This is a genomic window from Paenibacillus physcomitrellae (assembly GCF_002240225.1).
Lineage (GTDB): Bacteria > Bacillota > Bacilli > Paenibacillales > Paenibacillaceae > Fontibacillus > Fontibacillus physcomitrellae.
In genome coordinates this window covers 2577501-2635171 of the sequence record NZ_CP022584.1, presented here as the reverse complement: position 1 = coordinate 2635171, position 57671 = coordinate 2577501, and the positions used below count along the sequence as shown (strand labels likewise).

Sequence of the window (57671 nt, the reverse complement as noted above, 5' to 3'; positions counted from 1 at the left end):
CATTCGATTATTTTTGACCAGGCGGAGAATCGCCTCCACGCGCAGAAAGCGCTGATGGCGGCTTTGATAGGATAGAAGAACAACAATTGGAAGGGGAACCGGAACTCTTATGGCAAAAGAAAAAATCGTCCTCGCCTACTCGGGCGGATTGGACACCTCCATTATTTTGAAATGGCTCAAAGAGACTTATGACGCTGAGATTATCGCTTTTACGGCCGATATTGGCCAGAAAGAAGAGCTGGACGGCCTGGAAGCGAAAGCGCTGGCGACCGGCGCCTCCAAAGTGTATATCGATGACCTGCGCGAAGAATTTGCCAAAGACTTCATCTACCCGATGTTCCAGGCGGGTGCTTTGTATGAAGGGCAATATCTGCTGGGCACCAGCATCGCCCGTCCGCTGATCGCGAAACGGATGGTCGAGATCGCACGCGCTGAGGGTGCAACCGCTATTGCTCACGGAGCAACGGGAAAAGGCAACGACCAGGTGCGTTTTGAACTGAACGCGGCGGCGATTGCACCGGAAATCAAAGTGATCGCCCCTTGGCGCCTGCAGGAGTTCCGGGATACGTTCCCGGGACGCGCCGAAATGATCGCCTACGCGGAATCGCATGGCATTCCGGTTACCGCCTCTGCGGCGAAACCTTATTCCACGGACCGCAACCTGCTGCATATCAGCTACGAAAGCGGCGTGCTTGAGGATCCTTGGTTCGACGCCAGCGCGCCGGAGAACAAAGATATGTTCCTGCTGAGCGTAGACCCGGAGGATGCGCCGAATGAGCCGGAATATATCGAAATCGAGTTTGCGCAAGGCAACGCCATCGCCTTAAACGGCGAGCAGCTCGAGCCGCTCCGCATGATGGAGAAGCTGAATGAGCTTGGCGGCAAACACGGTATCGGCCGTGTAGACATGGTGGAGAACCGCTTCGTCGGCATGAAAAGCCGCGGCGTGTATGAAACCCCGGGCGGTACGATCCTGTTCACCGCTCACCGCAAAATGGAGTCCATCACGATGGACCGCGAAGTCATGAGCCTGCGCGACAGCCTCATTACCCGCTACAGCAACCTCGTGTACAACGGTTTCTGGTTTGCGCCGGAACGGCTGGCTCTTCAAGCTCTGGTGACGGAAAGCCAGAAAAATGTATCCGGCACCGTACGTCTCAAGCTGTACAAAGGCAACGTTATTGGCGCCGGCGTTAAAAGTCCGGTCAGCCTGTACAACCCGGACATCGCTACGATGGAGGCCGACCCTACTCAGTCTTACGATCAGGCCGACGCCGCAGGCTTCATCCGCTTGAATGCCTTGCGCCTTAAAGTGAGTGCGGGTGTTAACCAGCAGAATAAGTAGTATTTTTTATATAAGAAAAATAGCTTTATAGGACTCAGGGAATTTAATATACGAGATAGTGCATTAGTTCAGCTATTTTAGAAGAAAACTTGTAGCATGGAGTAGCTTAGCGGAGGGGACGAATGATTCCGAAGAAGCGAAGCGTCCGCCTTTGCTCCCGGATTTTATCCTTAAATCTGATATAAGAAAATCTGGGAGGAACAGCGGTCGGAGGAACATTCGGCAACGCAGCGTTTATCAGAGGGCGTAACTCACAAGTTTTATCTTTAAAAGCTTAAATAAGGCGTAACGTATAGATCCCCATGTGCCCTATAAAGCCACCCAAGGAGTGAACCATTTGAGCAAGCTGTGGGGCGGTCGCTTTACGAAGCAGACCAACAAGCTGGTAGAAGAATACACCGCTTCGATCGGATTCGATCAGAAGCTTGCGGAAGAGGACGTGCAGGGCAGTCTGGCGCATGTCACCATGCTCGGCAAATGCGGGATCGTGCCGCAGGAAGACGTGGAGACGATCAAAAAAGGCTTGCTGAACGTGCTGGAGAAGATCCGCAGCGGCGAAATCGAATATTCGGTATCCGACGAAGATATCCATATGAACATCGAAAAAAATCTGATCGAGCAGATCGGTCCGGTCGGCGGCAAGCTGCATACCGGACGCAGCCGCAACGACCAGGTGGCGACGGACATGCACCTGTACCTGCGCAAGCGGGTTGTGGAATTCGTAGAACTGCTGAAGAACCTCCAGGAAGCGCTGATCGGCCAGGCCAAGGCTAACACGGATACGATCGTTCCGGGGTATACGCATCTGCAGCGGGCACAGCCGATCCTGTTCGCCCATCATCTCATGGCTTACGTCGCTATGTTCGGCCGCGATATCGAACGCCTGCAGGACAGCTACAAACGGATTAACGTGCTGCCGCTGGGCGCCGGAGCGCTTGCAGGTACGACGTTCCCGATCGACCGGCATTTTGTGGCGGAGCAGCTTCATTTTGATGCCGTCTATGAGAACAGCCTTGACGCGGTCAGCGACCGGGACTTCATTCTGGAATTCCTGTCGAATGCATCCGCCATCATGATGCACCTGTCCCGGCTCAGCGAAGAGCTGGTGCTGTGGAGCAGCACCGAGTTTCGGTTCGTCGAGCTGGACGATGCCTTCTGCACCGGCAGCAGTATCATGCCGCAAAAGAAAAATCCGGATGTCGCCGAGCTTGTCCGCGGCAAAACGGGCCGTGTCTACGGCAACCTGTTTGGCCTGCTGACCGTGCTGAAATCCCTTCCTCTGGCGTATAACAAAGACATGCAGGAGGACAAGGAAGGCATGTTCGACACCGTGGCTACCCTGCAGGGTGCGCTGCAGCTGTTCGCGCCGATGATCGCCACGATGAAGGTGAACACCGGGCGGATGCGCGAGGCGGTGAACCAGGATTTTTCCAACGCCACGGATATAGCGGATTTCCTGGTCGGCAAAGGCCTGCCTTTCCGCCAGGCGCATGAAGTCATCGGCAAAACGGTGCTGTACTGCATCCAGAACGGCAAGTTCCTGCTGGACCTTACCCTGGACGAGTTCAAGCAGTTCTCCGACCTGTTTGACGACCGCATCTACGAGGTGCTTCAGCCTGAGACGGTTGTGAACGCGCGTGACGTTTACGGGGGCACGGCCACCGCGCAGGTGGAAGCCGCCATTGCCCGGGCCGAAAGCAAGCTAACCGAAACCGCAGGCTGGGTGCGGGGGTTTGAGGCGAAGGTGAGTTTGTAGATTTTGATAAAACTTTAGAAACACTGAGTGAACGGTAGTTTGCTTGGTGTTTTTTTTATTGAACGGTTATAGGTTTTCCTTTTTATAGAATCTATCTAACGTAATATAATATATAAAAAAAGAGGGCTCTCTCGGTGTACGATTTTCTTGATCCTCGATGCACGTCCAAGGGTGAGCTGGCTAATATCGAAATGCAGCTGTTTAATCCGTACCATATGGAGAAGCGCACCTTGTTTTATTGGTCGGAGATGTATTATCATCAAATCCCCAAAGGCGGCAACTACAATACGCTGCAGAAATGCGTCACCATCAATATATTGAACTATTCCAGTCTTCCTAATGACCGCTACCACAGTGTGTTTCACTTGCGGGAGGATCATACCGGGATCGCTTTGCTGGATGATATAGAGATTCATGTGATTGAGCTTACGAAGCTGGATCCGCAAAAGGTTACGCTGAACGAAGGCGGACTGATCAACTGGTTAATGTTCTTAAAAGGCGCAGACAAATCGAACTGGGAGGTGCTGACTGTGAAAGAACCGATGCTTAAAAAAGCAATGAATACGCTGGAGTTTCTAAGCCAGGATACTGCAGCCCGCATGGCCTACGATGCCCGGATGAAGGCGCTTAGTGATGAGAAGTCGAGGATTGAGAGTGCCATGAAGGTGGGAAGAGAAGAAGGAAAAGTAGAAGGGAAAGCAGAAGGAAAAGCAGAAACAGCACTCAAACTGTTAGAAATGGGTGCGGCCATTGAGATGATAGCCGAAGCGACCGGGATGACGGAAGAGGCAATTCGGGCGTTAAAACCGCAGCAGCTATAAATAAATCATTCTATACGTATACAGGGTGATGGATACCAAGGCAGTCGCTTCTTTTAGGAGGCGGCTTTTTTGCTGCCATAAAATAAACTAAATGCCTTTACAGAAAAGAACAGTGAAGGTTTGTTTCGCCCTATTCTTTACAACGTAACAATGTTATGTTACGATACTTTCAGATTAGCAAGGAGGCACGACCCATGAGTGAAGATTTGATTTCGAAGAAAGAGCTGCTGGATCTGACGGGGATATCTTACGGCCAACTGTACCGTTGGAAGCGGAAAAACCTGATTCCAGAGGAATGGTTTATCCGTAAATCTTCTTTTACCGGTCAGGAGACGTATTTCCCGAGACAGCAGATATTGCCGAGAATCGACAAGATTTTGAATATGAAAGACGGGTTATCGCTGGATGAGCTGGCGGATGTTTTTTCTCCGGCACTTGGTGAAGTGCAGCTGGATCGGGCGCAGCTTGTCGAACGAAACATTGTTTCGGATGGTTCGCTGCTGTTGTATCAAGAGGTCCATGGCGAGCCGCCCTTTTACAATCTGGATCAGACGCTGCAACTTTATGTGCTGGATAAACTCCTGCGCGGCGGTGAAATCACCCGGGAGGAAGGCCGAATGCTGCTGGAGGTCATGGGTTCGCATTACAGCCGGTTTGCAGGCAAACCCTGCGAGCTTGTCCTGATCCGCAAGATGGGCGTTCCAGTGTTCCTTCTGATTGCAGGCGGTACAGATTATTTTGCAGACAGCGAAGCCAAGATGGTCATCAAGAAGCCGCTTGAGCATTTTACCGAGGAACTGAAGCTATTAATTGGAGATACGGGAGGCAGAATCCATGAATAATCAGGAATCACAGCCCATTCGCAACGATTTGAACATATCGGGCATAAGCACAACGGCTGGCGGCGTATACCGCGATGTGCGGATTGACGGCATGGCGAAAGTGAACGGGGATTTGGACTGCATCAGCCTTAGAATCAACGGAACACTTGGCATGAAAGGCAGTGTGAAGTCCGAAGAAATTACGGTCAACGGCATGGGAACGATCGACGGACCGGTTGAAGCGGCGGAGATCCGAATCGACGGAATGTTTACCCTTAAGGGAGGAGTCAGCTGCACCGGTCTGGACGTGAACGGGAAAAGCAAAATCGAAGGCCGGCTGCAGGGCGACAAAATCAACATCGGCGGAGAGGTCACTGTGAAGGGTGATGTACAGTGCGAAGCTTTTGAGACGGAAGGCAATATCAAGCTGGATGGTCTGCTGAACGCGGAAACGGTGGATATTCGGCTTCATTCCTTGTCGACGGTGAGAGAGATCGGCTGCGAGCGGATCGATGTCCGGCGGATCGAAAGAGGTTTTTGGAAAAATTTCAGTCTCATGGGCGGGCCCCGTTTGAAGTCGGAGGTTATCGAGGGCGACGATATTTTTCTGGAGGATACGGAAGCTGAAATGGTACGGGGAACACGGGTCTATATCGGGCGGGGCTGCAAAATCAAACGGGTGGAATACAAAGAAACGCTGCAGACGGACGGCGATGCGCTCATCGGCCAAAGCCTGCAGGTATAAAGAGCGGAAAGGAGGGGCTAAATGATGGAAAGATCCAATATAAATATCATTGGTGAGGGCAGTTCGTCGGGCGGCCAATACGGCAAGGTTAAGGTGGTGGGCGAAGCGGACTTTTTCGGAAGCATGGAATGCGAGCAGTTCAAAATTACGGGCGAAGCCACGGTGGATGGAGGACTTCTCGCCGAGGAGATCAAAGTGACAGGGACGCTCCAGCTGAAAAAGAAGGACGCTCCGCAGCATGGTTCCGCCGAAGCGGACATCTTCGGACACGGGACTGCAGAGGCGGCCCCAGGCATTCGCGCCGAAACCGTCAAAATCACAGGAGAACTTACCGTACCCGGAAGCTGCGAGGCGGAAGAGTTCAAGCTGCGCGGTCAAATCAACGCCGGAGGGGTACTCAGCGCGGAAGAGATCGACATTAAACTCCATGGCGTTAGCCGGGTCCGGGAGATCGGCGGCGCGCACATTTCGGTCAAAGCGAAAACGAATATTCCGTTCGGTGATTTGCTGCAACTGGGGATGGGTTCGCTTCAGGCCGCTTTGATTGAAGGGGATCATATTTATTTGGAGAATACGGAGGCGGAGCACGTACGAGGTATTCGTGTTGAAATCGGCCCGGGCTGCCGGATAGGCAGCGTTGAGTACAGGGATTCGCTGGAGGTCGACAGCCGGGCAGAGGTGCATTCGCAAAACCGGGTGTAGGAATCAGCCAAGATCAGCTCGAGATCGGTCCTGAGACCGATTATATGTTCGCATTTTCGCAGCTATAATAGTTGAGAAATGATTAAAGAGAAGAAACGGAGAGTGACCTGGTGTCAGCAAGTAAAAAAAATAACATGGGCCTTGTCCTAGCGGGCCTGCTGCTCGGCATTTTGATGGCCTCGATGGACAATACCATTGTGGCCACGGCCATCGGCGATATCGTCGGCAAGCTGGGCGGCCTGGATAAGTTCGTCTGGGTAACCTCGGCTTACATGGTGGCTGAAATGGCGGGCATGCCGATCTTCGGCAAGCTGTCCGACATGTATGGCCGAAAGAGATTTTTTGTATTTGGCATTATTGTATTTATGCTGGGCTCGGCTTTGTGCGGGACGGCAACTTCGATTGTCCAGCTCAGCATTTACCGGGCGATTCAGGGCATTGGGGGCGGCGCGCTGGTGCCAATCGCGTTCACCATCATGTTTGACGCCGTGCCGGCTGAGTCAAGAGGCAAGCTGGGCGGTTTGTTCGGTGCGGTGTTTGGGCTTTCGAGTATTTTTGGACCGCTGCTCGGCGCTTATCTGACGGAATATGCGGCTTGGGAATGGGTTTTCTACATTAATTTGCCGCTTGGATTGATCGCATTTGTGTTTATCGCTTTCTTCTATAAAGAATCGCGTCAGCATCAGCGTCAGCAGATCGACTGGACAGGGGCCGTTACTCTGATCGGCGGAGTCGTCTGCCTGATGTTCGGCCTTGAACTCGGCGGCAAAACGTTTGCCTGGGATTCCTGGCAGATCATGCTCCTGCTGGGCGGGTTCGTGGTGCTGACCGCCGCGTTTCTGCTGGCTGAGCTCAGAGCCAAGGAGCCGATCATTTCGTTCCGGATGTTCCGCAAACAAATCTACTGGTCCAGCAACGTCATCGCTATCTTCAGCGGTGCGGCGTTTGTGACCGCGTCCTTGTACATTCCGATCTTCATTCAGGGCGTGCTGGGCGGCAAGGCGACCAACTCCGGGCTTGTCCTGCTGCCGATGATGGTGGGCTCCGTGTTGACAGCTTCCACCGGCGGTTTCCTGATGAACAAGCTGAAATACCGGACAATTATGCTGCCGACCTTGGCTTTGCTCGTTGTCGGGCTGGCCCTGCTGACAACACTCGGCGAGGATACCGGCTTGTGGACGGTTCGTGCCTTCATGATTCTGGTGGGACTTGGCATCGGCGCCTCTTTCTCGGTGCTCAGCAACGCGGCGATGTTCTCCGTTTCGCCCAGAGATCGGGGGACGGCGAGCTCGACGCTCAATTTCCTGCGTTCCCTTGGGATGACGCTTGGCATCACGGTGTTCGGAATTATTCAGAGCCATTTGTTCAGCCGAAAAATGGAGGCGTTAGCCGGTTCCTCGGCTGACGCGGCGGGCAGCGCCGGGGCCGCAGGGAACGCAGCGGCCGGCGGCGGTTTGCCGCCGGGATTGGATCTGAGCGATCCGCACACCCTGCTGTCGCCGGAGACACGCAGCCAGATTCCGCATCAGCTGCTGGAGAGCATCACAAGCGCTTTGTCCTCCTCGATTGTTCACACCTTCGCCTGGGCGGTCGTCCCGGCGGCGCTGGCGCTGGTTACGGCCTTCTTCATGGGCCGTGACAAGCTGGAGCCGGAACAGGAGCAGGGCGAATATTCGGCGATGCATTAAGGCAGAGTGCAAAGTGCCTTAAGAGCATGTTGAGCTAAATCCTAAACTTAATGCTAAAACTACTACTAAATCTGCTCCTAAGTTTACTCCTACTCTTGCCTAGCCCCAAAGGGCCTCATCCCCACGAAATCGTGGAGGATGAGGCCCTTTTATTATTGTCGGATGGATAAACCCAACCTTTTGACATCTCCTGTAAGTTCCCTAGTTATTCTGGTCATTCTAGCGAATCAGGTTAACCTGGTTAACTTGGTTAAACCGATTATTTCGATTCATGCATGTGTTTGATTTGAGTTTCATACGTGGAAAACAGCTTGGACAAGGCTGTTTTGATCGAATTAGCATCTTTAGATGCCACAGCTTGCGCCAAGTCGATTTGTCTTTGCAGCAGGGAGTCTTCTGCCGGCGCGGCTTTTTCTAATCCGACAGCCCCAGCGTTAAGGACGGCTACGCCTTGGGCAGGCGCTGGTGCGGGTGTAGGCGCAGGTACAGGCACAGGAGTTTGATCTGCCGCTGCCGCTGGTGCCGCCACTGGTGCGGGTTGGGTTACGCCCGAAAGCTTCGAGGCGTCAATTTTAACGCCTTCAACAGGAGTCGCAGTGCCGGCCTGTACCTCGATGCTGCTGAAGTCGAAGTCTCCTTGAACGGGAACGAGGGTCAGGTTTTGATCTGCCACTGGCACTGCGGCTGGCGCTGCAGGTGCAGCTTCGGGTTGGGAAGCAGCGCTTGGGGTCGCGAACGGTCGTTCGACCAGGCTTGCCGTGTTATCGGTAATCAGCGTGTTGTATTCATTCAAGAGCTTTTCCCAGGCAGCAGCGGTTTCCGGTGCATATTGTTTAGCGACAACCAGAGGATCCTGCAGCTTCACCGATAAGGGTCCGGGCGCGGTAACGGCCTTAACCGGCTTTACGTCAGCAGTCGGCGTGGCTGCGTTGGCAAGTGCGGCGGCACTGCCGAGGGCAGACACTATCAAGGCGGATAAAGCGATTTTTCTGAATACGAATTTCTGCTTGTTGTTCATGTTTGAACGCTCCTTATAGCGGGATTGGCCTTGCACGTTTAAAGATACAGCCCAGCTATGGCGGGAGATTGGTGAAATTGTGGAAAAACAATGGCACAAACCGCAGATTTGGAACGCTGTTGATATAATGAAGCTGTAGAGAGGAGAGTCAAATTCTATGGACGACTATTTCATCGCCGTCGTTGACGACGATCAGCATATACGCAACCTTGTCGAAGCTTATTTAATCAAAGAAAGTTTCCGGACGATCGGGCTGTCCTCCGCCGAGGAAGCGTGGGAGCTTTGGCGTACAGACCCACCTCATTTGTGGGTGCTGGACATCATGCTGCCTGAGATGGACGGGTATGAGCTGTGCCGGCGTATCCGCGAACAAGCGGATGTGCCTATCATTATTATCTCGGCCAAGGACCGTGAAGTGGACAAGATTATGGGGCTTGAATTAGGCAGCGACGATTATCTCGTCAAACCGTTCAGTCCCAGAGAACTGGTGGCCCGGGTAAAAAGACAGCTGCAGCGCTCCTATAAACAGCGCCAGGCCGAACCTGCTTCGGGTTCGCATCTTGCTTCTTCCCCAGTCATTCTTCAGATCGGTCCGCTGCAGCTGTTTCCCGAAGAGCGCCGTGCTTTTTGGGACAAGAAGGAGGCGGATTTGACTTTGAAGGAGTTCGCGTTGCTGCAGGTGTTCGCCCAGCATCCGAACCGGGCTTTCACCCGGGAAGAGCTGCTTGTGCTTGTCTGGGGCGATGATTATTTCGGCAGCGACCGGGCTGTCGATCATCTTATTAAACGGCTGCGCAAAAAAATCGAACATCTGCCCATTGAGGCAGTATGGGGACATGGCTACCGCTTGCGTGCGGAGGAAGGGGACAAACGTTGAAGCTGGTTCATCAGATTAACCTGGCATTTGGTCTGCTGCTTGTCGTTGTGCTGGGAGCAACGGCGGTTATTATTCATTTTGTATTGCTGGATCACTTGATCGACGCGCAGAAGCAGGACATGAGAACGCTAAGCGCCAGTGTTGCCGGGACACTTCAGAACCAGGCGAGTCTGACTCCTGTTACGAAGCCTGGGACCCCTTCCGGCTCTTTTCTTCCCGAGTCGGCTCTGCAGGGAACTGCTGTGCCGCTGGCAGCCGGGGTTCAGGCCATCATTACCGATGCTGCTGGTAATGTTGTGTCGGGGACACTCCCAGCTCCTGTTCCGCTTACCCAATCCAGTCACTCCAACCAATCCAACCAATCGAACCAATCGAACCAACCCAGCCAACCCAGCCAGTCCGGCCAAATCAACCCACACGGCCAATCCGGCCAAGCTGGGGAGACCCTGCCTGGTCCGGTCTATCAAACAGAGCCGCTGACGATCAGCAGCGAGAAGCTGCAGGCGCTGCAAACGGGTAAAGACAGCAGCTATCTTGTAGATGTAAGTGCAATCCCTCAGGGGACATTGACGCTGGTTACCCCGGTGAGCAAAATAAATGCTCTTGAGAGAACGTTGTTCAGCCGGCTGCTCATTGTGCTTGGTGTGGGCGTGGGGCTTGTTCTGCTGCTCAGCTTGCTGATTACCCGCAGGCTGATCCAGCCTCTGATGAAGCTGCGTGAAGAGCTGAAGAAGGTGAAAGAACGCCGGTTTGCGGACGTGCGTAAAGTAAAAGCCGGGGGCGAAATCGGTGCCGTGGCACAAGTGGTCTATGAGCTGGCCGGCGAATTGGATCGGTATATCCGCGTGCAGAAGCATTTTTTTCAGAATGCCTCCCATGAGCTGAAGACTCCTCTGATGTCCATTTCAGGGTATACGGAAGGCATTCGCGACGGCGTGTTTGAAGGGGAGGATATGCGCAGGGGGCTCGACATCATTCTCAGTGAAAGCGGCCGCTTGACCCGCATCGTTTCTGAGATGACGCTGCTTGCAAAGCTGGATAGCGAAGAGGATATTTTTCACCCTGCTCCGCTCACTGTAAAGGAACTGCTGGACGAGACCGTTGAACGCGTCAATCCGCTTCTGGTTTCGAAAGGCTTGAAGCTGAAGGTGACATACAGTAAAAGGGAGGCCGAGCAGCTTAGGGTATGGGCTGACCGGGATAAACTGCTTCAAGCTTTTCTGAACGTGACCCTCAATGCCGCCCGTTATGCGAACGACCGGATTGCCATCGATGTGGAGCGCGGGGAAGACAGCCTGGTTGTTTCCATTACTGATGATGGGCAAGGGATTCCAGAGGAGCTGCTTCCGCATTTATTTCACAGATTCGTTAAGGGGAAGAATGGGGAGAACGGGCTGGGGCTTGCCATTTCACGGGCGATTGTCGAACGCTGCGGCGGATTTATCGAAGCTGCTAATCGTCAGGAAGGGGGAGCGGTCTTTACCTTCCGCTTTCCTCTTATAGGCAGGGCAGATAAGGGGGCTGGGGCAGCCCTTCCTTGGGATCATGAGCCGGGCGAGCGATCAGCTTGAGCGGGACATCGATAACAGCAGGAGCATCAGAAATCAAGGCGTACCTGATCTGTATCCTCAATCGAGGGCGATCAGCTTCCACCCGTCCGGATCGATCCTGTTAAAATAAACCAGCCAGAAGAAATCATAAATTTGCCCTTCACGAATGACCTTGCCCTCCACCGGGATACTGACTCTTCCTTCGGCATCTTGTTCAATCACACCGTCACCCGCTTGTTCGAATCGGAATTTGGGGGAACCCTCAAACTGATAATCAAAATATGTCGCAGTTTGACTGTCAGGGAACAGCTTAGCAAAAGCTTCCTTGTCTCTATCGACCACGGCCTTCATCAGTTTATTCAGCAGCCCCTTTATATCCTGGTTGACCAAAGGGTTATCCAAAGCCTGAACGTCGACGAAGATCCCTTCCTTAAAAGAAGCTGTGGATGCAGCGCTCGCCGAATCCGGAGGCGAATCGAAAGTCGAAGCGGACGAACTTGAAGGGGAAGGACTTAAAACGGAAGAACTTAAAGCAGAGGCGGGCCGCGAAATCGGCTCTGTTTGCTTTTGCGGGTTTTGCCCGGCATCTGGCTGATTGGATTCAGACAAGCTTGCCTGAACGGCAGCTGTTCTTGTGTCTAATGGATGGCTGCACGCTGTAAGCAGGCCTGTAAGCAGAATCATTCCTGCCGCTGTCTGCCGTGCAGAGATCATCGGTTTTATCATCCTGTACCTCCATTTATCGAATGGGCAGATCACCCAGTGTTTTGTAGAGTGATAAAGCTTGTTTAATTATCAAAATTTTACCAAATAAGATAACGTAAAGCGAGCAGCTCCTTCCTATCCGGGTCATTCAAACTCCATATGAAAAATAAAAAGACCTCAGTCTTGGCATTCAAGACTAAGGCCTTCATTTTTAGACGTCTGTTTTAAGATATCTATTTAGGATGTCTGTTAGATTCCATGCACACTCGTTATGGCATCTATCTCATTAAAATAGTCGGTTACACCATCGGTGACACAGGCAGCCGCAGTCCGGCCTGTTCGAGTAAAGGAATGACGGCTTCGCCGAAATAAGCCAGCTCAGGCTCGTAATCGTAAAAGGTGATCTGGATGCCGTCGATGCCTGCAGCGTGGAGCTGCTGAAGCTGCTCCGCGACCTCCTCCGGCGAACCGATGATATGCAGATGTCCGCCGACGGCGCGGCCTCTGGCGGAATGTTCGAGCCAGGACTGGCTGTCTCCGGCTGAGTGACGATCCGTAAAATTACGAATCGCTCCCAGATCGGCGTGATCCATAATCGACTGGTAATAAGCAAAAGCTTCTTCACGAGTCGGACGCACGATAATCGTCGGGTTTATGATGACGCGTACCTGGCGGCCGCGGGCCGCCGCCGCGTCCTTGACCTTCGCCACGTGGGCGGGCAGCTTCGGCAATGCATCCGCAAGCTTCTCTCCGGCGGGGCTGGAGACGAACACGATGTCGGAATAACGGGACGCGTAATCAAACCCGGCCGGCGATCCCGAAGCCGTGGCCAGCACGGGGCGGCCGTAGCGGGGACGCGGCGAGACGTAGGCATTTTCCAGGGAATAGAAGCCCCCGTTGTAAGTCAGGTTGTCTTCACCTGCCCATAAAGCGTTGCAAATTTGCGTGAACTCGGCCGATTGAGCGTAACGACGGTCGTGCTCGGCCCGGGTCATCCCGAACATGGACGGTTCATTCTCCGCATAACCCGTTACAATATTCGCGCCGAATCTGCCATTCGAGATATGATCGGCCGTCGCCAGAAATTTGGCCAGATGCATCGGATGCCAAGGCCCGTAGAGAACATGAATTGTACCCATGAGCAGAATTCGTTTCGTTACCGATGCAAGCGCAACCGCAGAAATGAAAGGGTCCAGGAAGTTCTCCCGGTAATGGGTCTCTCCGCCGAACCCGCCTTTAGGGAGCCACTGGGACAAGCCGAAGGCGATGTCGAAGCCGAGGTTTTCCGCCTGCTGCGTCAGCTGCGTGTTGTATTCAAAGGACCAATCCGTTCCCCGCGGAAGGGTGGATTGTGACCATCCGCCAGTCTGCAAGGGTAGAAAAAGACCCAGCATCAGCGGCTGGGCAAATGCTTTGGACAAAGGGCTGTCCTGAAAATGCTGCGGCTCCTGAGGAGTTGGCAGCAGGGCTTTCGTCAGGTTGTTCGATGATGGGGATGTACCGCTCATGATGCATCTGCTCCTATCTGATAATCTCTTTATAAATGTTGCTATAACCTGAAATCCCGAAATCCCGAGATTCTATAACCCCGAAATTCGGTAACAACGTCCCGATATTTAAATCCGATATATACGATCATTATAATGTGATTTAAATGGAAATCAAGCGGAAAGTGAAGCCAAAGCCATCAAAAAAGAAAGAGGGCCGGGTTTCCCTGCTTCTGTCTGTCCCTGGCCCCTTGTCTGTCTCTGGCCCTCTGCCTTTCTATGGATGAACTCCATCTTCAATGATTTTCGGTCCAGACGGAGGTTGGGTTTGCCCAGTCCCTGCCCCCGGATCAGTGGCGGCCGTATGCACGGCTACCAGCGAAGGCTGCGAAGGGTAGGTGTCCCGTGACAGCAGCTCTTCCTTGCCTGGCTGGCCATCCGTCCACTTGATCCGGTAAGTCTCCACAATGTAACCGGGTGTTCCCTGTTTGAGTGTCTGACGGAGACCGGCGGGCAGGGCGGGATTGCTGATATAACGGACGCTGGGGCTGAGCACCTTCACGGTCTGTGAACGGATGGTGTAGTAGACATTGCTGGGCAGGTTGCCGAACAGCTTGACGGTCATGGCTCCGTTCCCCGATTTGGCGCTGATCAGCAGGTAGCCGGAGGTGTTGTTTTTAAATTTGAAATTGATATACCCGGTGGAAAAGGTTGCGTCCTGTCCTATAGGCAAATAGCCGACAGGTTTGGAATGGTTGCGCCGTTCTACGATTTCTAATCCGGCACGGATCGCGGCCCCGTACAGGGTGCCGGACACCTGGCAAATACCGCCGCCCACCCCCGGAGCCAGACGGCCCTGGATAATGACAGGCGCTTCGCAGAAGCCGTATTGGCTTTCTGCCTTCCGGATGACTTCAGCGTAGTCGAAAACTTCGCCCGGGGCGAGCAGCATGCCGTCAATGACCTTGGCAGCAGCATCCACGTTGTGGAGCCGGCCGGAGGAGCCGGTCAGCCTAGTGGTAAATAGAGAGACGCGCCGGTCTACCCCCTGAGCTTTCAGGCTGGTGACCGTCACCGGCGGAGACGCCATTTCAAGCGGGAGTTCGACCTTCACTGGATGGTTTCCCGGATTGGCTCTAAAAACGCGGGGCGTTTGACTCAGCAGCGTCTTCCCTAATTCATCCCATTGAATCCGCAAAGCTTGTACCTCCGGGATGTAACCGATCTGGTCCCCGGGTCTAATGACCCGCTCCGCATTTTTCATCGCGCCGAATTGCCGTATTTCCCAATCTTCATTCAGCGTTTTCTTCAGTACAGAGTCATTGAAAAGGACCTCGGTGCTCCAATTCTTTTTGAAATCATAACGGTATTTGGCCTTCTCCCACCAGTTGCCCTCCTGCAGCCGGGCAAGCGCCTGAAGCAGCTCCTTCGATTGGATGGTGATGCCGCTCCGTCCCCAGGTCGCTTTAATAGAAAGAGCCGGTTTCTGGCTGACCAGCACAATAGGCTGCTGAAGCAGCGCCTCTGACTCTTTGGCCAGCAGGTCCGAAACCTGGCGGGTCTCCATGCCGCCTATGGGCAAACCGCCGATCACAACGCCGCGCGGGACCGTAGTTTGTCCGCCATACAGGATCAGGGCTCCCCACAAAGCGGCTGCAAGCAGCAGGAGGGAGGATGAGGTATAAATGAGCAGCTTTTTGTTTCTCATAAACGGGCTGTCCCTCTCTTCTGAAACAGTTTGTACCCTTGTCTCTCTATATGTATGCGAAGGAATGAAAGAAAAGCAGGAAAAATTTTGGTACTCAAAAGGTAACAAATTTGTTACAATAAAAAACAAGCTGATGAATTTGCTCATGTTTTAAAGGAATTGACGAGATCATGTCGAAGTGTAAACGTTGTTGCCATTTTACGTTTTATCTTTATATCAACAAGATTTAGGAAGTGATGCAGTGATTGAAATGCAGGATGTCTGGAAGACTTATCCGAATGGAGCCCATGCTCTGCAGGGCATATCCGTCAAGATCGACCGGAATGAATTCGTTTATATTGTTGGTCCCTCCGGTGCGGGGAAATCGACATTCATGAAGCTTATCTATAGAGAAGAAGTACCCACCAAAGGCCAAATTTCAGTAAGCGGGTTTAACATCGGCAAGCTGAAACCGCGCAAAATCCCTTACGTCCGCCGCAATATCGGCGTCATTTTTCAGGATTTCCGGCTTCTGCCCAAGCTGACGGCTTACGAGAACGTGGCCTTTGCGCTTGAGGTGATCGAAGCGCCTAAGAAGATCATCCGCAAACGGGTGATGGAGGTGCTGGATCTGGTCGGCCTGAAGAATAAAGCAAACCGCCTGCCGGCTCAGCTCTCGGGCGGCGAGCAGCAGCGCGTGGCGATCGCCCGCGCGATCGTTAACAATCCGACCGTCATCATTGCGGACGAGCCTACCGGCAACCTCGATCCCGAGACGTCCTGGGAGATTATGCAGCTCCTGGATGAGATCAATTTCCGGGGAACAACCATTGTAATGGCCACCCACAACAAAGATATCGTTAACACCATGCGCAAACGGGTTATCGCCATTGAGCATGGCAACATCGTACGCGACCAGGCGAGAGGAGAATACGGATATGACTTTTAGAACCTTCTTGCGGCATTTGCGGGAGGGGATGAAGAACATATTCCGCAACGGCTGGATGTCCGTGGCCTCCATTACGTCCATTATCGTTTCGTTATTTATACTCGGGGTGTTTGTCCTGCTGGTGATCAATGTCAATTCGTTTGCCGACGAAGCCGACAGCCAGGTGCAGATCAGCGCTTTCCTCAATACGGGAGTCGACGGCACCACACGGCAGCAGCTGCAAACTGCGATCGAAGGCATGCCTGAGGTCAGCAAGGTGACCTTTGTTGATAAGGCCCAAGGCTTACAAGATCTTCGAGAGAAGCTGGGCGCAGACGGCAACGACCTGCTCGAAGGGTACACGGAGGATACGAACCCGATCCCCGATACGTTCAAAGTGGAGGTTATCGAGCCGTCTACCGTCTCTTTTGTAGCAGGCAAGATTCAAGAGTTGAACAAGCAGTACAGCGCCGACCAGCAGCCGATTTATAAAGTGAGGTACGGCCAAGGAACGGTCGAGAAGCTGTTTAAGGTGACGCGTTTGATCCGCAATATCGGATTCGCCTTTGTAGCCGGATTGGGAATCATGGCGATGTTCCTGATTTCCAATACGATTCGTGTAACGATCCTGGCACGGCGCCGGGAGATCGGCATCATGAAGCTGGTTGGAGCGACAAATTCGTTTATCAGAGGTCCTTTCTTCGTGGAAGGAGCCTTGATCGGCCTGATCGGCTCTGTGGTCACCGTGGCCCTGCTGTATTCAGGATACCAGACGCTTGAGAACGCGATCGGCTTTGATGTTACGCTTAATTTCCACCTGGTTCCGCTGCAGCAGTTCGGTTACCCGCTTGGCGGACTCATTATCCTGCTGGGCGTTCTGATCGGCGTCTGGGGCAGTACCGTGTCGATTCGTAAGTTCTTGAAGGTGTAGCCGGAAAGTCAAACTGATACAGAAACGGAGAATTAGATATTGAAAAAGTGGATTTCTGTCGTTGCCGTTATCGTTTTGGCCATAGGGCTGGTACAGCCTACCCAAAGTTTCGCTGCTAAAAAAACCATCGATCAAATTGATCAAGAGCTCAAAGCGCTTAAAGAGCAGGCCAAGCAGGCTCAGGCGAAGCAGGATCAGGCCGAGAAGCAGGGCGAAATCGCCCAGCACTACGTCAATAAGAATAAGAACTATTTAAATGACCTGCTTGGTCAGATCAAAACCGTAAGCGATGAGCTGGCCAGCATCTCCAAGGATATCAGCGATTCGGAGGAGCAGCTCCGTCAAACGGCGAAAGAGCTGGACGAAACCGAACAGCGTATCCAGGAACGCAGCAAGCTGCTCGATAACCGTGTCCGGTTAATGTATACGGACGGTGCGGTTTCTTATTTGGATGTAGTTTTGTCCTCGACAAGCTTTTCCGATTTCCTGGACCGGATCGATACGCTGACGGCGATTGCGAACCAGGACAAGCAGCTGCTTGAAGAGCATAAGAAAGACAAGGAACTGGTGCTTCAGGAGCAGGAGAACCTGGAAGCCGGATATGCGAAGACCAAGAAGCTGTATGCGGAAGCGGAATCCCGCAAGCAGGTGCTGGCCGACAAAGAGCAGGAGAAGCAGCAGCTGATTGCCCAGTACAGTGATGAAGTTGAGGAAAATGACGACATCAGCAGTGAACAGGACAAAATTCTCGTCGAGCTCGTTACTAAACAGGCAGCGCTTGAGAAAGAGAAGAACAAAATCCGCGCCGAGCAGATCTATACGTACAAGCAGCAGCAGGCGGCTAAAGCCGCCGCAGCCAAGAAGGCGTCGGAGGTTCCTGCCTCGACGAACTATGCTCCGGGCGATGGCTCGCTGGGACTGCCAGTCGGGCATGCCCGAATCTCTTCGCCGTTCGGCTATCGGATTCACCCGATTACCGGCGTGAAGAAGCTGCATGCCGGTGTGGACTTTGCCGTGCCGATCGGAACGGATGTCCATGCGGCTGAAGGCGGGGTAGTAGTGCTGGCCGAATGGTACAGCGGTTACGGCAATGCCGTTATTGTCGATCATGGCAACAATACATGGACCCTTTACGGACATCTTAGCAAGTTTAAGGTGGAGAAAGGCGATACGGTTAAACGCGGCCAGGTGGTTGCCGAATCCGGTAACACGGGTCAATCCACGGGTCCGCATATGCACTTTGAAGTGCGCGTCAACGGAGAACCTACTGATCCGATGCCATTCTTAGCTTACTAAACGGTAACAGCTATTATAATCCGGTAAATATTTCGGACAAGCCGAACATATAATATAATAGGATGGATAATTGTGGACGGATGCTTCTCCAAAGGTTTCAGGGAGGGGCATCCGTTTCTGAACAATCGGTGATCATGAACCGGGCCTTCCGGTACAGGTTACAGCTGAACAACGAAAAGGCGGTGCATGATTGATGTTCAAGAAGCAGACGGTAATCCTGCTGATGCTCGTAACGCTGCTGGGCAGCAGCGTGCTGACCCTGCTCTTTACCGGGCAGCTCAACTTCACGGCGAGCGGAAGTGGAACCTCGACGGCAGGCTTGTTGTCCGAACTGTCGTCCGGGCAGTCCGGCAGCAGCAAAGCGGACTTAACCAAATTGGAGACAGCGCTGAAGCTGGTCAAGCAGAATTATTACCAGGATGTAGATACAACCAAACTGGTAGACGGAGCGATCCAGGGAATGATGGATGCGCTGGATGATCCTTTTTCTTCTTATATGAGCAAAGAGACAGCCCAGGAATTTAATTCGCAAATTCAGGGGTCCTTCTCTGGAATAGGAGCGGAAGTATCGCTGGAGAACAGCAAAGTGGTCGTGGTGTCGCCGATTAAAGGTTCCCCGGCCGAGAAGGCGGGTATCCGGGCCAAAGACGTGCTGCTCTCGGTGAACGGCGAGTCGCTGGAAGGCCTTAGCCTGAACGAGGCTGTAGCCAAAATCCGCGGACCGAAAGGCAGCAGCGTAGAGATCAAAGTGCAGCGGGACGGAACGTCCGAACCGATGACATTTAATATTAAACGGGACGATATTGCGCTGGAGACCGTCTACGCCAAAATGACGGACGATAAGATCGGCTTGATTGAAGTGACCGAGTTCTCGCTGAATACGGATCAACGATTCAAGGATGAGCTGACCAAGCTGGAAAGCCAGGGCATGAAAGGTCTGGTCATCGATGTGCGGAACAATCCGGGCGGGGTGCTGTCCGTTGTAGAGAATATGGCGGGACTGCTGGTGCCGAAAGGCAAAACGATCGTTCAGGTAGAGAACAAGGCCGGTGCAAGGGAGAAAATGTCGTCAACCGGTTCCAGCACGGGCAAGCCTTATCCGGTTGTCGTTCTAACCAATAAAGGCAGCGCCAGCGCTTCAGAGATTCTGGCAGGCGCACTGAAAGAGTCCGCCGGAGCGAAGCTGATCGGTGAGACCACCTACGGCAAGGGAACCGTTCAGCAAAGCTATGATAGAGAATTTGGCGACGGCAGCCTGATCAAGATCACAATGGCCAAGTGGCTGACGCCAAACGGAGAGTGGATTCATAAGAAAGGGATCAAGCCGGATATTGCCATTGATCAGCCTGCTTATTTCTCGGTCGCGCCGATCAACAAGGACGCCGCGCTCAGCTACGACAGCAACAGCGACGATGTGAAGAGCGCGCAGACGATGCTGCAGGGGCTAGGCTATAAACCAGGCCGTGAGGATGGTTATTTTAGCAAAGAGACGGTAGCCGCGGTCAAGCAGTTCCAGGTGGACCACAAGCTGACCGAAAGCGGCAGCATCGATAAGCAGACCGCCGAGCAGCTCGAAGCCGCTTTGGTGCAGAAAATTGCTGATCCGACCAACGATGCCCAGCTGAACCGGGCATACGAAGAAATCCGGAAGGAAATCGGCGCCTCCGCGTCGAAATAAAAGAATCAAGCTGGGAAGGCTGGGAGCAGCCTTCCCTTTTTTTGAGAGCAGGGAATGTTTAACAAGCTAAAGGAGAGTGATCGCTTTGGATCTTCTTATGGAATGGCTATCCAACTTTGCAAAAGCCGGAGCCGAACTGCTCCTGCAGCCGTTCTATTATATTTCGATTATTTTAATTGCTCTGCAATACCGCAGACAGGTGCTGCTGGAGAGAAAGCTGTTCCATGTGCGGCTTAACCGCTGGGGACTGCAAACGTGGAGAACGTTTCTCGGCGGTCTGCTTGCGGGTATTGGCGTCTCTATCGTTTCTTTATTTCTGGGCATGAATCTCAGCATCGAAGGGGTGCTGCTCATTTGGGGCGCATCGATCCTGCTGATGCTGTTTAAAGTCCGTTATCTTTGTCTGGCTTATGCTGCCGGTCTGCTGGGCGTGGTTCAGTTCGTGGTGAATCGGCTGCCTGAGGGAGCGGCTACCGGTTTCGGCGCAGATTTGCTTGGCGCCATTCGTGATTTGAATGTGCCGGCTCTGCTGGCGCTGGCGGGACTGCTGCATATTGCGGAAGCTTTGCTGGTGCGCTGGCAGGGAGCTTCTTTTGCCGGACCGCTATTTTATGAGGGGAAAAGAGGCCGCCCGGTCGGTGGCTATCAGATGCAAAGCCTGTGGCCGGTTCCGCTGTTCCTGCTGATTCCGGCTCATACTACAGGCAGTGTTCTTCCCTGGACGCCTGTATTTGGCGGAGACGGGTGGCTGGAGGGCTTTGCGCTTGCCGGCCTGCCGGTCATGATCGGCTTCTCGGAGATGACGACGAGCCTGCTGCCGAAAGCCAAAGTCAAGCTGACCTCCAGCCGTCTGCTGTTCTACGGCCTGTTGGTGCTTGGCGCGGCGCTGCTGGCCCGCTGGTTCAGCGGTTTTACGCTGGCTGCCGCACTGCTGGCCTTTGTGCTGCACGAAGGCCTGATCTGGTACAGCCGGTTCGAGGAGCAGAACCGCAGTCCATTTTTCGTCCATCCGGACCGCGGACTCAAGGTGCTCGCGGTCCTGCCGGAGAGCCCGGCGAAGGAGCTGGGCATTGCTGCGGGCGAAACGATTGTCCGTGTGAACGGCGCAGCCGTCAACACGAAAGAGGAGCTGCATGAGGCGCTGCGGATGAACCCGGCGTTCTGCAAGCTTGAGGTGCTGAATCTCGCCGGGGAGATCAAATTCGCGCAGCGTGCAATCTATGCGGGCGAGCACCACCAGCTGGGTGTGGTGCTCGCGCCCGACGAAGACGCCCCGGCCGTGATTCGGCCAGGAGCGGTGTCGCTGCTTGGGCTGTTTGCGCCCAAGCGCAGTGCCGAGCCGCGCAGCGACCGCGGCTCGCAAGGCCCTTCGGGGCGCGGTCAAGAGAAGCCGGCCGAATTATAAGGCTGGCCGGCGGGGCTTTCGCGCCCCGATCCGGCGTGGGCTTGCGGGCTGAATCAGCCCCGCAAGCCCACGCCGGACATACAAGAGGCTCAGGCTCCGCCATCTGCGGGAGCCTGAGCCTCTTGCTTTGTGCCCGCCGCATAGTGGGCGGGCACCTGCGCCTCTTTACCCGCAATATATGGCGGGCACTTCACTTTTTTTGCTGGATCAAACTAGATGTAATACAACCCTGCCGTGAACGGGAACGGAACCGGAAAGGCGCCTTTCAGCCGCTTCTGCAGCTCTTCCGGCAGCTGAAAGCCATCTGCTGCAGGAATCTGATGGAAGATCAGGGCGTTAAACTGATCCATCGTCAGCTCCGCCGCAGGGTTCCCGTCCAGCAGCAGCGTGACCGACGTTTCGTCCGCTGAAGAGGTGACTGAAATTCGGGCAGCACCCGGATTGTTGGCGGTCAAATAAGGAAGAAGCTGCTGCCAGAGTCTGGCTGCGCTCAGAATTTTGACTGTGCCTTCGTTGGCGCGGGCTTCTGAAGCGAAGCCGCTGCGGTCCAGCTCCTGAATCAGGGCTGTGCGGTGCAGGCCAACCGGGAATTCCAGCGATTTCAGTCCATGGTCTGTCATCGCTTCCAGACACAAGGCCAGGATTGCGGACGGCTCGCCGGCCGCTTCAATGACTTTGGGAGCGGCGGTTACGTGCTCGCCGTACGGCACGCCAATGACGGCAAAAGCGGCGGCTTCGCCATTTTCCCGCTCGGCGATCCATGTGCGATGGGACAGCTTGTAGCAGCTGGCCAGCGGCTCGGCCTGAATCAGCCTGGACAGATCATACAGACTTAAATCATAGTGTGTTGGTTCCTGTTCGTAGAGGCCGGCCATAGCCGAGAAATCTTTTGCTTCTGCGGGTCTGGTCCGGTAAGCCGAATCAGAATTCATTTTACTCTGGAGGATATGTAAGGCGTCCGTAGGCGGCGCCAGCACATACTGCCGCATCTCGCCAAACGTCCGGCATCCCGCCCGCAAATAGAGAGAACGGTCCCCGGATACGAGCATCAGCGAAGCCCCCGCTGCATTCATGCCGCTGATCGCCTGATTCAGCAGCCTGCTGGCATAACCTTTGCCGCGAGCAGCCTCATGCGTACAGACGGAGCCGATGGAATAAACCTGCAGCCGGGCAGGACCGACTGTAATCCGGGCAGGCACAATCCCCATAAACGCTGCCAGCTTCCCATCCTCGTATACCCCCACTGATTCCGGCGCTTCCGCTGCAAAAATATAAGGAAAAGCCGTTCCCATCGATTTCTGTTCATGATCACGAAATACAAGATCCGCAAGCTGTGCGGCCTCCTGAAGCTCCCCCGTGTTCAACACCCGAAGTTCTGCCATAAGGACCCCTCCTAAATGGATAATGTGAATAAATGAATGCATAGATAAATGAATGATCACGACGGAAAAAACATCGATTTCCTTAACTATGAAGAAAACGGTTTACTTTTTCAAGTATTTAACTATAATTTAGTTAGGAACTTCATTTACGGAATCTAATTACCTATAGTAATAATGGATGATGGGATTCGTATATGAAGATGCCCGAAGAAGGCTAACGAAAAGACCTTACATAGAACATACATCAGAAAAGGGGAGAAGAACATGAGTAACTTTGATGAATTAGTCAAATTGCGGCGTTCCGCGATGAAGTTTCAAACGGATGTGGAGATCAGCCAGCAGGAGCTTGCGGAGATGTTCCGCATGACGAGCTTTGCGCCTTCCTGCTATAACCTCCAGCATACCCATTATGCCGCTGTGACCGACCCGGAATTGAAGCTCCAGCTCAAGGAGGCTGCCTTTGGACAGCATAAAGTGGTCATGTCCTCGGCAGCCATTATCGTGCTTGGTGATGTGGAGGCCCACAAGAAAGGCGACGAGATTTACGGCGGCATGCTGAATCTGGGGATGTTCAGTCAGCTTGATTACGATCTGATGCTGAAAATGGTCGAGGACCTTTACGAATCACGCGGCAGCGCCTTCGCCCATGAGGAAGCGGTGCGGAATGCCTCCTTATCGGCCATGCTGTTTATGCTGATCGCCAAAGACCGGGGCTGGGATACCTGCCCGATGATCGGTTTTGACCCGGCCAAGGTGAAGGAGATTCTGAACATCCCTGATCATCTGGTACCGGTGCTTATGATCACCCTGGGCAAAGAGGATACGTCCAAACAGCGTCCGCGCGGCTACCGCAAGCCGGTGAATGAATTTGTGACCTTTGGCAAGTTCAGCTGAGAAGAATAAAAGGATATAATAAAGGGAAATGGAAAATAAACCTGATTAGGGTTTTCCATTTCCTTTATTTTTTGCTTTGGAACAGGTTTTAAGAAAGGATGGCTGAACGAATTGAAGCGCAGGTTCTTAGCCAAGTTTATTTTAATAACGGCTGCAGCCGTGCTGTGTTCCAATCTTATTCAATACGTTTGGTTGAGCCGGACCAGCGGAGAACAAACTGCTGTAACCGATCAGCGGGTGTACGAAAATAAGGACTCCATCTTTACGAACTATGCAAACGGGATTTTGAATACTTATCGATTTCTATTAGAACTGGGAAATGGGGAGTATAGCAGCCCGAATGAAGTTTATTTATTGCTGCACGGCTATCTAATGGGAAGCGGTTCAGAGGTTGATGCCTATTTAGCCGGGTTGATCAGAAACATGGATGGCAGCGAGTATCACCATGAACTGGGCAACATCCTGGACACCAATCTGCATCTGCAAGCTATGATCTATACGCTGGAAGTGTATTTCTCTGACCGAAGCCAGGACCCCGACTTTCCGGACAACTGGGAAAAGATAAAGGTTCTGCTTACCCCAATAAGTGCTCAGCTGTCCTCGGGTTCTTCAAACGATATGACTTTGTATAATATCACCAGTTATCCGCAGGATTTTGCTGCGAGATCGGAATATCCCGGCGTGATGGCTTCTTTGAACAAAGAAATTTCGGAAGCTATGGATCTGCTGGAAGAGTAGGCTTTATACAGATTTGTTGTTTGATAACAAGAGGCTGCACAAAGTCATCCTGACGACCTTGGCAGCCTTTTGCATTTAAAAATTTGATTATTCATGTTAGCATTACACGGCTATACAGCTATATAACTATACAGGCTATACTGCTCGAAAAATCTTCGGTCACTGCTGCAGCTGACGCAGCACGGTAATCTCCACGCGCCGGTTCTTCTGCCGGCCGGCCGCGGTCGAGTTGTCGGCCGCCGGGTGCGTATCCGCATAACCGGCATACTGGAAGTTGTTTGCATCCAGATGCATCGTATCAATGAAATAACGCAGCACCGACAGAGCCCGTGCCCCTGACAGCTCCCAGTTGTCCTTGTACTGGGAGGAATGCACGATCGGCTGGTTATCGGTGTGACCCTCGATGCTGATTTTAGTGTCCAGATTGCTGAACAGGCTGCCCAGCTTGGATAAGGTTTTCCCGGAGCCAGGCTTTAAAGCGGCTTTACCGGTATCGAACAGGAACTGGTCGCTGAGCGTAATGGCGATGCCCTGCGGTTTGTCAGCTACAAAAATCTGGTTGTCCAGATGGTTCTCCTGCACATACTGCTTGATCATTTTCATCAAATTGGCGAGCTGTTCTTCCTGCTGGCGGAAAGCCAGCTCCCGCTCCGTCAAAGGCGGATCTCCAGAAGCTGCTTTGTCTCCGCTGTCTGCCCCGCCAGGAGCAGGAGAAGCGGAAGGGGCAGGGCTGGCTGCCGGATGGTCGGTGGCGTTTGGAATATCGGAGCCCGTCAATCCAGGGTTCCCCTCCAGAACCGATTTGCCGCCGCTGCTGTTATGAAAGGAGAACTGTAAGGATTCTGTGACGGATTTGTATTTCTCCGTGTCCAGCCGGCTCATCGCATACATGATAACAAAGAAGATCAGCAGCAGCGTAATAAGGTCGGCATACGTAATCATCCACCGGTCTTTGCCTTCTCCGCTGCCGGACTTCCGGCTGCCTCGCTGCCGCTGTCTCATAGGCTGTCCTCTGCTTCTTGAATCTTCCGCCGTTTATCCGGTCTGTCGGCTTCGCGAGGCCCGGCTGCAAAGGATTCCAGCTTCTTGCGGAGCAGCAGCGGATGATCGCCATTCTGCAGGGACAACACACCAAGCGTGATCATTTCCATGCGCTGCACTTCTTCTTCGCTGCGGGATTTGATCTTGGAGGCAATGGGCAGGAAAATCAGGTTCGCACTGGCCACGCCATATAAAGTGGCGGTAAAAGCCAAAGCGATGGAGGGCCCAAGGTCGCTGGGCTCCTGCAGGCTGCCCAGTACATGGATCAGGCCCATAACGGTGCCGATGATCCCCATCGTAGGCGCATAGCCGCCGGCAGCTTCAAAGATTTTTGCGAAACCTTCCCAGCGGCTTTCATGCGCGTCAATTTCCAGCTCCATGATTTCTTTGACGAGCGGCTGATCGGTCCCGTCTACCACCAGCTGGATGCCCTCGCGTAAAAAAGGATCTCCGTGCGCTTCACCCTGGCGTTCCAGCGCAAGAAGACCGCTGCGCCGGGCGGTGGACGCCATGTTGGAAATATCTTCAATCAGCAATTCGGAATCATGGCGCCGTGAGAGAAAAGCGAACGCGAGCGCTTTCGGAATTGTCTTCAGCTTGGCCGGGGAGAAGCTGACCATTACGGCGGCTGCGGTACCCCCGAATACAATCAGTGCAGCTGTAACCTGCAGAAGACCGCCCATTTGGCCGCCTTCCCACAAAAATCCTCCTACTACAGCGGCAATCCCTATCAGAATGCCGATAATGGTGATGAAATCCATCGTCAGTCCTCACTCCTTATTCTTGGCGGCTTTGATCTAGTTGTCTGTTATCTGTAGAAATGTATCCTTACTATTTGTACCTGAATGTATACCCTGGCCGCCCGGACTTTCCGTTTGCATCCATTCCATGAAACAGTTATAATACATGGGAACAAGCATTCTTATAGGATGACGGGTACAGACCGGGTATATAATGATAGATGCAGAAACGGAGTTGCCTTCTAACCCTTTTATCGGCGAAGGTTACCCGTTTTTGTTGCATACCAAACATTTTGTTTTGACTTGTAACCATACCGAATGATATCGAATCAGGCAGCTTATTGACATATAGAAAGAATCATAGTTCCCATTTTAGACGATAAGGGTGATGTTGGACAATGAGTGATATTGTCGTCAGTAACCAGAAATTCGAACTGGTTTCCGAGTTTCAGCCGCAGGGCGATCAGCCGAAAGCGATTGAGGAACTGGTGGAAGGTATAAGAGAAGGCAAGAAGCATCAGACACTGCTCGGCGCAACAGGCACAGGCAAAACCTTTACGATCGCTCAGACGATTGCCAAGCTGAACCGCCCGACGCTGGTAATTGCCCACAACAAGACGCTCGCAGCCCAGCTGGCCAGCGAGTTTAAGGAATTTTTCCCGAACAATTCGGTGGATTATTTCGTCAGCTACTACGATTATTATCAGCCGGAAGCCTACATTCCATCTTCCGATACCTATATAGAGAAGGACTCTAGTATTAATGAAGAAATCGACAAACTGCGGCACTCCGCGACCAGCTCGCTGTTCGAACGCCGCGATGTCATTATTGTAGCTAGTGTATCCTGTATCTATGGCCTCGGTTCCCCGGTGGAATACGGCAACCTGCTGCTGTCGCTGCGGGTCGGTATGGAGAAGCCGAGAAATCAGATTCTGTCACGGCTTGTCGATATTCAATACCAGCGCAACGATATCAACTTTGTGCGCGGTACGTTCCGCGTGCGCGGGGATGTCATTGAAATTTTCCCGGCCTCGAAGAGTGAGCATGCGATCCGGGTGGAATTTTTCGGCGATGAAATTGAACGTATTACCGAAATTGATGTGCTGACCGGCGAGCTGATCGGCGAACGCGATCATGTTGCGATCTTCCCGGCGTCTCACTTTGTAACCCAGGAAGAGACCATGCGCGTAGCGCTGGTCAATATCGAACGCGAGCTGGAGCAGCGTCTGGAAGAGCTGCGGGGGAAGGGCAAGCTGCTGGAAGCCCAGCGTCTGGAGCAGCGCACACGTTACGACATTGAAATGATGAAGGAAGTCGGCTTCTGCTCGGGCATCGAGAACTATTCGGGACCGCTGACCTTCCGCGAGCGCGGAGCTACGCCATATACGCTGCTGGATTATTTTCCGGACGATATGCTGGTCGTGATTGACGAATCCCACGTGACTCTGCCGCAGATCCGGGCGATGTACAACGGTGACCAGGCGCGCAAAACGGTACTCGTCGAGCATGGCTTCCGTCTGCCTTCCGCGCTGGACAACCGGCCGCTCAAATTCGAGGAATTTGAAGAGAAAGTGAACCAGATCATTTATGTATCGGCAACTCCAGGACCTTATGAGCTGGAGCATACGCCAACTGTGGTCGAGCAGATCATTCGTCCGACGGGACTTCTTGACCCCATTATTGAGGTTCGTCCGACCAAGGGACAGATCGACGATTTGATTGTAGAGATTCGGGATCGGATTGAGAAGGATGAACGGGTGCTCGTGACGACGCTCACCAAGAAGATGTCCGAGGATTTGACGGACTACCTGAAAGAAATCGGCATCAAGGTCCGGTACCTGCATTCCGACATTAAGACATTGGAACGGATGGCGCTGCTGCGGGATTTGCGGCTTGGCGTTTACCATGTATTGATCGGCATCAACCTGCTGCGGGAAGGCCTGGATCTGCCAGAGGTTTCGCTGGTAACGATTCTGGACGCGGATAAGGAAGGTTTCCTGCGTTCCGAGCGTTCCATGATTCAGACGATCGGTCGTGCCGCGCGGAACTCGGACGGACGGGTTATTATGTATGCGGACAAAATCACCGAATCCATGGATAAAGCGATCAAGGAGACGGAACGCCGCCGCAGCATTCAGATGGCCTACAACGAGCAACACGGCATTACACCGCAGACGATCCGCAAGAAAGTGCGTGACGTGATCGAAGCGACGAAAGCGGCGGAGAGCAAAGGGGATTATCTGCCGGACGCAGCGGGTAAGAAGATGAGCAAACGCGACCGCGAAGCCGTGATCAAACGGCTCGAGGCCGAAATGAAGGAAGCCGCAAAGAATCTGCAGTTCGAACGGGCCGCGCAGCTGCGTGATGCGATGCTGGAACTGAAGGCGGAATAAGGAGGATAAAGAAAGCATGGCTTTTGAGAATATTGTTGTAAAGGGCGCAAGAGCCCACAATTTGAAAAATATCGACATCACCATTCCGCGCGACAAGCTGGTTGTCATTACCGGTCTCAGCGGCTCGGGCAAATCGTCCCTCGCCTTTGACACCATTTACGCGGAAGGGCAGCGCCGCTATGTGGAATCTTTGTCCGCCTATGCCCGCCAGTTTCTCGGTCAGATGGAGAAGCCGGATGTAGACTCGATCGAAGGTTTGTCGCCGGCTATCTCAATCGACCAGAAGACGACGAGCCGCAACCCGCGTTCAACGGTAGGCACCGTTACGGAAATTTATGATTATCTGCGTCTCTTGTTTGCGCGGATTGGCAAACCTCACTGCCCGGACCATGGCGTTGAGATTACATCTCAAACCGTTGAGCAGATGGTCGACCGGATTATGCAGTATCCGGAGAAGACCCGCCTGCAGATTCTGGCTCCGGTCATTTCAGGCCGTAAAGGCGAGCATAAAAGTTTGTTCACCGAGATCGGCAAGCAGGGATTTGTCCGGGTTCGCGTGAATGGCGAAATCCGCGACCTGTCGGAGAACATTGAGCTGGAGAAGAATAAGAAGCATACCATTGAAGTGGTGGTTGACCGGATCGTCATCAAAGAGGATGTTGCCTCTCGTCTGGCCGACTCCATCGAAACCGCGCTGAAGATGTCAGGCGGACAGCTGCTGGTTGACGTCATGGGCCAGGAAGAGCTGCGTTTCAGCTCCAATTATGCCTGCCCGATCTGCGGCTTCAGCATGGAAGAGCTGGCACCCCGGATGTTCTCGTTCAACAGCCCGTTCGGGGCTTGCCCCGACTGTGACGGTCTTGGTATCAAAATGGTCATTGATCCGGACCTGCTGGTTCCGGATGATAGTAAAAGCATTGAAGACGGCGCTTTTGAAGCTTGGGCCGGCGGGTACTCCAACTACTATCCGCAGTTCCTGAAATCGGTCGCCGAGCATTTTGACATCCCGATGGATGTTCCTGTTTCCGAGCTGACGAAGGATCAGATGAAGGTGCTGCTCTATGGAACAGGCCAGACGAAGATCCGGTTCCGTTATACGAACGATTTTGGGCAAGGCAAAGATGCGTATGTTACCTTTGAAGGCATTGTTAACAATCTGGAGCGCCGTTACCGCGAAACCGGTTCGGAAGGCATCCGTGAATATATCGAAGGATTTATGGCGGCGAAGCCTTGTGAAACTTGCAAAGGGCATCGTTTGAAGAGAGAAGTGCTGGCCGTCACGGTGGGTTCGGCGAATATCGCTCATGTTACGGACCTGTCCATCGGTGAATCCATGAAATTCTTCAACAGTCTGGAATTAAACGAGAAGGACCGGGCGATTTCCAACCTGATTCTGAAAGAAATCAACAGCCGTCTCGGCTTCCTGGTCAATGTCGGCCTGGATTACCTGACGATGAGCCGCGCAGCAGGCACCTTGTCCGGTGGGGAAGCGCAGCGGATCCGGCTGGCAACCCAGATCGGCTCCCAATTGATGGGTGTCCTGTACATTCTGGACGAGCCAAGCATCGGGCTGCATCAGCGGGACAACGACAAACTGATCGCTACGTTAGGCCAGATGCGTGACCTCGGCAACACGTTGATTGTAGTCGAGCATGATGAAGATACGATGCTGGCTTCCGATTATATTATCGACATTGGTCCCGGTGCCGGTATCCACGGCGGTCAAGTCATTTCACAAGGCACGCCGCAGGAGGTCATGAACGATCCAAAATCGTTGACCGGCCAATACTTGAGCGGGAAGAAGTTTATCCCCGTTCCACTGGAACGGCGGAAGACGGATAACCGCTGGATCGAGGTCCGCGGCGCGAAGGAGAACAATCTGAAGAATATCAATGTGAAGTTCCCGATCGGGGTATTCACATCGGTGACCGGCGTATCCGGTTCCGGCAAATCGACACTGGTGAACGAAATTTTGTATAAAACGTTGGCCCGCGATTTGAACAAAGCGAAAGTCCGGCCAGGTCAGTACAAAGAAATGCGCGGCTTGGAACATGTGGAGAAAGTTGTCGACATTGACCAGTCTCCGATCGGCAGAACGCCACGCTCTAACCCGGCTACTTACACAGGTGTGTTTGACGACATCCGGGATTTGTTCTCCCAGACCAACGAAGCGAAGATCCGCGGCTATAAGAAAGGCCGCTTCAGCTTCAACATTAAAGGCGGCCGCTGCGAAGCCTGCAACGGCGATGGCATCATCAAGATTGAAATGCACTTCCTGCCGGATATTTACGTGCCTTGCGAGGTCTGCAAAGGCAAACGTTACAACCGTGAAACGCTGGAAGTGAAATATAAAGGAAAAAGCATTGCCGATGTGCTGGAAATGACGATCGAGGATGCAACGGAATTTTTCCAGAATATTCCGAAGATCCACCGCAAGCTGCAAACCCTGCTTGATGTAGGTTTGGGTTATGTGAAGCTGGGACAGCCGGCCACGACGTTGTCCGGGGGCGAAGCCCAGCGCGTTAAGCTGGCTTCCGAGCTGTACCGCCGGAGCACAGGCAAAACAATCTACATTTTGGATGAGCCAACAACAGGTCTTCATGTCGATGACATCGACCGTCTGCTGGTCGTACTGCAGCGCCTGGTGGAATCCGGCGAAACGGTTGTTGTGATTGAACATAATCTCGATGTCATCAAGACATCGGATTACATCATTGACCTTGGCCCGGAAGGCGGCAGCGGCGGCGGCACAATCATTGCCACCGGTACGCCGGAGCAGATCGTGAAGGTGGAGGATTCTTATACCGGAAGGTATCTGAAACCGATTCTGGAGCGAGATACCAAACGCAGTGCAGAGCTTCTGCAGCTGCAGAAGTAAGCAGCTTTTCTCAAAGTATAGTGCAGCATCAAGGAGCGTCAGACATTGAGCGTCTGACGCTTCTCTTTCTTATGCCAGTATGCTTGGCTTTTTCTATTAACCAAGCGCTGCTAGATGGGGATGTACGGAGGAAAGAACGGGGGAAGGAACAGAGCAGGAATAGGGCAGGAACGCAGAGGGACGGGAATTAAGAAGAGATTTGTCAAAAGCCGCAAAGGCTTGTCACATCTGCTTTTTACAGGTATAAAATTTTACATCTGCAAGACGTTTCCAGCGATTGTTTCACTTTTTAAACTGTGTTACATTGGAATCCAACACGATAGATTGCTAGATAGATAGAAGCGTATGCGGGCATGGATTCCCTTGCATATGCCATTTGAGGGAAAGGATTCGAGCCGATGAAAATAACGAAAAAAATTAGTACGGCAGCGCTGCTGCTGGTATGTTTCATGCTTGCCGGAGGGGATCTGGCGGTTATGGCAAAGTCTTCAACCGGAGGGGTTAAATCAACAGCCGCTGCGGTGAGCACGGTTCCGGCTATTGTTCAGAAGCTGACGCCATCTGTTGTAGGCATTATTGGGGAAGCGGCGGACAGTCAGCAGGATCAGGCTTCGGGGATGAACGATAGTGGAAGCGCGGGGGTGCCTGCAGGCAGCTATAATCTGGCTCATGGCACAGGCGTCATTATTAAAGCCGACGGCTGGATCATCACCAATGCCCATGTCGTAAATGGCATTCTGGATCCGACGGTTGTTACTTCTTCGGGAAAATCCTATTCCGTTGATAAATCTTACATAGACGAGGCCAGTGATATTGCACTCGTTCATATTAAGGCCACAGGACTCAAGCCGGCATCGCTGGCTCCGGCGGGAAGAGCCATTCAAGTGGGGGAGAAGGTAGTAGCGCTTGGGACACCGGTATCCTTTTCACTGCGTGGATCGGCTACGGAAGGGATCGTGAGCGGCCTTAACCGTGCCGTCGATGCCTCCTACAAGCTGATTCAGACGGATGCAGCGATTAATCCCGGTAACAGCGGCGGTCCGCTGCTGAACATGAAAGGCGAGGTCATTGGCATTAATTCGATGAAATATGAAGCGGTTGGCGTTGAGAATTTAGGCTTCTCCATACCGTATGATACGGTTCGTTATGTGATCCAGCAGCTGTTTGCTTATGGGGAAGTGCGCCGGCCAGCGCTTGGTTTGGAGCTTCAGGAGGGCTGGTCCGCCGAAATCGGACTGCCAAGTGATGACCCTTTGACCGTAACCCGAGTTGATTCACCGTCGGCCATCAAGGCCGGAATTAAAGCCGGAGACAAAATTTACAGATTAAATAACACTTCCGTTACTTCCATCGTGGATGTAAATGAGCTGCTGAAGAAATACAAACCGGGTCAAACCGTCACTTTATGGATGCAGTCAGGCGGAGACATCGTCAAGCGCAGTCTGGTGCTTACTTTGAATGACAGCGAAAGCGATGCCGGAAGCGACGAATAAATCCAAGTTTAACGGAATTTAAAATCATCTATTTCTAATAACGGAAAGAGGTCGGACTATGATCCTGAAAAATAAACCGGCGTTCCTGCTCGCAGCCGCGCTGCTTGCCGGGATCTCGCCAGCCGCAGCGCAGTCGGCGCTTGCGGCATCAGCGGAAGTAGGGAATGCCGCCATATCCGCGGCATCACAATCCGCAGCAGCCTCCATCCAGGGAAGCGCTGAAGCGGGATGGAATGAGCTGCGTCTAAAGGTCGGCAGCCGGCGGATCACGATTAATGGCGATTCGGAAGTCGTTTTGCGGGCACCTTATGTGGTGAATGGGACAACGATGGTTCCGCTCAGCGTGTTTGCCAACGCCTTTGGCGTCGACAGCCGGCTGGGTGACGGGGATGTGGTGAAGCTGACCATCGGAAACCGCAAGGTTACGCTGACAATCGGCAGTCCTGTGCTGTGGACGAATAAAGGGAAAAACCGGATGAGCGCTTCTCCCGCCATGGTCGGCGGCGTCTTGATGGTTCCGCTGCGTTCGGTAGCGGAAGGGTTTGGTGCGTCGTTATCCAGCTCGAATGGAGAAGTGGTGGTCAAGCTGTCCAAGGCGCTTAGCGGCCAGCCGGGAAACGGAGCAGCCGATGACAATCAGTCAGGTCCGGCCGAGGTAGGCAACAGCTATTACGGCTGGAGCATCCATAATCCGGGTGACCTGGTGGGTCAGGCAAGCGAGGATGAAAGCTCCGCTATATTCAGCGATCCAGATGGGAAATATTATTTGCAGATTCATGTAGCAGGCGGACAGCCGGACCAGGATGGGGAGGCACTGCTGGACAATCTGGCAGAGGAAGTGAAAGCCAACCAGGAAACGGTTCTGCATGAGGAGGTAGTCCAGCAGGGCGACACGTCTTACGCCAGAATGATTACCAGCGATGAAGACGGGATGCTGGCTGAAATACGTGCTTATTACAACGATCATAAAGTTTATCTGCTGTATTTTACGCTGGCTGACGCTTATGTCTATCAGGATTTCGAGGCTTATGCCGGACTGCTTGATTCCTTCCGTACTTCTTACGATGCCGGCAATCCTCGTCTTCAAGATTTGTCGCACGAGGCGGACGGGCAGCAAACGCTGTACAACGATGTTTACGGTATTGGTCTGACATTGCCGGCCGGTTGGTCGAAGGATGACAACGGTACCGACTTTAACGGTCCGGATGGAGCGAAGGTTCGTTTCAGCGTGTCCTCGAATGCGGCGGACCAGACTGTCGAAAGCTGGGCCGAGCAGATGAAACAGCGGCTGAGCCGGCTGTATGTGCCTTCAGCCCTGCGGGTTGAAGGAGTAACCATGACGCAAGTATCGGACGAGAAAGCCGCTGTACTTAAAGCCGAGGTCAACACCGGGGACGGCTGGAAGCCGCTTGACCAGATCATGTGGCTGGTCGATGATTACCGTTATTTCATGGAATACCAGGGACCGGTTCAGGCAGTGACCGGAACGGCAAGTGCTGGTGAGAGCGCCGATGCTAATACCAATACTGGCGAAAGTGTTAGCAGAGATGCCGGTGAGAACGCCAGTGACAATGCCAGTGACAATGCGCTTGTGCCCGCGGCCTCCACTGACTTCGCGTTTGAAGCGATCCTGAACAGCGTGGATATTCCGTTCTACGATATTGAGGATTATTTCGGCAAATTGTATGACCGGACCCTGGAAAGCGACTTGTCCAAAACGGTGATCAAATCGTCGTCCGCTAACGGATTTACGCTGCAGATCCCTCGTTATTGGACACCGGTGTTTGATCAATTCGATCAGACCAATGTCCAGTACAGCTTCCCTGGCGGAAGCTTTAAGCTGGCGATGATCCAGACGGACGATCCGGAGCAGTATTTGGGCAGCTTGGCCAGCTCTTATTCGGCTGCCGCCTCGAGCGGAAATGGCGTAACGGTATCCACGGATAAAACGGTCATTTCCGGCCTGCCTGCCGCCGTCTTCACTCTTCATACCACTCAGGATAACATTCCGGTCACGAAACGGATCGTTGCTTTCAGCCATAAAGGCACTTTCTATCAGCTGACCTTCTCTCTGAACGATGCGAATGCTACGGAGGAGCAGAAAGCCGCGATGAGCAGGGTAGAGAAGTCGTTTAAGTTTGGTGAATGATCGGTTTTATCCCGCATACTCTTGCTCTTGTAACAGCATGACCCGGCTGATGCTTCGTTCGTCAGCCGGGTTTCTTTTTCCGCAAAACTTTGAAACAACTTTCATCCACGATCCCTCTGCCTTTGTGTTACAATGTTCTAGTCTATTTTTTGAGCGAGAAAGAGCAAGTGACCATATCTATGATCGGCTCAGCTATGAGCAAGTCATTTGTAAGCCATTCGTAAGCCATTAGCAAGCATTGCAGGAGGACCCCGAAGAGATGAAACCATGCCCGTTTATTGCGGTAGAGGGAGCGATTGGCGCCGGAAAAACCACGCTGGCGACCATGCTCTCAGACCGATTCGATATTCCGCTTCTCAAAGAGATCGTGGAAGAGAATCCGTTCCTGGATAAGTTCTATCAGAACATCGAGGAATGGAGTTTTCAGCTTGAAATGTTTTTCCTGTGCAACCGGTACAAGCAGCTGGAAGACACCGGACTGCAGTATGTCTCCCGGCACCAGCCGGTCATTTCCGATTATCATATCTACAAAAATCTGATCTTCGCCCAGCGTACGCTGAAGGGCGTCAAGCTGGACAAATACCGTCAGATCTATCATCTGCTCACCGAGGATCTGCCGAAGCCGAACATCGTCATTTACATTCGCGCAAGTCTGGAGACTCTCCAGAAGAGAATCGAGATGCGCGGCCGGGATTTTGAAACGGCAATTGACCCGGCTTATTTGCAGCAGCTGATCGAGGATTACGAGACCGCTTTTGCTGAACTGGCCGAGCGGGAGCCTGAAACCACCATCATTACCGTTAACGGGGATGAGATGGATTTTGTGGAGCACCCGGAGCATTTTGAACATATCGTTCGCCAAGTAAAGGAGCTTTTATAGATGAACAAGCTGTATAATATTCCGGATGACGCGCTGATTACAGTTGCGGGAACGGTAGGCGTGGGCAAATCTACGCTGACCCAAGCCTTGGCGGCCCGCCTCGGCTTCAAGACTTCTATGGAAAAGGTGGATCACAACCCTTATTTGGAGAAGTTTTATCATGACTTTGAGCGGTGGAGCTTCCACCTGCAAATCTACTTCCTGGCCGAGCGCTTTAAGGAGCAGAAGGCGATTTATGAAGCGGGCGGCGGCTTTGTGCAGGATCGTTCGATTTACGAGGATACCGGGATTTTTGCGAAAATGCATGCCGACCAAGGCACGATGTCCAAAACGGATTATGCAACGTATACCAGCCTGTTTGAGGCTATGGTGATGACCCCGTATTTCCCGCATCCGGATGTGTTAATCTATCTTGAAGGCGAGTTGCCTTCGATCTTGAACCGTATCAAGCTGCGCGGACGTGAGATGGAGATCCAGACCGACGTTTCCTACTGGGAGCATATGCATGAGAGATATGCTAACTGGATTAACGAGTTTACGGCTTGTCCGGTTCTACGCTTGAACATCGACGAATACGATGCCACAGATCCGGCTTCTTTGGATAAAGTAATCGCTAAAGTCAGCGCGATGATTCAGCAGTCGAGAGTGGAGCGGGTACAGCGGGCAGAAGCTTAATCCCGTTCGCAGGCTGTTCTCTGACAGCGTAATTGACGGGATAGAAGATTCGAAGTCCCCTTGGTTGAGGTATATTTTTAAGTGTGCTAAGATAACAATAAATAAGGAGCCGTGCTGGTAACACGACTCCTCGTACACTTACCGCTTTAAAGAGCGGTCGGCTGTAGAAAAGTTACGGTTAGAAATAGACCGCTTCCTTTGTCCAGGGCGGTCTATTTCTTTGTGTTTTGATTAATGGCAACGACAATAGCAACTACCAGCGTCAGCAGCGCTATAATAAGCGCGCCGAAACTGATCATAATCGTCAGAGCATCCTTAATCTCCACAGGCGTCACCTCCCTTCCGGGAGACTAGCCGACCGTCCTTATAAGCCAGTTTCATGTACTCTTTGATTATAGCAAAAAATTGGAAGATTAACGAGTTCGCAAATCGTCTCTATTTTTTAGAAATACTTCTATCTGCGAGAAGGCACGAGAGGAAAAGGAGCGAATGAAAGGTTTTTCTGAAGAGTTTGAGTATTGTTGGAAAAGCTAGAGTACCGCAGCAATGTCTGATAAAATAGATAAGTCCATGAAGTTAAAATTTTAAGATTTTACCGATAATGTAGGGTAGTCATCCGTTTTCAGGGAAAGTAAAAATAAATCAAGAGTTTACCGGCGATGCCGGTTTGGGAGGATATCCATTTTATGAGCAAGATTACAAGGCAAGACGTGGAGCTGCTGGCACCGGCGGGCGATTGGGACTGCATGCGTGCGGCGGTGGCGAACGGGGCGGACGCGATCTTTTTTGGCGTTGAGAAGTTTAATGCCCGCGCCCGCGCGAACAATTTCCGGATGGATGAGCTGCCGGAGATTATGGCGTTTTTGCACAGCTATGGGGTTAAGGGCTTTTTGACGTTTAATATTCTGGTATTCGAAGACGAGCTTGCGGATGCCAAAGAGCTGATCGATGCGTGTATCGATGCGGGCGTGGATGCGGTGATCGTGCAGGATCTCGGTCTGGTAAAAATGATTCGTGAAATCTCGCCGGACTTCCCGATCCACGGTTCAACCCAAATGACGATCACTTCGCCGGAAGCGGTGGAGTTCACCAAACCTTGGGGCATGGAGCGTGTCGTGCTCGGGCGCGAGAATAACCTCAAACAAATCAAACAAATCGGCGACCAGGCCAAACTTCCGATGGAAGTGTTTGTGCATGGCGCTTTGTGCGTGTCTTATTCCGGCCAATGCCTGACCTCGGAAATGTGGGGCGGACGCTCCGCTAACCGCGGCGAATGTGCGCAGGCGTGCCGCCTGCCGTACGACCTGATGGTTGACGGCGAGCAGAAGCCGATGGGCGATGTGGCTTACCTGCTGTCGCCAAAGGATTTGGCGGCAATCGATATTATGCCGGAGCTAATTGAAGCGGGCGTTACGTCTTTTAAAATCGAAGGCCGTCTGAAAAGCCCTGAATATGTGGCCAACGTGGTCAGCAAATACAGCAAAGCGATTGACCAGTATTTTGAAGGCAAGGGCGAACGTCCGTCGAAAGAGGAAGTCCGCGAGCTGCAGCAAAGCTTCTCGCGCGGATTCACTCACGGCTTCCTGGAAGGGACCAACAACAAGAAGCTTGTTGAGGGGACGTTCCCTAAGAGCCGCGGCGTTTATCTGGGACGCGTCGAGCAGGTGCTGCGAGACGGCGTTGTTTGTAAAATCGAGGCGCCGCTGAAGCGCGGCGACGGGATTGTTTTTGACGCTGGCGACCCGACGAAGAAGGAGGAGGGCGGCCGCGTTTACGATCTTCGCCGCAAAGGCGTGAAGATCGAAGGGGAAGCCGGCGAAGGCTGGTTTGTCGACATTGTGGCTGGCAGGAGTGACGTGGATCTTCGCCGTGTGCACGTGGGCGACCGGATCTGGAAGACCAGCGATCCGGCGCTGGACAAGCGGCTGCGCCAAACGTTCGAGACCGAGAAGCCGTACCGGGTATTCCCGGTACATGTGCGCGCGGTCGGCAATCCAGGGCAGCCGCTGATCACCTTCTGGACGGATGTCCAGAAGGGCACCACGGTGCGGGTCGATTCGGAGCTGGAGCTCGACATCGCGAAGAAGCGGCCCATGGACTACGAACTGCTTGAGGAGCAGTTCGGCCGCCTGGGCGGCACCGTCTTCCAGCTGGAGAAGCTGGAAGTGGACCTGCACGGCGACGTGATCGTGCCGATGCGTGAGCTCAACAGCATCCGCCGCCGCGCTGTAGAGCAGCTTGCGGGCGAACGCCCGAAACCTCCCGTTTATACGAAACGGGAGATCGAAATCTTCGGCGACGCGGCTGTGGCCGCTGCGCCGGTACCGCTGGGCGGTGCGAAGCTTACCGCCCTCTGCCGCAGCCTCGACCAGGTGCTTGCTGCCGTGAAGACCGGCGTCGATTTCATCTACGCGGACTTCGAGTTCATCAAGCAGTTCCCGGCTGCGGTGGAAGCCGTTCATGCCGCAGGCAAACAAATCGCGCTCGCTACGCCGCGCATCCATATGCCGGGCGAGAACGGCTACCACAACAACATCCTGCGTCTCAAGCCCGACGCCGTTCTGGTGCGCAACACCGGTGCGCTTTACTTCTATCTCCGCCACCGGCTGGAGAATCCGCTCGCGCACCAGCCGAAGCTGATTGGCGATTTCTCCTTGAACATCGCCAACCACAAAGCCGTGGAGCTGTTCCTGGAAGCGGGCTGCGACGTCGTCACTCCGTCGTATGATCTGAACATCCAGCAGATGGTCGATCTGCTGGGCAAGAGCCGCACCGCACAGATGGAAGTGGTTATCCACCAGCATCTGCCGATGTTCCATACCGAACATTGCGTGTACTGCACCTTCCTCAGCGAAGGCACGGACTACACCAACTGCGGCCGTCCGTGTGAGGAACACCGCGCGTCCCTGCAGGACCGCATCGGCATGAGCCATCCGGTCCGCGTAGACGAAGGCTGCCGCAACACCGTTTACAACGCCATCGAGCAATCCGGTGCGGAATACCTGACGAACTTCCTGCAACTGGGCGTATCGGGCTTCCGCGTGGAGTTCCTGGAAGAAACACCGGAGCAGGTACAAGAGGTTATCGATCTGTACACCCGTGCTTTGCGCGGCGAAATCAGCGGCACCCAAGTATGGAAAACGCTGAAGGCCACCAACCAGCTTGGCGTAACCCGCGGTCAGCTGGTGAAATAATTATTTCCGGGGAAATTCAGCAAGTTATGACGGGATAAACGGAAAATTAACGAAGCTTATGATAGACAAAAGAGTCTTTTGTTCCTTTTTGGGAATGGAAGGCTCTTTTTTTCTGAAAGCTTCATTATTCACTTTTTCTCGCTATTTTTTCTGAGAGAATGACAGCGAAAACATATATGACGTCGAATTCACAATTGACCGTTGTAATATATTGGAATAATATTAAGTTAATGAATGTAATTTTTTGTTATTTGGGAGGTGATACAATAAGTGGCAGCTACAATTCAAACTGAAATGGAGCTTTATATCAAACAGGAGGGTCTCACAGTAACCCGTTTTGCAGAACGGATCGGCATAAACGCAGGGACCGTCAGCAATATTCTAAATGGACATCGTTCTATCTCGGTGACTCAACTTGATCGAATAACAGAAGTGATGGGGTTACCTGAAGGGACATATTACGAAATGTTTTTGGAGGAATATCTTGCAGCTTCCAGTTTGGATTGGCGAAGAATCGGTCCTTTTTTTGAGCGATGTGCCGAACTGGACAAGCTACTATTGATGCAGCAGGCTGCCCGCAGAGTAATGGATAATTTGTCTTATGCCGGACCATTATTTGAAATGGCCGAACATTGGTACCGGGAGAATAAATGGGAGGCCGCTGCTATTTTGTATCAGACCGTTGCAGATAGTGAGAAATATCAGCATTCTGAAAGGCTGGCTGTTTGCCATTACCGACTGTTCAAAATCACATTAGGTGATAACCAGGAAGTAAATGCACAGGCAGCTTCGAGATTTGAGCTTTATGTGGACCGATTAGATGAGACCGAACAGCTTGACGCTTTGAAGGATTTGATCGATATCTATGCTTCACTGCAGAGATACGATAAAGTGGACGAGCTTGCCGAGAAGCTGGGCAGCAAGAGCCGAATTTTGTATGACTTGAAGCACAAAAGGGGAAAGGTGAAGATGCAGTCTTCTTCTAACCGGGAACCTTTAATGCCTCTCGTTGGTTATGCTTTATATTCTTACCTCATGCGAGGGACCGTTTGTAAGGAGTACGGTCAATTCGACAAGGCCTTGTATTATACAACTCTTTATAACAATCCAGATTGGGTATTGGAGGGTGATTTAGAAAGCCTGCCTGCTATTAAAAAATTTCAGGAGTGGGCGGAAGCTAACGTTCATTTGTATAAATTAATGGCTGGCGACGCCAAGGCCTTACTTAAATATATAGCCTATATTACAACATGTGAAGATGAACTCCTAAATGGTCTGTTTTCTGTTTTACAGGCCTCTATCAGACATCATTTAAATGTTGATAAACTATTGAAAGAATATCAGGGTTATATATTGAAGGTCTTCCATCAAGGACCAAATAATAATTATAATCATCAGGTCATGAATACAAAATTCGCCCATTTCCTCGCTGATCTAGCATGTTATTATCTAAATCAACAAAAATTTGATGTTGGGATAAACTGGATAATCAAAAGTTTGGCATATTCTGTTAGAATTAATCAAGAAGGTTGCATCATCCGCTGTGTAGGTTTATTTGAACGGTTTCGACATTTTGCTAAAGCGGATCAGCAATCTGAATATCAAAAAATTATATTGGAGGCGCAGAATAACGATGAAAAAGAAGTCATTGGCCGTATTAGCTAGTCTTACCTTTGTTTTAAGTCTTGCCGTAATTTTTACTCCGACTAAGTCGTTAGCAGATTCTGACTCTCTATCGAAACCTCATACCGGAATAGTTGCAGCGTTCAGTACAGGTGAAGGTGGAAAATGGTGATTAACTAACATGACTGGGACAAGCTTTAACAGTTCCTTAATTAACTACCTATAAACTACTGCTTAAAATTAAGAAGACATAAAGCCGATTACTAAGGGGAACCCCTGGTGACGGCTTTATTTTTTATATTTGATAGCTAACTTTTTTCCCTTCCATAAACCCGCATTCCCCCCCAAGCAATTCCGTCCTTTACGGCATATAAATGTTTGATAGCACTTTCTTCGAGGAATTTGGCAAATTGAAACTTGAAGTGAAGGGGAGTCGAGGGATGAAAGTAACTCCTTTGAAGATGGATGGGGCGGCTTTGCTGGAACCGGTGGTTTACGGGGACAGCCGCGGTTTTTTTATGGAAAGCTATAATGAACAAGTTGTACAAAATAAAGGTATAAACCATCATTTTGTTCAGGACAATCAGTCTCTATCCGCCCAGCCGGGCGTGCTTCGCGGTTTGCATTATCAGCTGAACCCAAAAGCGCAAACGAAACTGGTTCGTGTAGTCGCGGGAGCGGTGTATGATGTAATTGTGGACGTTCGCCGGAGTTCGCCGACATTCGGGCAATGGCAGGGGGTTATTTTAAGCGAATATAATCAGCGTCAGCTGCTGGTGCCGAAAGGGTTTGCTCATGGTTTTTGTACGCTTGTACCGAATACCCAAGTCATATATAAAGTGGACGAATATTATTCCCCTGAGAACGACCGCGGCATATTATGGAATGACCCCGCACTAGGTATTGATTGGCCGGTCTCCAATCCGGTATTGTCGGATAAGGACCAGAGCCATCCGCTGCTGCAGGATGCGGAGTTGAATTTTGATTAACGGATGAAATGCAGGTTGGGAGGGCCCTTTCATGAAACTGCTTGTCACCGGCGGAGCCGGGTTTATAGGCAGCAATTTTGTGCATTATATGCTGAAAGAACATCCGGAATATGAAATTATAAACGTGGATGCTTTGACTTATGCGGGCAATTTAGAGAATTTGAAATCCATTGAATCAAGCCCAAATTACACCTTCGTGAAGGCGGATATTCAGGATAAGGCGGCCATGGATGTGTTGTTTCAGCAGGGGATTGACGTCGTTGTCAACTTTGCGGCTGAATCGCATGTGGACCGGAGTATTCTCGATCCGGCGATTTTTGTGAAAACTAATGTCCTCGGCACGCAAGTTCTGCTCGATACCGCCAAGAAATACGGTATTACGAAATTTGTGCAGGTCTCTACAGACGAAGTTTATGGAACTCTTGGCCTGACTGGTTTTTTTACGGAAGAAACACCGCTGGCTCCGAACAGCCCTTATTCTGCCTCCAAAGCTGGAGGTGATCTATTGGTGCGGGCTTATCATGAAACATTTGGTTTGCCGGTCAATATCACGCGATGCTCGAATAACTATGGCCCTTATCAATTTCCGGAGAAATTAATCCCGCTGATGATTTCACGAGCGGTAAATGATCAGCCGCTTCCGGTCTACGGAGACGGACTAAATATCCGTGACTGGCTGTATGTTGAGGATCACTGCAGCGCCATTGATCTGGTTATTCATCAGGGGGCAAGCGGTGAAGTCTATAACATCGGTGGCAGCAATGAGCGCACAAACCTTCAAATCGTCAAGACCATTTTGGCCGAGCTGGGCAAACCCGAATCGTTAATTACATTTGTACAAGATCGTCCGGGCCATGACCGGAGATACGGGATTGATCCAACTAAGCTGACAAGCGAACTCGGCTGGACGCCAAAACATAATTTTGAGAGCGGCATTAAAGAGACGATTCGCTGGTATCTGGAGCATCAGGAGTGGTGGAGCCGCATTCAGTCCGGTGTTTATCAGGAGTATTATAAGAAGCAGTATGGTGCCCGCTTTGGTGATCGGTCATGAAGGTGCTGATCACGGGAGCCGGCGGCCAATTAGGCCGCGATGTAGTTAAGACCTTCGAAGCCGCCGGACATATTGTTTTAGGGACTGCCCGCTCGGAGATGGATATCACGAACCAGGAACAGTGCCTTAAGGTGATCGAAAAGTTTGCTCCAGATGTAGTTATTCACTGTGCCGCTTATACGGCAGTTGATGAGGCGGAAAAGGATGTGGACGGTGCCCATCTTGTTAATACGGCGGGCACCCGAAATGTGACGGCAGCGGCCGAGAAGAGCGGAGCCAAAATGATTTATATCAGCACCGATTACGTATTCGACGGTTATTCGGAGCTGCCTTATCAGGAATACGATAATACCAATCCCCAGTCAGTTTATGGCAAATCGAAACGAGCCGGTGAAATAATGGTTCAGAGCTTGTCTTCCCGTTATTTTATCGTACGGACTTCATGGGTATATGGTTTGCATGGCAGCAATTTCGTTAAAACCATGCTCCGGCTTGGCCAGGAAAAACCGTTCCTTCAGGTCGTCAACGACCAAAAGGGTTCACCCACCTATACGGTGGATCTCGCTCATTTTCTAGTGGAACTGTCGCAAACGGAGAAATACGGCATCTATCATGCTTCAGGCAGCGGTTCCTGCACCTGGTATGAGTTTACAAAGGCTATTTTTGAGGATGCGGCGGAGGTTGCAGGATTAACCTTTACAGCCCGGCTGGAGCCATGCACAACCGGGCAATTTCCGCGTCCCGCCCCGCGCCCGGGCAATTCAGTGCTCGAACATTTGTCGATCCGAACGAATGGATTCCAGGATATCCGACATTGGCGGGAGGGGCTGAGAGCTTTTTTGCAAGGAATGGAATTCTAACTCATAGAAAATCATCTTCCGATTAATGAAATATAGCTAAAAAAATCGACTCCATGATCGTTCAGAAGGATGTCTCTTGCAGGGAGACATACTTCTTTTATAGACGCACTACATCCCGCATATGTCAACTTATATCATTGTTTTAACGCGATTTCCACGAAAATTTAATGTGCATTTGACGTGGACATCTCTTCCAAATACGGACTGAACATGTTATAATGTAAGCGTAACCAAAATGGTTGCAAAATTCATTGATCGTCATCCAAGGAGGATGAAACGCCATGCTGGCAGCTATTAAAGAAATCAAAAATTTCGTAACCGGAGTCCGTGGAGAAATGAAGGCCGCAGGAGATGAGGAGTACCGGAAGATCGAGTTCGGCACAGAACGCCTTTTGCACACACCGCAGCCGCCGCACAGCTTAACTTCTTTGGAAGAATCCCGGATCAAACAGGTTATTTACCACTAAGAGGTTAATATCTATACCATACAGACCGCAAGATTCGGAACGAAGGTTCCGCGTCGGAGCGGTCTTTTCTTATTTTTGGAAGGAAAAGGGCTGGAGCAAACCCAGGAAGACTGTTTGAGAAACGATCCGGGAATCGGCCGAGCCTATGCCTCATATGCTGGAGCAGAGAACGATTTACACGTTGTGGAAAATTTACGTTTGTGGAAATTTACGTTTATGGGGATTTGCGTTCATGGGAGCCTGTGTTTATGGAGAATGTTCATAACCCAGCGGAGAGAAGGGGTTCGAAATGGTTTTTAGGGCAAATGATAACCATCCTTATGCCAACACGTTCGGTAACTTGCGGTCGGTTGCAGCGGCTGGAGAGGTGATTGATCAGGTGGTCGGCGAGGTGACGGGAGACGGGGTTCCGGATAAAATCCTGCTGACCGGGACGCGGACAGAAGGAAGTCCTTATGTACAAAATATAACGCTGACCATTCGGGAAGGCGGAAGTGGACGCGAGCATGTGATTCGTCTGCCGGAACCGTCCGGTTATAACCCGCGGGTTCTGCTGGCTGATTTCACGGGTTCCGGATATAAGGACATTTTAGTGCAGATTGATTCGGGTGGATCGGGGGCTATCACGTATGATGATGTGTACCATTATCAGAACGGAAAGTTCCGCCATCTGTTTAATTCCGAGCATTTCAGCGAGCGGCTCAAATACAGCGTAGATTTCCTGCCGGGCTACAAGCTCCGCGTAACGGCTCTGAACACTCGCCAGGCCTTTACGATCGATATCAGCGGGCGGGGCAAGGACTATTTGGATCAAATTTATAAGCCGGACGGCAGCTTGATCAAACCGGTGGAAGGATTTGTTGATCCGATAAGCGGACTGTATCCGGTGGACACCGACAGGGACGGCCAATATTCGTTAATGGCTTTTCAGGGCGTAAGCGGCCTTTATCATGCCGACCGTTACGGTTATATGGTCAGCGTCTGGACCTGGAACGGCCGCGGCTGGTTGATGCAGGATCAGTGGTTTGCGATAAACGGCATGTAGCTTGGCTTAGCCCGATTTCTCAGTCCGGAAATATCCTAAATCTCCCTTTTCTATCAATTCGGCACCTGCTGAATGCTATGATATAATTAATAAATGATATATAAACAGCATATATATGAATAGAAGAACGCAACTAAATCCGACTATCGGAAAAGGGAGAAATCTATTCTATGAAAATAAGAAAAGCTATCATTCCGGCCGCGGGCCTTGGAACCCGCTTTCTGCCGGCCACCAAGGCGATGCCGAAGGAAATGCTGCCGATCGTCGACAAACCGACCATCCAGTACATTATTGAAGAAGCGGTCGCTTCAGGCATTGAGGATATTATTATCGTCACAGGGAAAGGCAAACGTTCCATCGAGGACCATTTCGACAATTCGTTTGAACTGGAGCATCACTTATCGGAGAAGAGGAAATGGGACCTGCTGGAGGAAGTCCGCAAGCCTTCCAACATGGCCGACATTCATTACATCCGGCAAAAAGAACCGCGCGGCCTTGGACATGCCGTCTGGTGCGCGCGCAAATTTATCGGGGACGAGCCGTTCGCCGTTCTGCTTGGCGATGACATCGTGGAAACGGAAGGAACGCCGTGTCTGAAGCAGATGATGAACGTCTTTGAGCGCTACGGCCGTTCGGTCGTCGGCGTCAAGCCGGTGCCGTATGAACAGGTGTCCCGCTACGGCATCGTGGATGCCGATCTGCTGGAGGACCGCGTGTACCGGGCGAAACGCTTGGTAGAGAAGCCGGCGCCCGAGCAGGCGCCTTCGAATCTTGCCATTATGGGGCGGTATATTTTGACGCCGGGAATTTTTGACGAGCTGGAGGCCCAGCAGGAGGGTGTTGGCGGGGAAATCCAGCTGACAGACGCCATTGGCCGTCTGGGCGAGAAAGAAAGCATCATGGCCTACCACTTCGACGGTGAACGCCATGATGTAGGTGAGAAGCTGGGCTTTATCGAAACAACCATCCATTATGCACTGAAGCAGGAAGAGATGCGGGAGCAGCTGCTGGCGTATATGCAGAATATTCTGAACAAGACGTATGCTTGAGAACTCAAAGATAATTAAACTGAAAATGAAGAGCCTATAACGCCATTGGGGCAAAGTTAGGCTGGAGGCCATGGATCATGAAACGTTTGCTAAGTCTTCTGGGCGTAGCTGCAGCCGTATTCCTGCTTCTGCTGTCGGGAAGCAGCCAATCCGATGACGAAAAATCCGCCACTACTAAAGAATGATATAACTAAAAATGAATTAACGATGATTGATTGTATGAGGGCATCGGCCCCCAAGCCTCCACTGTTGAACCAGATCCAATTTATGGAATCCTAACAAAGACTGTTCCGAAATACTGTTATGTCGAAGGCCTCCCCCTGTCCGAAGGATATATTAACGATATCTATTTAATGCTCGTCAATCAGTTCCAAGATCATCTGGAACCCAAAGTCGTAAAATTTCTTGCGAACTTTACTTCGCTCGTGGGTGTGAGATACGCATTCCTGAAGGAACCGTTAGCATGAAGCTCAAACTTGAAAATCCAGTTGCTTTTTCCGACGCTGCTATGAGGAGAGAATCAAACAATATAAGGCGGAACGAAACAAAAAGACCCGTAGGATTCTAATTGACGTTCTAAGTGCTGTTTGGTTCAGAAGGCAAAAAAACAATTTAAATAGAGACGCTTAGAAATATAAAATCTCTTGCTGACGAAAAGCTAAGGAAACAGGCCTGTCAGCTTATTCTGTGTGAAGTGACCCCAAAAGTTAGACAATAATTATTTATTATATTAAGCAACTTTCTGGGAATGAGTTCGGTACTGGACCGGGTTCATTCCCTTTTGTTTTGCTTTGATACGCTTGTGATTGTAGTACTCGATATAAATGAAGAGCTCTTGTTTAAACGGCTCAATATTATCGAATTTAAGTATCAGAATGAATGAGAGGTCTATCTTCAGCTGCTAATAGTTCAAATGCTTGATCCAACATGTTGGGAACTAAAGTGTATACAGGCCTTGAATCAATCGTATACGTAATAATTTCGCCGTTAAACAGATCGAGCATGGGCGAAAAATATACTTTTTCTCCACAACATTTAATTTCCGTTATATCCGTGATCACTTCTCATTGGGCTTCTTCGCATGAAGGTCACGCTCTAAAATATTAGTTGCTATCTTATCAACCATATCTTTATACGAACGGTATTTTTTCATCCGCACAAGACTTTTTAATCCCAATATATTCATTAGACGTTGCACTTTCTTATGATTGACACGATGCCCACGATTTACTAGTCTCATCCCGAATACGGCGATAACCATATCGCCTCGGATGCTCTTTGTAGATGGCTTGAATGATGTCTTTCAACTCACCATCCTTGTCTGGCCTGTCGAACGTTTTAATCACGTAATAATAGGTACTACGAGGAATCGTTAGCTAACTCTAGAAGTGCCTTCACCGAGAATTCGTTCCTTCTTCATAGACTACTTTTGCTTTGTCTTGTTTGGTGATTTCTCCTTGTTTTGAACTAAGGCATTCAACTTTTTTAAATATGCATTTTCCATACGCAAACGTTCTAGCTCTGCTTGTAGAGCCTCTATGGTTCTTTCTGCTGGTGTTTAACTCTTCTGATCCTTAGAGCCTTTATTCATGGATAAGCGCCCCTTTTTCTGTGCCTGTAGGGCGTCTATTCCATGTGATTTAAGCTCTTTTGCCAGCTTAAAATGGTACTATGACTCGCAATATTAAAAATTGCAGCCGTTTCCCTATATTGAAGTACGTCTAGTTTATCCTGTGCTGTGTATGATGTATGGCTCTTTCTAAAGGTCTTTTCACTGTGATGCTCATATTGCCTAATCCAATTTAAAAGACAGTATATCGACCCCCAGGGTCTCACAATGGATTTCAAGCTTTCTGAACTTTCATAATAACGTAAGACCGCTTTTAATTTTTCATCGGCATTAAATTTAGCCATGCAAAAACTGCACCCCTAATGTTAGATGGTATCTAACATTAGGGGTGCATATCAGTGGATTTGGTCTGACTTTAAACAATTGCAGCTATGATTCAGTCGAATGGAATCACTACTGTGGTTTTTTATTTGTGCTAGGCAGCTTTTGCTAGATTGTCGCAGCTCGGTATAAGTTTTGTGCGTTATTTATGGCACGGTGTGGGCCAGCACTAGGTGTAGTAATTTTTGTCTTATTACTCGGAATTACTGTTTACGAGGGACTCGTAAATAGATTTTAACTCTCTATCTCGGCACGATTATCCTTCTGAACCTTGCGCATCTAAATAATAGATCCCTTGAGATAGTGAGTGGTGTGATCTCTATTTGATCACGATCATGATCGAACAAATGGAAAAACCTTGCTTGTAATAGAAATAAAAGTCATGAGCGATTGAATGAACGGCTCACGGAACGAAAAATCGAGAAGTAACTTGAACGTGAGGCCCTCGAAGTCTGGGCAGCCCAACCAGAGAGTGAACGAATGAGAAAGGCCGAGTTATGGCGGAAAGAAGAAGATGTGATCGCGCGAGATTACTTCATCCGAGATTACATTGATGAGCGATTCGAGGCCACGCATATGATTTATAAGGATAGCCTGCTGGAAGTGATTTATACTACGGACATGTGAGAGAAGGAGGACATAACATAACTAGAATTGGGCCTGGGCCGTATGAACGGATAATTCACTATGTATGCCTATTGATTATTTTTTACAAATAGTGTAATATTGTCCAATATATCATTCTAATAATATTTTAGATGATATTACACTATATTTTAGATGGAAAGGAAGATTGAGGTAAAATGACTAGTAAAACGATGAAGATGGTTGGTGCAACAGCGTTTTCTCTTTCGCTTGTTCTTGGAGCTTTTAGTGCTGTTTCAGCAGCTGATTTAAATCCTAAAGCAACTGAAGAATCTGAAGTGATTGAAATTACTCCTTTTGCAATTACTGGAGAATGGACGTTAAACCTAGAAGGCGGCTCAACAACTTATACAAAAACTCTAGCTATTGCCAAAGGTTCTGGTAATCTTAAGTTGCAAGCCAAAAATACTGGCACTCAATCATATAGAGTCACACTTCAAAGCAATGATTATCCTGAATATGGTGTAATTCTAGATGCAACTGTTAAAGCTGGCGAAACATTTGATTGGACTAAAAATGGTGGTGGGGTTCCTTCAGGATCTTACACATTACAAGTACATGGTAGTGCAGCTAATCCAAAAGGTATAGTATATCTGAAAAGCTCAGATATACCTTGGTAAAATAAATCCTGTATTACATAATATCTCATAACAAAGGTGACCTATACTGAGGTCACCTTTGTTATGAGTATTTTTAATGCTGGTAATTTTTCAACAAAACCTTGCTTTATTAAATAATACATGCATTTAAACAAGCAGGCGATTTTCAAACAATAATCTATTTCAAAGCATGGGGATAATTTTTGTTATTTCCGAACATAACCACAGGACTCTAGTTTCTATTTTAAGGCACCATATATTATTTCTAGACGAAAACTGATCATACAGCCATTAGAATCGCTCTGATAAAGCGACAATGTTTTGAACATCATAAATAATGAAACTCTCAAACAGGGGGTTGAATTAAGCCTCTAAACAGATATAATGACAAAAGCAGAAAATAAATTGTATTTAAAACCAACATTGGTCCCTTGCGACCCTTAAAACTTATACAATTCATCACAAAATGAAGACCGCTCAATTTGAGTGGTCTTCTACGTTCTAGAGTTACTTAAGATCCTTGTAGCGTTTAAGCACAAAGTCCGTACGGGTTGTTAAAGGAGGCCGTGACTATCGCGGAGGGCATGAGAAATAAAAATACTACTGGATCCGAGAATTGGCTCAAGGGTATCGTGTAATAGAAACGGAAGAATATCGCACAGTACAGGGGAGGATTTCTCTTCCCGAGCTCCGGGATTTTAAGAAAGGAGATCAGATCCATGTTGGGAAAAATAGTAAATTAAAACCAAAGAAGAAATAAATTTGTTAAATCCTATATCCGAAACCAACAAAACCAGAATAGTTATGAAGCCTTTATAACGAGTTATGCCAAAGGGAACCGCGTATTTGAGATGGACATGCTGTTCACCTCGGATCAAGATGAGCAGCTCATCGGACGCCATGAATGGGGGGCAAGCTTCTCCAAAATGATGGGTCAGCAGAATGAGCTGCCGGATGACAGGCTGAATTCACGTTTTACATATGAAGAATTCAGGAAGGCCAAGATTCAGGGCAGATACGATGCCCTCAGCTGGGCAGATGCGGTGCAGTTGCTGCATGAATATCCGGACATTTATATCATCACAGATACCGAGGAAATTGAACCGGAGCGTATCCGCCAGATGTTCAGTACGATCGTGAAAGAAGCGGACGAGGTTGATCCAAGCGTACTGGACCGGGTCGTGCCGCAGATCTATAACCAGCCGATGCTGGCTGAAGTGAAAGCCGAATATGATTTTCCTCAGATCATCTATACGCTGTATGTGTCCAAAGATACGGATGCTGAGGTTGTGAAGTTTGTGCGCGAGAATCATATCTCTGCGGTGACGATGTCGAATACAAGGGCGGACCGCAAGCTGATCTCAGCTTTATCGGATTTGGGAGTGCCTTCTTACATCCATACGATTGATCAAATGAGCGATGTATTAAAGTTCAAGGCGATGGGCGCTTACGGCTTCTACTCTAACCGTTTATCGGAAGGCGAACTGCGAAAGCCGGTTTGGAAAATTCTACTTGGACTTTAGGCCAAATGGAAGCCGAAATGAAGTCTGAATATTTGTGAAAAAGCGCTCTGCCGCATCTCCGGGGAAGCCTGGGGCGGCAGGGCGTTTTTGTTCCCCTTTTTCATCCAAAATACGAACATTGACACTCTCCGGTGCGTAGCATAGACTAGGAGGTAGTGTCTCATTTGGACGAATTTTAGGTCATTTTAGGCTGGAGGAATAGGGCGTTGAAATCAATGATTAACACATGGAGACATGTGTTTAAGCTGGACCCCGACCGCACGATTGCGGATGAACAATTGGAGGCGGTATGCCTGTCCGGTACAGATGCGATTATGATCGGCGGCTCCAGCGGGATAACCTATGATAATACCGTGGATCTGATGTCGCGGGTCAGGCAGTATGAGCTTCCCTGCGTGTTAGAGGTTTCCGATCTGGAGGCCGTTGTGCCCGGCTTTGATTTGTATCTGATTCCGATGGTGCTGAATGCCGCTGACCCAAGCTGGCTGATCGGCCGGCACAGTGAAGCAGTAGAGCGGTACGGCTATTTGATTCCTTGGGAGATGGTTGTGCCTGAGGGTTATCTGATTTTGAATGCCGATTCCACAGCCGGGCAAGTGACAGGTGCGGATGCAGCAATGTCTGCCTCGCGTGCTGCCGCTTATGGACAAGCCGGAGAACGGCTGATGTCGCTGCCGGTCATTTATGTCGAATACAGCGGCAAGTTTGGAGATATGGAGCTGGTGGCTGAGGTCAAGCATTCGCTGGAACAAGCCCGGTTGTTTTACGGAGGCGGGATAGTGGACGCGTCAACAGCGGCCGATGCTGCAGCAGTCAGTGACACCGTTATCGTTGGCAACATTATATACAGCGATTTGGACAAAGCGCTCGAAACGGTACAGGCAGTAAAAGGAACTTCGTTTCAGCAAGCTTAGTTTAGTCAAGCCTAATCAAGCTTAGTCAAGATTAGCTAGGGAGCGCTGGACAGGATTCTTGTAAATGAAAGGAGACATGACTTAATGTCTGTTGATATAGAACAAGCGATACAGAAACTGAATCCGGAGCAAAAGAAAGCGGTCATCGCCACCGAAGGGCCGCTTCTTATTATGGCTGGCGCAGGCAGCGGCAAGACGCGTGTGCTGACGCACCGCATTGCCTATTTGATCGGAACCCGCAAGGCGCCGCCTTGGGCGATCCTGGCGATTACGTTTACGAATAAAGCGGCCCGGGAGATGCAGGAGCGGGTGTCCAGTCTGGTCGGTCCTGAAGGGCGCGACATCTGGGTCTCGACCTTCCACTCCATGTGCGTGCGTATTCTCCGCAAAGATATTGAACGAATCGGATTTACATCCAACTTCTCGATCCTGGATTCCACAGACCAGCTGTCCGTCATCCGCAACTGCATGAAAGAGCTTAATTTCGATACGAAGAAGTTTGAACCTAAGGCGATCCAGGCCATGATCAGCGCAGCCAAGAATGAACTGATCACTCCTGAACAGTATGAGCAGAAGATCGGCGATTATTTGCAGGACATTGCGGCCAAGGTGTACAAGATGTACCAAAGACGGCTTAGATCCAACAACTCGCTGGATTTTGACGACCTGATCATGAAGACGATCGAACTGTTCAAGGAAGTGCCGGAAGTGCTGGATTTCTATCAGAAGAAATTCAAGTACATTCATGTCGACGAATATCAGGATACGAACCGGGCTCAATACATGATTTGTAAAATGCTGGCCGACAGCCACCACCGCATCTGCGTGGTCGGCGACAGCGACCAGTCCATTTACCGCTGGCGCGGTGCGGATATTTCTAACATTCTGAATTTTGAAGAGGACTATCCGGAAGCAACGACAATTATGCTGGAGCAGAACTACCGCTCTACTTCCAATATTCTGAATGCGGCCAATGAAGTCATCAGCCAGAACAGCGGCCGCAAACCGAAGAAGCTGTGGACCGACAAGGGCGAAGGTCCTAAAATCAAAGTTTACCGCGGCGATTCGGAGCATGATGAAGGTTACTTCATCACGTCCGAGATCCACAAAAATATCAAAAACGCAAAATCCTACCGCGACCACGCGATTCTGTACCGGACGAACGCCCAGTCCCGGGTTATAGAGGAAATTTTGATCAAATCGGATATTCCTTATCAGATCGTCGGCGGCATCAAGTTCTATGATCGTAAAGAGATCAAGGACATCCTGGCATATCTTCGCCTGCTGTCCAACCCGGACGATGACATCAGCTTGACGCGGATCATTAACGTACCTAAGCGGGGGATTGGTGATACGACCGTAGCGAAGCTTGCAGCGGCGGCGGCGGAACGGAACACTTCTATCTTCAAGGTGCTCGAATTTGTGGACGATCTTGGTTTTGCCGGCCGGACCCGCAATATGCTTGTCGAGTTCTATGATATGATCGTGTCGCTCTGCCGGATGATTGAGTTCCTGTCCGTCACCGAGCTGACCGAGAAGATGCTTGAATTAACCGAATACCGGATAGAGCTGCAGCGTGAGAATACACTCGAATCCAAGTCCCGTATGGAAAATATAGACGAGTTCCTGTCCGTAACCCAGGAATTCGAGAAAAACAACGAAGACAAATCGCTGGTCGCCTTCCTGACCGATCTGGCTCTTATCGCTGACATCGACAGCATGAACGATGATGAGCAGGAAGCCGATTCCTCCGATGCCGTTGTCTTGATGACCATGCACAGCGCCAAAGGCCTGGAATTCCCGGTTGTCTTTATCATCGGTATGGAGGAGGGCGTGTTCCCGCACAGCCGGGCTTTCCTCGACAATGAAGAGCTGGAAGAGGAGCGCCGCCTCGCTTATGTAGGTATTACGCGGGCGGAGGAGCAGCTCTTCCTGACCTGTGCGCAGATGCGCACCTTGTTTGGCCGCACAACGGCCAACCCGCCTTCCCGGTTCCTGGAGGAGATTCCGGAGGAACTGAAGGAAGACACCGACATCGCCCGCGACCGTTACCGGCGCGGGGCGAATAACGGCGGCGCCTACGGTGGACGCGGCTTCGGCGCCTCGGCCGGCGGCAGCAACTTCGGTGCCGCCAGACACAACGCGGGCGCCCCAGGCGCTGCCCGCGGCTATGGGGCGGCGCCCGGCTCAGGTGCCACCGCGCGCCCGCTTGGCGGCGGCTCGGCGGCTTCAGCGCCTGGCCGGCCAAGTGTAACCGTGACGACCGGCGCCTCAGCCGCGCCGGCCGCACGCGCCGCAGGTGCCCCGGGTGAATTCAAAGCCGGCGATAAAGTATCGCACGGCAAATGGGGCACCGGCACGATCGTCGCCGTCAAAGGCTCCGGCAACGACATGGAGCTGCAGATCGCTTTCCCGGCTCCTGTCGGCGTGAAACGTCTGCTCGCCGGGTTCGCCCCGATCACCAAAGTCGAAGGGTGATCGTCGAAGATCGATTGTTTGACAGCTGACGTCGAGGGTTGATCGTGAAGGCCCATCGTTGTTAAAAGTCTGCCCGTCGAAGGCTCATCGAAGCCGGAGCGCGCAGCATCCAATCTGCTTACAGCTTGCAGCTTCTTCTTCAAGCCTAAGCGCCTTTGTATCCCATAACCGGTCTAGCGCTCCGGGTTAGATTCCGGCACATTGGCCGAAACTATTCTAGATAAAAGATACGGCCGCATGAACGGCAGAGCCGTACTTTTTCCATATGGACAGCAACGATAAGGAGATAGGCTGTTTCAGCTGTCTCCTTATCTAATATTTTTCTATAATAAGATCATGAATACATAAATGGAGGGTTGTCCCCGCATGGATCCAATGCAGAGGATGGAAGAGCTCGTAGAGGAGCTTGGCAAATACAACTATCATTACTATACGCTCGATGAGCCGCTGGTCAGCGACAAGGAATATGACGCTTTGTACGATGAGTTGGTCCGGCTGGAAGCGGAGACCGGCATGGTGCTGCCGGATTCTCCGACACAGCGGGTAGGAGGAGAACTGCTCAGCGGATTTACGCCGCACCGGCATCTCGTGCCTCTTTGGAGTCTGGATAAGGCCCAGAACGAAGAGCAGCTTCTGAACTGGAACAACCGCGTCGTCAAGCTGACGAGCGACTATAATGCCAAGAATCCCGATAACCCTCTCCCGCCGCTTTCCTATGCGGTTGAGCTCAAGTTCGATGGTCTGACCCTGAATTTGACTTATACGGACGGCAAACTGGTGCAGGCTTCCACGCGCGGCAATGGGGTTGTAGGCGAAGGCATTTTGGCCCAGGTGAAGACAATCAAATCCGTACCGCTGAACATCCCTTTCCGTGACGGAACGATTGAAGTTCAGGGCGAAGGCATCATGAACTTGTCCGTGCTGGAAGCGTACAACAAACAGGCTGCCGAGCCGCTGAAAAATGCCCGCAACGCCGCCGCCGGCGCCCTTCGGAACCTTGATCCGAAGACGACGGCCAAGCGGAAGCTGAGCGCTTATTTTTACAATGTGGGATATGCCGAGAACATCACCTTCCGCGATCACCGCGAAATGATGGATTTCCTGCGTACCAATAAGTTCAAAGTGAATCCGTTTATCTCTTATTTCGATGACTTCAGCGAAGTGGCCGCCCAGCTTCAGCAAATCCAGGAGCAGCGTGGTACGCTGGACTATTTGATCGACGGAGCAGTTGTGAAGATCACCGATATGCGGACCCGCGAGGTGCTGGGCTACACGGATAAGTTCCCGCGCTGGGCTGTGGCCTACAAGTTTGAGGCGGAAGAAACGACGACCGTGCTGGAATCCGTAACCTGGAACGTAGGACGCACCGGAAAAATCACGCCCCTCGCCCGTGTAGAACCCGTAGAACTGGCGGGGGTAACCGTGCAGAACTGCACCTTGAACAACGTAGGGGACATTGAACGCAAGAACCTCAAGTTCGCGCTCGGCACGCGCGTCTTCATCCGCCGTTCCAATGATGTTATCCCGGAGATTCTGGGCAAAGTCACGGAGGACAATGACGGGGAAGAGATCGTCTATCCGGAAAAATGCCCGGCCTGCGGCTTCCCCCTCCAGCAGCGCGGCGCGCATCTGTTCTGCGATAACCGGTTCGGCTGCCGTCCACAGATCGTAGGGCGTATTACGCATTTCGCTTCTCGCGATGCGATGGATATCGAAACCTTCAGCGATAAGACGGCCGGCCAGCTGTACGACGAGCTTGAGCTTAGGGAGCCTGCCGACTTGTACAGTCTGGAGCATGAAAGCCTGCTGAAGCTGGAGCGTTTTGGCGAGAAGAAAGCCCGCAACCTGCTGGAAGCGATCGAAACGAGCAAAAGCCGCGACCTGGCCTCATTCCTGTTTGCTTTAGGTATTCCGAATACCGGCAAGTCGACGACTAAGCTGCTGGCTGACCATTTTGGTTCGCTGGATGCCATCATGCAGGCGGACGTGGAAGAGCTGACGGCGCTGCCGGATATCGGCGGGATTGTGGCGGAGTCGATTGTGAGCTTTTTCGCAGATCCGTTCAACCAGGCTTCCATCCGAAAAATGCTCGACCTCGGCGTGCAGGCCAAGGCGCCTGAACAGGCTGCGCCTGCCCGCACCGACTCCTATTTCAGCGGCAAAACCGTCGTTCTGACCGGCACGCTGCATAAATTGACCCGCGACGAAGCGGCTGAACGCCTCGAAGCTCTCGGTGCGAAAGTGACCGGCAGCGTCTCCAAGAAAACGGATCTCGTCATCGCCGGCGAGAAAGCCGGCAGCAAGCTGACCAAAGCCAAAGACTTGGACATTGAGGTCATTGAGGATGAAGACGAGTTCATCCGGCTGCTGGGAGTCTGATTTCATTTCTTTGAATAATTTAGCAGATGAGAAAAATGAGCCGCCCCCTAACAAGGGGCTAGGCTCATTTTTACTTTAGGAAGCGCAATATGAATATGAATATGAATATGAATATCCTCCAAGCATTACGCGTTTATATTAGAAACTATAGTGACCGACAGCGACCTCAGGTCTCTGTGGCTCCTCTTTTTGACACCC

The 57671-nt window shown here is 51.3% G+C and carries 46 protein-coding genes and 1 pseudogene (2 of these 47 cut by a window edge); 37 read left to right on the top strand and 10 right to left on the bottom strand.

Annotated elements, in window-relative coordinates; all coding sequences use genetic code 11:
• The 8 genes from argF to CBE73_RS12025 form a co-directional block, all read left to right on the top strand.
• On the top strand, nucleotides 1–75 hold the final stretch of the coding sequence (argF, locus tag CBE73_RS12060) for an ornithine carbamoyltransferase (RefSeq protein ID WP_094094417.1). Its footprint begins 882 nt before the window's first position; only the last 75 of its 957 coding nucleotides appear in the window; its start codon lies off the left edge, out of view; it ends in the stop codon at nucleotides 73–75.
• Nucleotides 76–109: 34 nt separating this feature from the next.
• Complete coding sequence (locus CBE73_RS12055; RefSeq protein ID WP_094094416.1) at nucleotides 110–1345, top strand: argininosuccinate synthase; 1236 nt, start codon at nucleotides 110–112, stop codon at nucleotides 1343–1345.
• A 337-nt stretch (nucleotides 1346–1682) separates the two neighbouring features.
• A complete protein-coding gene (argH, locus tag CBE73_RS12050; RefSeq protein WP_094094415.1) occupies nucleotides 1683–3101 on the top strand; it encodes an argininosuccinate lyase in 1419 nt (472 codons plus the stop codon).
• A 134-nt stretch (nucleotides 3102–3235) separates the two neighbouring features.
• Complete coding sequence (locus tag CBE73_RS12045; RefSeq protein WP_094094414.1) at nucleotides 3236–3922, top strand: Rpn family recombination-promoting nuclease/putative transposase; 687 nt, start codon at nucleotides 3236–3238, stop codon at nucleotides 3920–3922.
• Between the two features lie 194 nt (nucleotides 3923–4116).
• On the top strand, nucleotides 4117–4764 hold the full coding sequence (locus CBE73_RS12040) for a YhbD family protein (RefSeq protein WP_094094413.1): 648 nt from the start codon (nucleotides 4117–4119) through the stop codon (nucleotides 4762–4764).
• Complete coding sequence (locus CBE73_RS12035; protein WP_094094412.1) at nucleotides 4757–5488, top strand: bactofilin family protein; 732 nt, start codon at nucleotides 4757–4759, stop codon at nucleotides 5486–5488. Before CBE73_RS12040 ends, CBE73_RS12035 begins: the two co-directional genes overlap by 8 nt.
• 21 nt (nucleotides 5489–5509) lie before the next feature.
• Entirely contained in the window at nucleotides 5510–6190 is a 681-nt protein-coding gene (locus CBE73_RS12030) for a hypothetical protein (protein WP_094094411.1), read from the top strand.
• Nucleotides 6191–6324: 134 nt separating this feature from the next.
• Nucleotides 6325–7878 (top strand): MDR family MFS transporter, encoded by a 1554-nt coding sequence (locus tag CBE73_RS12025; protein ID WP_094096276.1) that lies wholly within the window; start codon nucleotides 6325–6327, stop codon nucleotides 7876–7878.
• A gap of 259 nt (nucleotides 7879–8137) precedes the next feature.
• On the opposite strand, the gene CBE73_RS12020 is transcribed toward CBE73_RS12025, so the two are convergent.
• Nucleotides 8138–8896, bottom strand: coding sequence for a hypothetical protein (locus CBE73_RS12020; protein ID WP_094094410.1), 759 nt, complete (start codon nucleotides 8894–8896; stop codon nucleotides 8138–8140).
• A 157-nt stretch (nucleotides 8897–9053) separates the two neighbouring features.
• On the opposite strand from CBE73_RS12020, the gene CBE73_RS12015 reads away from it, so the two are divergent.
• Both CBE73_RS12015 and CBE73_RS12010 read left to right on the top strand, forming a co-directional pair.
• Nucleotides 9054–9773 (top strand): response regulator transcription factor, encoded by a 720-nt coding sequence (locus tag CBE73_RS12015; RefSeq protein WP_094094409.1) that lies wholly within the window; start codon nucleotides 9054–9056, stop codon nucleotides 9771–9773.
• Nucleotides 9770–11344, top strand: coding sequence for a sensor histidine kinase (locus tag CBE73_RS12010; protein WP_229752709.1), 1575 nt, complete (start codon nucleotides 9770–9772; stop codon nucleotides 11342–11344). The genes CBE73_RS12015 and CBE73_RS12010 overlap by 4 nt, the downstream gene beginning before the upstream one ends.
• A gap of 57 nt (nucleotides 11345–11401) precedes the next feature.
• Here CBE73_RS12010 and CBE73_RS12005 read toward each other — a convergent pair whose 3' ends face one another.
• The 3 genes from CBE73_RS12005 to CBE73_RS11995 form a co-directional block, all read right to left on the bottom strand.
• Nucleotides 11402–12049: a hypothetical protein gene (locus CBE73_RS12005; protein ID WP_094094407.1), complete on the bottom strand. Its 648-nt coding sequence runs from the start codon at nucleotides 12047–12049 to the stop codon at nucleotides 11402–11404.
• 278 nt (nucleotides 12050–12327) lie between these two features.
• The gene (locus CBE73_RS12000) at nucleotides 12328–13536 is read right to left on the bottom strand and encodes an LLM class flavin-dependent oxidoreductase (RefSeq protein ID WP_094094406.1); all 1209 of its coding nucleotides are present in this window, start codon (nucleotides 13534–13536) and stop codon (nucleotides 12328–12330) included.
• Between the two features lie 256 nt (nucleotides 13537–13792).
• Nucleotides 13793–15223, bottom strand: a complete 1431-nt coding sequence (locus CBE73_RS11995) for a VanW family protein (RefSeq protein WP_174704714.1) — start codon at nucleotides 15221–15223, stop codon at nucleotides 13793–13795.
• Between the two features lie 241 nt (nucleotides 15224–15464).
• Between CBE73_RS11995 and ftsE the strand changes: the two genes are divergently transcribed.
• The 5 genes from ftsE to CBE73_RS11970 all read left to right on the top strand — a co-directional run bounded on the left by ftsE (nucleotide 15465) and on the right by CBE73_RS11970 (nucleotide 21440).
• Entirely contained in the window at nucleotides 15465–16151 is a 687-nt protein-coding gene (ftsE, locus tag CBE73_RS11990) for a cell division ATP-binding protein FtsE (protein WP_094094404.1), read from the top strand.
• Entirely contained in the window at nucleotides 16141–17061 is a 921-nt protein-coding gene (gene ftsX / locus CBE73_RS11985) for a permease-like cell division protein FtsX (protein WP_094094403.1), read from the top strand. Before ftsE ends, ftsX begins: the two co-directional genes overlap by 11 nt.
• Nucleotides 17062–17100: 39 nt before the next feature.
• Complete coding sequence (locus tag CBE73_RS11980; RefSeq protein WP_094094402.1) at nucleotides 17101–18357, top strand: murein hydrolase activator EnvC family protein; 1257 nt, start codon at nucleotides 17101–17103, stop codon at nucleotides 18355–18357.
• 193 nt (nucleotides 18358–18550) lie between these two features.
• Nucleotides 18551–20035 (top strand): S41 family peptidase, encoded by a 1485-nt coding sequence (locus CBE73_RS11975; protein WP_094094401.1) that lies wholly within the window; start codon nucleotides 18551–18553, stop codon nucleotides 20033–20035.
• 85 nt (nucleotides 20036–20120) lie between these two features.
• Nucleotides 20121–21440, top strand: a complete 1320-nt coding sequence (locus tag CBE73_RS11970; protein ID WP_229752708.1) for a PDZ domain-containing protein — start codon at nucleotides 20121–20123, stop codon at nucleotides 21438–21440.
• 212 nt (nucleotides 21441–21652) lie between these two features.
• Here the strand turns inward: CBE73_RS11970 and CBE73_RS11965 are convergent, their stop codons facing one another.
• Nucleotides 21653–22822, bottom strand: a complete 1170-nt coding sequence (locus CBE73_RS11965) for a GNAT family N-acetyltransferase (protein WP_157739533.1) — start codon at nucleotides 22820–22822, stop codon at nucleotides 21653–21655.
• A 264-nt stretch (nucleotides 22823–23086) separates the two neighbouring features.
• On the opposite strand from CBE73_RS11965, the gene CBE73_RS11960 reads away from it, so the two are divergent.
• On the top strand, nucleotides 23087–23716 hold the full coding sequence (locus CBE73_RS11960) for a nitroreductase family protein (protein WP_094094399.1): 630 nt from the start codon (nucleotides 23087–23089) through the stop codon (nucleotides 23714–23716).
• Nucleotides 23717–23827: 111 nt separating this feature from the next.
• Nucleotides 23828–24454: a hypothetical protein gene (locus tag CBE73_RS11955; RefSeq protein WP_094094398.1), complete on the top strand. Its 627-nt coding sequence runs from the start codon at nucleotides 23828–23830 to the stop codon at nucleotides 24452–24454.
• A gap of 159 nt (nucleotides 24455–24613) precedes the next feature.
• Here CBE73_RS11955 and CBE73_RS11950 read toward each other — a convergent pair whose 3' ends face one another.
• Nucleotides 24614–25456, bottom strand: coding sequence for a flagellar motor protein MotB (locus CBE73_RS11950; protein WP_094094397.1), 843 nt, complete (start codon nucleotides 25454–25456; stop codon nucleotides 24614–24616).
• Nucleotides 25453–26256 (bottom strand): flagellar motor protein, encoded by an 804-nt coding sequence (locus CBE73_RS11945; protein ID WP_094094396.1) that lies wholly within the window; start codon nucleotides 26254–26256, stop codon nucleotides 25453–25455. Before CBE73_RS11945 ends, CBE73_RS11950 begins: the two co-directional genes overlap by 4 nt.
• 377 nt (nucleotides 26257–26633) lie before the next feature.
• Between CBE73_RS11945 and uvrB the strand changes: the two genes are divergently transcribed.
• The 6 genes from uvrB to CBE73_RS11915 all read left to right on the top strand — a co-directional run bounded on the left by uvrB (nucleotide 26634) and on the right by CBE73_RS11915 (nucleotide 36703).
• A complete protein-coding gene (gene uvrB / locus CBE73_RS11940) occupies nucleotides 26634–28628 on the top strand; it encodes an excinuclease ABC subunit UvrB (RefSeq protein WP_094094395.1) in 1995 nt (664 codons plus the stop codon).
• Nucleotides 28629–28644: 16 nt separating this feature from the next.
• Nucleotides 28645–31506: an excinuclease ABC subunit UvrA gene (gene uvrA / locus CBE73_RS11935; RefSeq protein WP_094094394.1), complete on the top strand. Its 2862-nt coding sequence runs from the start codon at nucleotides 28645–28647 to the stop codon at nucleotides 31504–31506.
• A gap of 449 nt (nucleotides 31507–31955) precedes the next feature.
• Nucleotides 31956–32999, top strand: coding sequence for a S1C family serine protease (locus CBE73_RS11930; protein ID WP_373286386.1), 1044 nt, complete (start codon nucleotides 31956–31958; stop codon nucleotides 32997–32999).
• Nucleotides 33000–33057: 58 nt separating this feature from the next.
• Nucleotides 33058–35148: a stalk domain-containing protein gene (locus CBE73_RS11925; RefSeq protein ID WP_094094392.1), complete on the top strand. Its 2091-nt coding sequence runs from the start codon at nucleotides 33058–33060 to the stop codon at nucleotides 35146–35148.
• A gap of 259 nt (nucleotides 35149–35407) precedes the next feature.
• Nucleotides 35408–36028 carry a deoxynucleoside kinase gene (locus CBE73_RS11920; protein WP_094094391.1) on the top strand — a complete coding sequence of 207 codons (621 nt, stop codon included), beginning with the start codon at nucleotides 35408–35410 and terminating at the stop codon, nucleotides 36026–36028.
• Complete coding sequence (locus CBE73_RS11915) at nucleotides 36029–36703, top strand: deoxynucleoside kinase (RefSeq protein WP_094094390.1); 675 nt, start codon at nucleotides 36029–36031, stop codon at nucleotides 36701–36703.
• A 212-nt stretch (nucleotides 36704–36915) separates the two neighbouring features.
• Here the strand turns inward: CBE73_RS11915 and CBE73_RS22145 are convergent, their stop codons facing one another.
• Entirely contained in the window at nucleotides 36916–37029 is a 114-nt protein-coding gene (locus tag CBE73_RS22145; RefSeq protein WP_174704713.1) for a putative holin-like toxin, read from the bottom strand.
• Between the two features lie 360 nt (nucleotides 37030–37389).
• Between CBE73_RS22145 and CBE73_RS11910 the strand changes: the two genes are divergently transcribed.
• From CBE73_RS11910 to galU, 8 genes are all read left to right on the top strand, one after another.
• Nucleotides 37390–39897, top strand: a complete 2508-nt coding sequence (locus CBE73_RS11910) for a U32 family peptidase (RefSeq protein ID WP_094096274.1) — start codon at nucleotides 37390–37392, stop codon at nucleotides 39895–39897.
• Nucleotides 39898–40167: 270 nt separating this feature from the next.
• Nucleotides 40168–41562, top strand: coding sequence for a helix-turn-helix transcriptional regulator (locus CBE73_RS11905; RefSeq protein ID WP_094094389.1), 1395 nt, complete (start codon nucleotides 40168–40170; stop codon nucleotides 41560–41562).
• Nucleotides 41563–41960: 398 nt separating this feature from the next.
• Nucleotides 41961–42509 (top strand): dTDP-4-dehydrorhamnose 3,5-epimerase, encoded by a 549-nt coding sequence (gene rfbC / locus CBE73_RS11900; RefSeq protein WP_094094388.1) that lies wholly within the window; start codon nucleotides 41961–41963, stop codon nucleotides 42507–42509.
• A gap of 31 nt (nucleotides 42510–42540) precedes the next feature.
• Nucleotides 42541–43563 (top strand): dTDP-glucose 4,6-dehydratase, encoded by a 1023-nt coding sequence (rfbB, locus tag CBE73_RS11895; RefSeq protein ID WP_094094387.1) that lies wholly within the window; start codon nucleotides 42541–42543, stop codon nucleotides 43561–43563.
• A complete protein-coding gene (rfbD, locus tag CBE73_RS11890) occupies nucleotides 43560–44423 on the top strand; it encodes a dTDP-4-dehydrorhamnose reductase (protein ID WP_094094386.1) in 864 nt (287 codons plus the stop codon). Before rfbB ends, rfbD begins: the two co-directional genes overlap by 4 nt.
• A gap of 281 nt (nucleotides 44424–44704) precedes the next feature.
• Nucleotides 44705–44890, top strand: coding sequence for a hypothetical protein (locus tag CBE73_RS11885; protein WP_094094385.1), 186 nt, complete (start codon nucleotides 44705–44707; stop codon nucleotides 44888–44890).
• Between the two features lie 289 nt (nucleotides 44891–45179).
• Complete coding sequence (locus CBE73_RS11880; RefSeq protein ID WP_094094384.1) at nucleotides 45180–45935, top strand: hypothetical protein; 756 nt, start codon at nucleotides 45180–45182, stop codon at nucleotides 45933–45935.
• A 170-nt stretch (nucleotides 45936–46105) separates the two neighbouring features.
• Entirely contained in the window at nucleotides 46106–46984 is an 879-nt protein-coding gene (galU, locus tag CBE73_RS11875) for a UTP--glucose-1-phosphate uridylyltransferase GalU (RefSeq protein ID WP_094094383.1), read from the top strand.
• A gap of 730 nt (nucleotides 46985–47714) precedes the next feature.
• Here the strand turns inward: galU and CBE73_RS11870 are convergent.
• Nucleotides 47715–48898: pseudogene (locus tag CBE73_RS11870) on the bottom strand (IS3 family transposase).
• A 517-nt stretch (nucleotides 48899–49415) separates the two neighbouring features.
• Between CBE73_RS11870 and CBE73_RS21930 the strand changes: the two are divergent.
• The 6 genes from CBE73_RS21930 to ligA all read left to right on the top strand — a co-directional run bounded on the left by CBE73_RS21930 (nucleotide 49416) and on the right by ligA (nucleotide 57473).
• Complete coding sequence (locus CBE73_RS21930) at nucleotides 49416–49562, top strand: hypothetical protein (protein WP_157739531.1); 147 nt, start codon at nucleotides 49416–49418, stop codon at nucleotides 49560–49562.
• Nucleotides 49563–49738: 176 nt separating this feature from the next.
• A complete protein-coding gene (locus tag CBE73_RS11865; RefSeq protein ID WP_094094382.1) occupies nucleotides 49739–50200 on the top strand; it encodes a phospholipase domain-containing protein in 462 nt (153 codons plus the stop codon).
• An 830-nt stretch (nucleotides 50201–51030) separates the two neighbouring features.
• A complete protein-coding gene (locus CBE73_RS11860; protein ID WP_094094381.1) occupies nucleotides 51031–51702 on the top strand; it encodes a PI-PLC domain-containing protein in 672 nt (223 codons plus the stop codon).
• A gap of 206 nt (nucleotides 51703–51908) precedes the next feature.
• Nucleotides 51909–52616: a heptaprenylglyceryl phosphate synthase gene (gene pcrB / locus CBE73_RS11855; protein ID WP_483406837.1), complete on the top strand. Its 708-nt coding sequence runs from the start codon at nucleotides 51909–51911 to the stop codon at nucleotides 52614–52616.
• 84 nt (nucleotides 52617–52700) lie between these two features.
• Nucleotides 52701–55094: a DNA helicase PcrA gene (gene pcrA / locus CBE73_RS11850; RefSeq protein WP_094094380.1), complete on the top strand. Its 2394-nt coding sequence runs from the start codon at nucleotides 52701–52703 to the stop codon at nucleotides 55092–55094.
• A gap of 366 nt (nucleotides 55095–55460) precedes the next feature.
• Nucleotides 55461–57473 carry an NAD-dependent DNA ligase LigA gene (gene ligA, locus CBE73_RS11845; RefSeq protein WP_094094379.1) on the top strand — a complete coding sequence of 671 codons (2013 nt, stop codon included), beginning with the start codon at nucleotides 55461–55463 and terminating at the stop codon, nucleotides 57471–57473.
• Nucleotides 57474–57639: 166 nt separating this feature from the next.
• Here ligA and CBE73_RS11840 read toward each other — a convergent pair whose 3' ends face one another.
• Nucleotides 57640–57671, bottom strand: the end of a protein-coding gene (locus tag CBE73_RS11840) for a molybdopterin-dependent oxidoreductase (protein ID WP_094094378.1). It continues 1222 nt past the right edge of the window; the window shows 32 of its 1254 coding nt (coding positions 1223–1254); its start codon lies off the right edge, out of view; its stop codon occupies nucleotides 57640–57642.

What these genes read in the sequence shown, in the direction of transcription:
- CBE73_RS12055 (WP_094094416.1), top strand. Translation starts at nt 110, where the DNA reads ATGGCAAAAGAAAAAATCGTCCTCGCCTACTCGGGCGGATTGGACACC.
- CBE73_RS12040 (WP_094094413.1), top strand. Translation starts at nt 4,117, where the DNA reads ATGAGTGAAGATTTGATTTCGAAGAAAGAGCTGCTGGATCTGACGGGG.
- CBE73_RS12035 (WP_094094412.1), top strand. Translation starts at nt 4,757, where the DNA reads ATGAATAATCAGGAATCACAGCCCATTCGCAACGATTTGAACATATCG.
- CBE73_RS12030 (WP_094094411.1), top strand. Translation starts at nt 5,510, where the DNA reads ATGATGGAAAGATCCAATATAAATATCATTGGTGAGGGCAGTTCGTCG.
- CBE73_RS12025 (WP_094096276.1), top strand. Translation starts at nt 6,325, where the DNA reads ATGGGCCTTGTCCTAGCGGGCCTGCTGCTCGGCATTTTGATGGCCTCG.
- CBE73_RS12020 (WP_094094410.1), bottom strand. Translation starts at nt 8,896, where the DNA reads ATGAACAACAAGCAGAAATTCGTATTCAGAAAAATCGCTTTATCCGCC.
- CBE73_RS12015 (WP_094094409.1), top strand. Translation starts at nt 9,054, where the DNA reads ATGGACGACTATTTCATCGCCGTCGTTGACGACGATCAGCATATACGC.
- CBE73_RS12005 (WP_094094407.1), bottom strand. Translation starts at nt 12,049, where the DNA reads ATGATAAAACCGATGATCTCTGCACGGCAGACAGCGGCAGGAATGATT.
- CBE73_RS12000 (WP_094094406.1), bottom strand. Translation starts at nt 13,536, where the DNA reads ATGAGCGGTACATCCCCATCATCGAACAACCTGACGAAAGCCCTGCTG.
- CBE73_RS11995 (WP_174704714.1), bottom strand. Translation starts at nt 15,223, where the DNA reads ATGAGAAACAAAAAGCTGCTCATTTATACCTCATCCTCCCTCCTGCTG.
- ftsX (WP_094094403.1), top strand. Translation starts at nt 16,141, where the DNA reads ATGACTTTTAGAACCTTCTTGCGGCATTTGCGGGAGGGGATGAAGAAC.
- CBE73_RS11975 (WP_094094401.1), top strand. Translation starts at nt 18,551, where the DNA reads ATGTTCAAGAAGCAGACGGTAATCCTGCTGATGCTCGTAACGCTGCTG.
- CBE73_RS11965 (WP_157739533.1), bottom strand. Translation starts at nt 22,822, where the DNA reads ATGGCAGAACTTCGGGTGTTGAACACGGGGGAGCTTCAGGAGGCCGCA.
- CBE73_RS11960 (WP_094094399.1), top strand. Translation starts at nt 23,087, where the DNA reads ATGAGTAACTTTGATGAATTAGTCAAATTGCGGCGTTCCGCGATGAAG.
- CBE73_RS11950 (WP_094094397.1), bottom strand. Translation starts at nt 25,456, where the DNA reads ATGAGACAGCGGCAGCGAGGCAGCCGGAAGTCCGGCAGCGGAGAAGGC.
- CBE73_RS11945 (WP_094094396.1), bottom strand. Translation starts at nt 26,256, where the DNA reads ATGGATTTCATCACCATTATCGGCATTCTGATAGGGATTGCCGCTGTA.
- uvrB (WP_094094395.1), top strand. Translation starts at nt 26,634, where the DNA reads ATGAGTGATATTGTCGTCAGTAACCAGAAATTCGAACTGGTTTCCGAG.
- uvrA (WP_094094394.1), top strand. Translation starts at nt 28,645, where the DNA reads ATGGCTTTTGAGAATATTGTTGTAAAGGGCGCAAGAGCCCACAATTTG.
- CBE73_RS11930 (WP_373286386.1), top strand. Translation starts at nt 31,956, where the DNA reads ATGCTTGCCGGAGGGGATCTGGCGGTTATGGCAAAGTCTTCAACCGGA.
- CBE73_RS11925 (WP_094094392.1), top strand. Translation starts at nt 33,058, where the DNA reads ATGATCCTGAAAAATAAACCGGCGTTCCTGCTCGCAGCCGCGCTGCTT.
- CBE73_RS11920 (WP_094094391.1), top strand. Translation starts at nt 35,408, where the DNA reads ATGAAACCATGCCCGTTTATTGCGGTAGAGGGAGCGATTGGCGCCGGA.
- CBE73_RS11915 (WP_094094390.1), top strand. Translation starts at nt 36,029, where the DNA reads ATGAACAAGCTGTATAATATTCCGGATGACGCGCTGATTACAGTTGCG.
- CBE73_RS11910 (WP_094096274.1), top strand. Translation starts at nt 37,390, where the DNA reads ATGAGCAAGATTACAAGGCAAGACGTGGAGCTGCTGGCACCGGCGGGC.
- rfbC (WP_094094388.1), top strand. Translation starts at nt 41,961, where the DNA reads ATGAAAGTAACTCCTTTGAAGATGGATGGGGCGGCTTTGCTGGAACCG.
- rfbB (WP_094094387.1), top strand. Translation starts at nt 42,541, where the DNA reads ATGAAACTGCTTGTCACCGGCGGAGCCGGGTTTATAGGCAGCAATTTT.
- rfbD (WP_094094386.1), top strand. Translation starts at nt 43,560, where the DNA reads ATGAAGGTGCTGATCACGGGAGCCGGCGGCCAATTAGGCCGCGATGTA.
- CBE73_RS11885 (WP_094094385.1), top strand. Translation starts at nt 44,705, where the DNA reads ATGCTGGCAGCTATTAAAGAAATCAAAAATTTCGTAACCGGAGTCCGT.
- CBE73_RS11880 (WP_094094384.1), top strand. Translation starts at nt 45,180, where the DNA reads ATGGTTTTTAGGGCAAATGATAACCATCCTTATGCCAACACGTTCGGT.
- galU (WP_094094383.1), top strand. Translation starts at nt 46,106, where the DNA reads ATGAAAATAAGAAAAGCTATCATTCCGGCCGCGGGCCTTGGAACCCGC.
- CBE73_RS21930 (WP_157739531.1), top strand. Translation starts at nt 49,416, where the DNA reads ATGAGAAAGGCCGAGTTATGGCGGAAAGAAGAAGATGTGATCGCGCGA.
- CBE73_RS11865 (WP_094094382.1), top strand. Translation starts at nt 49,739, where the DNA reads ATGACTAGTAAAACGATGAAGATGGTTGGTGCAACAGCGTTTTCTCTT.
- CBE73_RS11860 (WP_094094381.1), top strand. Translation starts at nt 51,031, where the DNA reads ATGGACATGCTGTTCACCTCGGATCAAGATGAGCAGCTCATCGGACGC.
- pcrA (WP_094094380.1), top strand. Translation starts at nt 52,701, where the DNA reads ATGTCTGTTGATATAGAACAAGCGATACAGAAACTGAATCCGGAGCAA.
- ligA (WP_094094379.1), top strand. Translation starts at nt 55,461, where the DNA reads ATGGATCCAATGCAGAGGATGGAAGAGCTCGTAGAGGAGCTTGGCAAA.